This is a genomic window from Flavobacterium sp. LC2016-23 (assembly GCF_009674775.1).
Taxonomy (GTDB): Bacteria; Bacteroidota; Bacteroidia; order Flavobacteriales; family Flavobacteriaceae; genus Flavobacterium.
In genome coordinates this window covers 1-57,671 of sequence record NZ_WKKE01000025.1, presented here as the reverse complement: position 1 = coordinate 57,671, position 57,671 = coordinate 1, and the positions used below count along the sequence as shown (strand labels likewise).

The window sequence follows — 57,671 nt, the reverse complement described above, 5'->3', positions numbered from 1 at the left end:
AGCCATAATTCCGGTTGGGTCCAGCATGCTCAGCAGTCGGGCAGTGATACGGTTCACGATACGTTCCATGATAAAGTTTTTCACGGCATCAAGAACAGTATTCCATAAATTACTGAGTTGTTCCTGGATTTTATCCCAAATAGCAGCCATACCGCGTTCCTGAACATCTTTTATGAATGTCCAGATGCCCTCAAGCGTGTTGATCATGCTGCGGATTCGGGCTACACGTGCCGGACCAATTCTCGGATGGGCCGCCAGTTTCTCCCATATTTTTTCCATGGATATTCCCAGTACTTCAAGTACCCATGAAATCACTCCTTTTAAACTAAAATCGGTAAGCACAGGAATATTGGCATCTTTCAGTTCACTCATCAACCAGCCGGTAACCCCGTCAATTAAATGCGTTACAATATTGTCAAAGAACTGAACAAATCCCTGTTTGATGGCACGCAGTATATTTTTAAGGAAACCGATCGGATCTTTTTTGATGTCATCGATGGCCTGCATGGCCCGGGTTATGATGTTTCCGATGAGGTCGAATGGGAAATTCATGATTTCGAGTATGGCCATAATGACAATTCGGACGATTTCTGCAACAAAAGCGATAAGGCGGCCGATAGGTTCTCCGAATTTTTCAATAATACGGACAAAGGCATCAAGAGGATGAATAAGGTCATCGATCGTAAACGAGTTCCAGAGATCGGTAAAGAGCTGAATAATAGCGGCAGGCGTCATGTTTAAAGTAGCGACAGCCGCTTCAATCTGACCTGCAATTCGGGCAATGGCACCCGTTTCCACCATTTGGGCGTATTGTTCTTCGCCGCCGTCCATCAGGCTCATAAAACCTCTGATGAGATTTGGAACAGATCGTTCGACGGTTTCGTTGGTGAAAGGATCCCGTCCTATAATTACTTTGATCAGGGAATAACCTCGTACGGTAGCAGCCTGGGAAGAAAGCCATCCTAGTAAGGATTCTTTCACAAGTTCCAATACTTTGAGTGCTACGCCTACGGCAAAATCCCATACTCTTTGCAGGAACCCACCCGCCTGAGCTGCCAGTGCCGAAAGATTATCGGCAATATTTACCAGATTCGAAGGCTGAATCGCATCCCAGGCTGAAGTGATAAGTCCGCGAAGTTCCCCCAACAACGAATTGAAAGTTCCGACCTGAGTGTCGAGCCAGTCGGCCGTTTTTTGAAGCGTGCCTTTTTCACGCATCTGTTCCAGCTCGGTTTGCTTGTCGATCAGGATTAAGAAATCTTCCAGTATTTCTACCGTTGTGGCATTTACTGCCTCATCTCTTAACGGATCGTATTTGATTATTTTTTTGATTAACGACCAGGCCTTGTTTTCTGCCAGTATAGGTTCTGCCACATCAATCAGCGCTTCTTTGATCCAGGTGATAACCTGATCTACTGTGGCGCTTACAAAAGAGGTTATTCGGTTTACCAGTTCGTTGAATTTTTCAGTAACTAAATCAATGATATCGGTATAAGGAAAGGATATTTTATCCCAAACATCTTCTACCATATCCATAATACTGTCGATGGTTAATCCGAGTTCGCCTAATTTTCCTTCTACCCAGTCAAAAACCTGTTGTAATATTCCGTATTCCTGAAGCTTGTCGAATATGGCCGTTCCGAAAGGAACAAGTCCCATTAATCCTTCTACCAGGTTAATAGGGGTTCGCTCTACATCCACCTCCCTTAAAGGATCATAACCGATAATAACGGTAAAAAGCGTATAGCCGGGAATGTGGCGTGCTTCATTGATGATCCAGTCGGGAACTAAATCCAGGAACGAACCCTGAATCATTTCGGGAGCAGGGGAGATGGGCTCCGGTTTTTTTCTGATGGCTGCCCCTTGCTGAACCGTATGGGTTAATTCGTGTGCAAGCAGATGTTTGCCCGACTGCGAGTTTGGATTGTATTTTCCTTCGTTAAAATAAATATTGTTTCCGGTAGCAAAAGCCTGAGCGCCCAATTGTTTATTCATCTGAACGGCTGCTGAATCATTGTGTATGCGGACATTGCTGAAGTCGGCACCAATACCGGATTCCATTTCGGTTTTTACTTTTCCTGACAGGGGAGAACCTCCGCCTTTACTACTGTTTAAAGTGCTTTCAAGATTAGAGCTGTCAGAAGGACTGGCATCTGCACCCGCACTCATCTGAAGTTCTTTTTCATCGTCTTTGGCCTGGACTTCCTCTTCTTCTTTTGCCTGGATTTCTTTCTCCGGTTTTGGCTGAATAACTGGTTTAGCCGCTACGGAAGCAGGGCTGTTTTCTGCTTTTGGCTGTACTACTGGTGGATTTATCGGTTCGACTAGAGGTTTTTTTTGTATTTCTGCCTTTTTTTCTTCTTTGGGTTTCTCGTCTTTTTTCTGAACCTCTTCTTCGGTCTTATTTTGGATTTCAGGTTTTAGTTCTACTTTTTTTACCGGAACCGTTTCTGTTTTTTTTACTTCTTTTTTGTTTGGCAGCGGCGCTTCTTTTGGCTGAACCTTATTTTCAGTTTTGTTCTGAATTACTGTTTTTGGCTTGGAAAAGTCTTTATTGATTTCACGCTTTTCCGGTTTTTTAGCATCCAGCTTGTTCTGGATTGGATTCTCTTTTAGCTGGACCACCGGAGTTATGGTTTCGGCTACTGTTTTTTGCTGGATTTCCTGGTTCTGATCTTCTTGCTTTTGTACGTCTTGGGCCAGTTTTTTCTGTACTACGGATGAAGGCGAAAAGAAGGTTTCTGTATTTGTGGTTTTTTTAGCAGCGACGACATGGTCTGCTACTCTGTCGGCCTCGGCTTCATGTTTATCATTGGATTTTCCGATATTCAATTTTGCCTGTACCCCAAAAAAAGAGTCCTGCCCCTTGTCCTGATGGGACGAGGAGTGCGAAGGACTTGCTTTTGTTTTTGATGTAAAGGCTGGCATTCGGTATCAATTTTAAATTGGAATTATGCTTGTTTTTGGAATTTCATTAATTCCGATTCTCTTAAATTCTAAAAAAGTTTGGATGTCCTGATTGGTCTCCGAATAGAAAACAATCCACAAACCTTCTTTAAAAACGGTTGTATTACTTAAAGACAAAACATACGGAACTGTGCTATTGATCTGAACTACGGCATAATCATCCTTTTGTGTGTCAATCTTCTGTTTGATATTTGCAATCGATTTGTTACTGTCCTGGTCTGTTTTACGCTTAAAGTCCAGTACCTCTTTTTTATCATGAAAAATTAGGATCAGAATTTCCTTTTTTAAAAGCGTGTTATTTTTAGGATTGATACACACTTTTCTTAAACTCGGAAAAACCGCGAGTGTACCTTCTACTCTCAAACATTTTGATACGGACGAATCTGTTGTTAACGTTAATGGGTTTGATTTATTCGTATATATAGTGTCACATCCCGTAAAGCAGCAACACAGTAAACAAAAAACTATTGTAAATCGCAAAATTTTAAATTCCAAATTCCAATGAATGAGTTGGTTAAAAAAATTAAACTTCAAATTTTCAAATTCTAACTGATCGGCTTGTTTTAAAATTGGAATTTGGAATTTATTCTTATTGGAATTTAGAATTACTAATTTCATATTTTCTGATTTTTTAAAATTGACCACTTCTCATTTCATTTATGAAGGGCTGCAGCGCGGCAGCGGAAGCACGTCCGCCTCCGCCATTTAGGGATTTGTAATAATCCTCACACATTGAGGCCTGCTGTTCTCTGTTGAATTCATTAAAATGGGCATGTTTAAAGGTTCCGTCACTATTCATATAATTGTACCCTTCACCAAAAGCCTGTGCATGTATCGCCTGCGCCATATACACCGATCCTGCGTGTTCATATTGTGCTACATGTGACAATTCGTGAACCATGGTAGCGGTATCTTCTCCCGGTGCCGCATGAATGATATGCGCTGTGGTTACGGCTCTGTAGCCTCCTCCGGAAAAATAACCGGAAATGTACGCTACCAGAGATCCTTCATCTACATATACCAAATCATACGGAATCATGCCTGCCGGATGAACTTGAAGCGAGGCATTTATTTCTACATCTGTTAATTTTCGCATTCTAAAAATCAGTCCCCATATCAGCTGTAATATTTCAAAGATTCCAAGTAAATCGATAATGTATAATAACAGTTTTCCCGCCCAGGTAAGTCCGCCCAGTACGCCATCCCATATCCAGGAAGCAAAACCTTTTATTCCCTGCCAGGCCCAGACTGCTGCACCAACGATACCGTCCCATCCCCATTGGGCAAAGCCGGTAATACCTTTTCCCAGCCAGCCCAAAGTTCCTGTCAGGGCATTCCAGAGTTTAGACAGGCTTGGTGCCGTAATAAAATCTACCGCCCAGTCGTACCCGGCCACTACACCGTCTAAGATCCAGTTTGCTGCTCCCGCGATCCCGCTTCCCAACCAGCTAAAGACTCCTTTTACACCTTCCCATAAATGCCCGGCGGCGGCACTCAGTCCGTCCCAGGCCCATCCTAATACGCCAGTTATTGCGTCCCAGCCATGAACAACTAGTCTCCATAATCGGGACGGGATATTGGAAAGGAAAGACCAGACATTGTTGCCCAAAAGACATAGTTTTTCCCATAAAACAGTACCAATCACTTTAATGATATCCCATGCTTTATTTCCAAACCACTTAATGCCGTCCCAGACATAGGAGGCGGCACCGGATAACCAATTGAGAGCATCGCTTCCTAATGATTTCATACCATCCCACACAGCATTCGCCTGGTCTCCAAGATAAGTAGTAGCGGAATCCCAGGCCGCGCTTACATCACTGGCAAAACCAGAGACTGCATCTGAAACGGCTCCGGTAGCGGCATTCCAGCCCTCACTTACGGTATCGGCAAAACCGGATGCCGCATCAGAAACGGCTCCTGTTGCCGCATCCCATCCGTCACTTACGGTAGCTGTCGCACTGTCCCAGGCATCGCCAAGCCAGCTTCTTTGTATTGGAGTCTGCTCTTTCTTCTGAACATTAGAACCTTGTTGTACGGTATGGGTAAGCTCATGTGCGAGCAAATGTTTGCCTTGTTTGCTGTCGGTATCATATTTTCCGGAATTAAAATAAATATCATTTCCGTTCGTAAATGCCTGAGCGCCGAGATCCTGACTCATTTGCATGGCATTGCTGTCGGTATGGATACGAACCTGACTGAAATCGGTTCCAAAACCGGATTCCATTTCGCTTTTTACACCTTTAGAAAGAGGTGATCCGCCGCCTTTGCTGCTTTTTAGATTGTTTTCTAATTTAGCATCGTTGGCAGTCGACTCGTTATTATTTGATTTTTTCTGAACAGGCTTCTTTTTATCTTCTTCTTTTTCTTTGCCTTTTTTCTGTATCTTTTTATCTTCGTCTTTGTCTGCCTTCTTTTGTATTTTCTTTTTATCTTCCTCTTTTTCCTTACCCTTTTTTTGTACTTTTTTATCTTCGTCTTTGTCTGCCTTTTTTTGTATTTTCTTTTTATCGTCCTCTTTTTCCTTACCCTTTTTCTGTACTTTTTTATCTTCGTCTTTATCTGCCTTTTTTTGTATTTTCTTTTTGTCTTCTTCTTTTTCTTTGCCTTTTTTCTGTACCGGTTTCTCTTTTTCTAAATCCTGTTTCTGAACGGTGGATATGGTTTCGGAAATTGGTTTTTTCTGCACGCCTTCTTCTCCTTTGGACTGCAGTAATCCGCCACTTTTTTGTTTGTTGACTACTTTATCGGCAACATTATCTGCTTCTACTTCATATTTGTCCCCAACGGTACCGGTTGTTAGTTTTTTTTGGATTTTGGGTCCAAAAAAAGGAGAAGAGGAGTGATTGTCCGGTTTTTTATTTTCTAAAGTTCTCATCACTTTATGGTTTTACTATTTGAAACAAATACTTATTTTTAAATCCCAAGAGGATTCATTTTTCGAAACACCTATGCTACCAGGGGTTTAACGTTAGCTTCTTCTTTCGGTATGATCTGATGTTTTTCCAGTTCAATCTTTATTTGTGCATACCAGTACGGAAATATTTTAAACAGGCGATGTTCAATTTCGTCGGTAATGTCTTTTTTGTACTTTTTAATACCGAAGAGATGGCTGTAGCCCATTTCATTGGCATAGATGCTTTGTTCTGCTATATTTTTTCCTTTAAGGAGTAGGGTCGGTGTAATGTTATTGTAGTCTAATATAGAAGCCAGGTTGTATTGTTCGATAACAATGCACGGTTCAAATCCCTGTTGTTTTAAGGGAATAAATTCTTCCTGATGTGCTATGAAAATTTTCTCCAGATCATAATAGGCACTTACAAATTTCCTGCAGAGTGTAAGATCATTAAACCCCAGGATGCCACAACTGTACGAATGCCCTAAATTCGAATGCCAGTACGGTAAATGGTTCGTATACTGATTAAAAAAATCAATCTGTTTTTTATAATGCATTTCATACCCGCATTCTTTTCGTTCGAGAATAATACTTTCGAAATTAAAATCTATTTTTCTTTTTATAAATACATCAGTGTCGAGATGAATAAATGGTCTGGTTTGTTTTTCGATTGCATGAATTTTCGATTTCATCCAGAGTTCCTTATTTTTTTCATTACTCACTTTGGTAACCCTGCAGGGCAGCATGTATAAAAATTTATAAGCAGTTTCGTCTGCATAAAGTTCAATGTCTTTGTACCAGAGATGACTGTATAAAACACTCAAAGCCGTCATGTAGATGGTCTCTTTGAGTTTATTGCCCATCTGCCAACGGTTATTGATCAGCGGAAAAGCATCGAGGCTGTATATAATTCTTGGTTCTTCTTTCATAATTGTTTTTTAAGCGTTTGAAGCAGCTGTTTTTCTTCCAAATAGCATACATTGTTGTATAACGAAGCTTTTTTGCTGTGTTTGTAAAGTCTTTTCCATTCGTATTTGTGACCCATTGCCGCTGAGGTTACTTCCGGTAACTGTGTGTTATGGAATACTTTCATCTCATTAAAAGTAGCATGCCAGACCATCCTGCCAAGTAAGGGTGATTGCGTGAGTTCTATTTTGGAAAAAATTCTTTTGTAATAATCCGTGTGAACATTCTTATTATTGACAAAGAATTCCGAGACTAAAACTTCCCCGACATTTATATTATAAAACCTGCTAAAAAATCTTGTAATTCCGTCCTGTTCCTTAATGGGCAATAAAACGTCTTCATCTTCATAAATAATATCGATATCATTTACGGGCATATCATAATAACTGCGAAGATTTATATAATCTGCAATTCCGCCTACAAATGCAATTTTTGACAAATCGAGTTTGTCAAAAATATTTTTAAGCGCCTGTTGCTGCTCATAGAAAATGTTTTTTTCATCTTCCTTCAGGAATGTTTTTTCTTCAGTTTCCATATTTTTTAAAATTACCAGTCCACAAAAATTACTTTGTTTTTCCAGGCCAGTTTTACGATTCCTATATTCCAGGTAATCTTATCCAGCAAGATGTCCTGTGTTTTTCGTTCTACAAGGACTTTTGGATTATCTCCGGTCAGGATTATTTTTCCGGGTCTTTGTAAATATTCGTTTTGCAATAAGGCGGCAGAAGAGTTCTTCATGACCGGCCAGTGGTCTAAAGCCGCCCGAAGCATTTCATTGCTGTGTTTTTTGAACGCTTCTGGCAGTATGATATTTCGGTTAATGGTTTGGCTGAGCGGAATGTTGCACAGTAATTTTTCGAACAGCATTTCATTCTCATAATCCTGCTCTTTTGCTGTTGCGGTATAATGTAAAAGATGTGCGGCAACCTCGGGATCTGTTATCGTATTGTCTTTATTCAGTAATTCACAATTCACAAAAAGCTGTTTCAGGAAAGGATGAAGTAGTATCAGTCCCGCATTATTTACATAATGATTGGAAGGAATTTCAGGAATCGTTTCGTCATTTAAAAATAAAGCAGGATCCAAAATTTCGGCTTCTTTGGCCTCGTTAGTATGTAAACGAGCATTCATTTCTAAATCTTTTTGAGTACCCGATGCCGCAGTTTCATCGGTTTTCGAAAAATTAGATTGTATCGATTTGTTGTTGTTGTTGTTACTGTTGTTAGTGTTTTTGTTAGTGTTTTTGTTAGTGTTTTTGTTAGTGTTTTTGTTACTGTTGTTACTGCTGTTTTTTTGCAGTATTGCTAATGCTTTTTGTTCCAGAATAGTGGTTAGTGTCAGGACTTCATGAGCAAGATTGCCGAGTACTTCTAAAACAGATTTGTTTATGATTTGCTTATTGAGGTGTTCTAAAACCAATTTTGAATCGTATTTTCGAACCGCATCAAAAGAAGCCATCAGGGAAACTAATTTTTCTTTTAGGATACTGTCGTTATGCTTTAACAGCTCTGACAGGACGATATCCCAAATTAGATTTCTCTGCTGTACTCCTGTTCCGGATGGTGCAACAACAGTTTTTATACTGTTTTTAATTTGGGTAATATTTTTCGATGTCGTTTCTTCAGCAGCTAATTCTAAAAGGAAGGTGTTTTTTAGAATAGTGAAAATCTGGTCATCGGATAATTGTTTTATAAACCGGGTTCTGACTGGACGGCTTTCTAATGCATTTCGTAATTTAAACTCAAAAGCTTTGTCTCCAATCATTTTTTCAAAGGGATCTTCTGCTGTTACGTCAAGCGTGCTTGCCGGATCAGACCACCATGAATGGGTTCCGGTTTCTAAAAAAGTGAAGAAGGCATTCAGGTCTTTTTCTTTATTCTTAACGAAGGTGAACTGTTTTGTATCAGAAAAGCCCTGTTCGATTTGTTTCTCTATTTGTTTTTGAAACTGATTGATAATTTCGAGTTTTATAATTTCAAAATCAATAGCAGCAGCAATAGAAAAATCCATATTTAATTTTTCGATCTGAAGACTGTGCAAAGGCATTTTCTTATCGAGCGTATTAAAATACGTTTCTAAAAGAGGAAATAATTCTTCTTTTAGAAACGTGTCCAGATGGTCTTTCAGGTAATACGCGTTTTCTTTAGAAGGCGTATGGACCTCAACAAATAGTTTATTGATACTATGTCGGTTAGCAGTCTGCATTTAGGCTAAATTTTCTAATTGTAATTTGATTCCATTTAAAATAAATTTCAATCCTTTAAATAGTACCCCCATATCTTCAAGGAATTTTTTTAGTGTTCCTTTAGGGTCCGTATTGTATTTCATTTCTACAAAACCTTTTAACAGTGTTTCGAAACGGGTTGAAATTGTGGTAATCTGTTGTTCAAATTCTTTTAGTCTGTCTGGTTTCTGACATTTTAGAATATAATAAAACAGCGAAATATGGTTTTCGACAAGGAAACTCAGTACATTTTTCTCCGAGGCAGTTTTAGCATTTCTTACCGCTAATAGTAAAGTATCGTAAATAAGAGCAGTAAACATTTCAGCTAATTGATTATTAAATTCGCCATTTACAAAACCATCCACTTTTTTGTCAACGGTCATCAATTGTTTTTCAATTTGATTTGTCAAATCAATAGTTTCGGTACTAAAATTTTTAAATTCGCGAAGGAGTTTTATTCTTGCTATTTCTTCAATTGTTGTTTTAGTAAATGCACTTACCGTTTCAAGACATGGATTTGTTTCAACAGGCTCTTTAAGAATAATCTCTTTTGCATCTGTGCTTTCACCACATCTTTTATTCATTGCCGTAAGTGATACCGTGATAGATCCGCTGTCATATTTAGAGACAGAGCGTATTATTGGGTCTTTAGATTCTGTTTCTATTATTTCTCCCGAAATATCCCATGTATATCTTTCTGCATCTGCAGCATTATTGGTAAGTATAAGATCATCGCCTTTTATCGCATAATTGAAGCGTGCAAACGGCGGATTTTGCAGGGTAATGACAAGATCTGTAGGTTTGCCATTTGCGAATATTACGACTTTGTCTACATTTTCAGGAACATTATAACCAATAAAAACATATTGTCCCGCATCATCCTGAGAAACACCGTCACCGCTTAAGATTACTTTGTTGGTTGGGGATTCGATGGTAAGAACATACGGTGTATCGTCATTTCTGCAGACGAATCTGGTCTTAATGCTGATTTTGATATCGGTGATCTCAAAAACTACCGAATGGTTGACCTGAAAACTGCAATTTCCATTGTCCCCGATAACGGTTACCGGGAAACTATAGCTGTCTTTAGCAGGTACTTTATATTTATAAATATGCTGCATTTTTGTTTCTGTAGTAGTGATGCTATCGGTCCCGTCACCAAAATTCCAAACGTACTTCATGCCTTCCTGATTTTCTCCGGTAATAGTAAAATCGGCCGTAACTTCATTCGTTTTCTCTGATTTGGTGATTATAATGGTAAAATCAAATTTTGGTTTTCTGAAAATGGTTACTTCGCATTTTGTTTCGAAATTATTAACCGTAAAAGAGATGGGTTTCCCGATTAGTTCTTCGCTGACCAGTTTCGGATCAAAAACAAATTCGCCGTATTGATTTGTGGTAACGCCTCCGTTTAAATCTTCGTCGATATCAGCCTTTACAAAACCTCCGGTCGGTGTGACATGAAACGGGTAATACGGGGTGGTATCATCAAAACAGAGTTTGTTTACCGGTAAAGACAGCGTGATGAAGTTATCATCGCAGCATAAATAAGGCAGGGTAAAGTCGGCTACGATTGGATTTAATACAACGGATTCCCCATTATCACCCTCTTTCTCAAAATCACCGGCCAGCGAGTTTCCGCGTGGAAATTCATACGGATACCCATAGCCATAATAGTACGGATACTGGCTGTATTCTCCTTCAATGTAAATCATGACAAAGGTGCCTCCGGGGGCTACACCGGCTTTATGTTCGTAGCCATGATTTTTGTTCAGGTAGTAAGAGGTGAAATTCTCCATCACTTCCTGCGCTTCATAGGCATTGATGGCCAGTACTGCTACATTGAATCCTAAACCGTTCTGACGTCTGATGTCCTGAATGGTTTTTAGTGCCTCTTTGTAATTCTTTCCGTGATGCCCTTCAATTCTATAGAAATCATGGTCTGCTACAACTTCCAGCGGACGTTTTGTATTTAAAAGGTTGTCGTGATAACTCCTGTTGCTGCGTTGTTTTCCTAAAGCCGTTTTTTCGTAATCCCAAAGTTCAATAAGGTGATTTCCCACATTATTATAAAACGGAATCGCTTTTTTACCTAAAACACCTAATTTAAAACTCGGTGTAATTTTTATGGTATTGTAATTAACATTATAGTTGGCCAATAGTTGTACGCAGCGTTTAATAAGGCTGTACAATTGCTGCAGGTCCGTGTTTTTTCCGTAGCAGATTTTAATTTCCTTGCCTTCCAGATCGATCACAAATTCTGAAATTGTATCTTCAGTACCAGGTTCGTCAAGCGCGTCCAGTGGCAAACAATCTTTGCAGGTACTCAGGTTTTGACCGGTAAGCAAAGGTGATTTGTAAAAAGCGTGTCGGTATTCAAAACAAGGCCCGGTTTTTACTACTTCTCCAAGCATTAAGTGTTTGGGAAACGATTTAAGGTCCGGACAGCAAAATTCACCATCCATAGTGGCTAACAGGAGCTTTATCTCGTTGTACGTGTCAATTAAATCGTTAAGCAGATCGTAGCGGTATTGAAAATCCGGAGGGACATTGTTTTCGTTAAAACTGTATAATTCGTTCAGGTTTTTTTTAATAGAAGCAAGCATAACCGGCATTTGTAAACCGTTCAATAGGATTTCAAAACCCTCACGCAGTTTATTCACCACATTGTTCTTAAAGATCCCTTTGGCAAATTTCTTTTTGACTTCATCGTAATTCTTGAAATTTTCCGGCTGCAGTACAATGCGGTTGGAAACGATGTCGGGTAATGTATGGTAGAGGTTGGCGAAATTGGTAGCCGTAATCATTTTATCGTGGCTGTTAATTTGTGCCGCAACCGTTTTGCTCACCAAAAGCGCCTTGTGATTGCCAATAATTTCCAATCCCTGATTGTCGCAGGAAAGGCTGACACAGAGATCCAGATCTTTTTCATACGATTCGATATACAATAACAGTACAGCGTCATGTACGTCCAGTCCTGTATTGTCTTTCAGATATTGTATCGGAAAAGTATTGGCATTATCAAGCGCCTGCTGTTCATATGTTAAAAGTTCGAAGATTTCCAGCTGCTCACTGCCATTATAAAAATAGGGTTTGTAGGCTGCCTTTTTATTGTCGTGTACTTTGTAGTGCGTGTATTGTTTGCTTTCAAGATCAATAATTTTTTCACCGTTCGGAATTGTATTATAGAGATGCAGCAGGTCACCATCCGTAGTTATTCCGCTGCCCTGTGTTATGGAGATGTTTTTTGCCGTTTCATTATAAGAAACCTGAAAACCGCAAATGATCCCTACGCCACTGAGACCAATTCTGGAAAGACGGTCCTGATCATCAAAATAATCTACAATCTCGTTAAGATGTCCTTCTGTAAGTACCTGATTTTTTGTAAATTTTCGGTACAGAGTTGTTATGGTTGAAAGTTTTGCTAACATGTTGAATGGTATTTATAGTGATCCTAAATTTGTTTTTCCTAGTATTATTTTTTCGAATTGATTTTCATTTTCGTCGCTGCAATCAAATAGTCTTCCCGTAGGATATAAATTGCTGAGGTTGGATAGGGACTTAATAAATGCTATTAATTCGGTTTCCGGTTGTTCCTGGTTCAGCCCCGTTTTAGCAAACAAATAGGCTTTGTAAGTGTTTTCAAGCTGTAAAAGTTCATTCTCTGCCGGGTTTTCAATTTCATTTTTCCGATGCCCGACCCAGCAGATTTTTGCCAGTACGTGTGCCGGTAATTCTTCCTTGATTACTTTTTCCATATAGTTTCTAAAATCGGTGTTGGCGAAACGCAGGGTGTACCCGGGCAGAACTATGCTCACACGATAGGAGTAGGGATCCAGAGGTTCGCAGGTTTTGCACTCATCGGTACAAATCGGTAAAAAGGTTTCCGGATTTACCGTAGTCAGACTCACATCCGGACGAAGCATCATGTGTTCGACTATAAACATTCCCTCCTCTGTAAAAACTTCTTTCATGAAATAAATCAGGTCCAGAATAGACTGTTTTACTTCCTCAAGGGTGTCATAATACGTATAGCGTTTTGCAATAATGCGGTCGGCATTGTCTTCGTCTTTGATTAACGGATTAATAATGTCATACGAATACCTGCCGGAATCGGCCTGATGGATCTGAATATTATCAATCACTTCAGGATCCGAAATTCCGTTTTTAAAGGCCTCTTCCACATTATATTCCCGCGTCTGTATAATTTGTAAAACGGCAAAATACAATTCCCTGTTGGCGGCTGAGGTATCGTAATACTCCTCGGTGGCCGAGAGGATGATATTATTTTCCCTATCCCTGATTCTCCATCGGTACACCAGCTGATTGTCGGAATCAATAAAATGGTAGAGATCAACAAAAGAATCGGAAAGGTGTCTTCGCTTGTAATCTTTGATACCCAGCAGTCTCGAAATCCTCTTTTTTACACCCGAGACATTATCAGTATCCCATAAATTGCTATTCGGCTGTTTGTAATAGTTAAAGGAATTGCCGCGGTTTTTGCTTACGATTTTATAATCTTTCAGAAAGTCTTCTTTAGTTTTCAGCACCACTTCGTCTGTAGCCGTACCGTATATACTTTTGTTGATGAAAACATATTCAGAAAAACGTTCTGCAAAACGCCCTAAAAGATGGTCCAGAATAGCATTTCTTCTTTCGATATTATTGTCCAGTTGTTTAAAAAGAATCTCGGTCAGGTATTCATCATTGTTTTCAGGATAGTCATTTACCAGTTCGCTAAGCCCTTCGATATCTTTTATGGCCTGGGTAAAGAACGTTTTAGTAAGATTGCCGCTTACCGAAAGCATTTCATTCACCTGACCTAAATGTTTAAAATAGCTGCCCAAAATCTGATCAAAGAATAAAAGATAGCCTTTGAGCTGTTTGGCCTGAGATTTTCGGGCTACGCTGGCTCTTGAAGGCAAGCCGGTTTCCCCAATTCCGTAGGTATCCGGAAAATCGTTTTGTATGGTGGTATAGCTGTCTGTGTCAAGATAATTGCCATTCGGCAGTTTCAGTTCTTTATTGTGGCTTGAAAAAGCGGTGGCTTCATCTTTCGCTGCTTCAAATTCATCCAGATAAACCTGTACTTGTGACTTATTGATATTGAGTGGCAGCAGGCCTTTGTTATAATTGAAAACGCTTTTGTAGCATATAACCGGTTTTTGATATTCTTTGAGACAGATTAACCATTGGTTGGCATCAGGTTCACCGTCGCCGCAATTTCCCAGGGAAATATCTTTGATGGTAATCACTCCCGGAACATTCATTATTAATTTTATAATATCCGATAATCGTACTTCGCTGGTCAGCTCCGCTTCCATTAACTCTTTGGTATCTATAAAACCATTTTCCAGGATGGGGCCGTCAAAAATTTCAAGGGAAGAATAGCCTTTCTCTATCATTTGCTGCACCGAATAAAAACGGACTGTTGTTGATAAATAACCATCCAATGCCTGTAAGACAAGGGCGTGCACCATTTCTTCATCGGCCTGGGTATCTACCTCAATACTGGCACAGATTTTTATCGGATATTCATCCACTTTTATAATATTGATCAGGTCCTCACACAGATTTCTGTTGGCATGGTATTTTTCTCTTATTTTCTCTTTAACACTTTTAATTACCGAAGGCTTGTTGCTTTCAAAATCTACATAGAGATCATATAAACCTTTAAGCTCAAACTGTTTTTTAAAACCTCTCGGAACTTCAGTAAAATCCTTATAATCATAAGATAACTTATCCTCTTTGCAATTGACATATACCGTTTTTTTATGTTTGGCAGGCCAGCAATTTTTAACCCCGTCAATATCGATAAACAGTTTTCTGTAATCGAGCGCCGTTACCGGACTGGTAGGCAATACTTCTGAGGCTTTAAAAAACTGCGAAGCAATATCTTTGCTCTTCTGATCGGAAGCAAGAATATTTTCGATCGGAAGATTCATTCGCATGCCAAGGTCGGTTATGGCGTAGCAAAGCATCTCCAGCATCGTAATACCCGGATCATGCGAGTTAAAATCGGTCCATAATTTGCCCCCGAGCTGTTCGATATATTCAATACCTTTTTTTCTCAGGTAAAAGAAATCCAGGTCGTCTTCGGTGGCCACTTTTTTAGGAATAGTGCTATGTGGATTTAATATTGACATATCTCTGGTGCTTGAATATTAGGTTCTTTACAAGTTTTTATATCGGTAGAAATAATATGATTTTTTACGGATACAAGAATGCGTTTTGGGTTCGATGGCGACACTATAGGCAAGAATTCCAATCCGGCCTGATAAGCAGGATCATTTACATTTTCGGGTTCTGTAGGATCTTCTAGTTTCGCCATTTCCAGTTCGGCCAGATAGTCTACATAATATAATTTTTCGATGTAGTCAATGACCGTGCTTCGGTGCAGCTCAATTCCGAAAAGAATGTCCTGAGAGGTATCAAATGCCCACGGCGACAGGAATTTTGCGATATCTTCATTCAGCTGTTTTTTATAAAAATTCTCATCGTATTCTTCATAAAAACGGACACTTAATTTTACCACCACTTTTTCGTATTCCGGATTAATGACCACGGCATCTACATGCATGCTGTTCAGGTTACTAATGTAATTCTGAATCTTGTTTAAGGTCGCCGAACTTACTCTGGGTTCATAGATGTCAAAGACATTTTTGTTTATAATATCCGGCACTACAATAAGCGTTACATCGCCCGGTGAAAGAAAGGAATTGGTGGTATTATTGGTATGGTTCAGGCATTTTACGCGGAATACTTCCGGAAATTCCTGAAGGATCAAATGCTCATAATCCCACAGTGTGATGGCCCTGTTTTTATGGCGCAGGCGTTCGCTTACGCGTTTGTAATAGGTGTCATCCGACTCCTGGGGTTTTCCGTTAAAAGAATTAAAAGGCTGTGAGACACTTTTAACTTGTGTTATTCTTGTAATAAGTTTAGAAATTGTTTCGGCAGGCAATCCTTTTTCCAGATGCGACAACTCATTGTCATTGTCGAAAAATTCGGCGGTAACGACCTGTGTTTTTATATCGATGACTTTACAGACGGCATCATAGGCTTTATGCATTTTGGCTTTTATCCAGATGAGGTTGCCCGGAAATAAAGTATTGGTTTTTGTGGCCTGTTTCGGAATGCTAAATTTCAGAATACCTGACTTTAAAAAGTTATCGATAGAATTTCCCAGAATAGCATTGTCAAGATTTTTCCACTGGTTATCGCAAAGAACAAACCATTCTACTTTTTGTTTTCCCGTAAAGGAATCCGCTAAGGGATTCTCGCTTCCTTCCAGTATCTGAAACAGTAAGGACACTTGTTGTAAGGTTTCTGCCTCGTCAAGTCCGATATAAAATTCGCCCCCATTGCAATAGTCAGGAACCAGACGGCTTGCGATTGTACTATTTAGATCAAGAACCGCTTTTTGTCTGGCCAGTTTTTTAAGATAAGAATGCTCTTCACTCTGTCCGAAAGGGGCTTCATGAAATAATTTTATTCGTTCGGTTTCATATTGTTCCTCGGTTTCGTTGGTGAAATTGGTGGTTTCCTCTGCCGTATAATTCAAACTGATTGATTCTGCAAAAGGCGTATACGCTTCGTTTGGAATAAGCGTTTCGGGAATTTTGCTCATGATGGCGAGCGTATATATTTTTGGATATAAAGCATGCAGAAACGATTGGTTTAAGGTCAGTCGGATTGGGCCGCTTTTATCCACATCATAGGTATTTCCTGCTACGGAGAAGATGGTTTGATATAGTGCATCTTTCTTTGTGAACAATACTGTTTCTTTACTTTTTTCCTCCCAGTTTTCTTTATTTAATACAGAAACCGTCGCTTTAAAATAAGCATCTGAATCTACAATAAGATCGGATATATTCGAATTCAGAATGAGCTTGCTTTTCTCCGGAGTAGTCACCACTATGTTATCTTTAGGCTGTGGATCTTCCGGCTGGTTGGCAGACAATTCCGTTACGATTTCTTCCATAAACATTCCCTGATAAAAAATGTTTTTGCTTATGGTCGTAAGGTATTTGCTTTTGTAAGCATCATAATGGGTCTGAAAAGAGGTTGGCGTATTTTTCCAGTTGATCGTAATGTCAACATTTTTCCATTTTTTCGAAAAGATCTCCGGATAATTGATAAGAAAGGAAGAACCTTTAACGGGCTGTGTTGTAAAAGGGTAGAAAGGTTTGGCGGCATTCAGCAGACCGGTGTCGCTTTCCAGTGCTAAAGATTTAACCTCTTTTACGGCTACTTTTACCGTAATGTCGCTAATGGTTTTGGTCACTAAATTTCGAAATAAAGAATGGCCTTTTTTATTTTCGGTATGAATTAAAAAGCGAATAACAGGCTGTGTAGCGGAGAATGATTCGCCCAGTATTTTTTGATTATAATTGACGATGGCCGGAGTATCTTTTGGAATCTGAAAGACAAGTTTTAACTGATTTCCTGAAATAGCCGATGTAGTGTCATTCAGTTTAAAATCACCCAGCCATTCTTTTTCGCCACTGCAAAAAATACTAATGTTATCGGTAAGGTCATTCACCGTAAAAGGTCCGGATTCAAAAGTAAACGTCTCCTTAAAAGTGATGGTGATATCAATATTTCTTTCTCCTTCCTGTAATTCCAATAGGGGAGAAGCGATGGCAAAACCCAGTTTGGCCGCTGGTAGTTCTGTATATTTTTCTTCGGCAGACGTATAGCCGAAAGGCAGCCAGTATTGTGATCCTTCTTTGAGGCTTTCACCTTTTCCGTCGAGCGAATTTGCCACTTCGCTGGCTTTAATTTCTTTCAGGGTAATGTCATTATAGACACTTTTTAGTTGTGTAATCTGCGCTTTATTGGCAATTAGTTCTTCGGTGGTTTCATAAATGAGTTTGTTTCCTTCCGCATCTTTTCCGGCATCTAACTGAGTTTGTGGTGCAATTCGTTCTTCGGTACTTTTTTTGGCCAGTTCAAAAATAATATGCACTTTATCGGCTTTTGCCGGAAGTTTTTCGATTTGCAGGATGTCTTTGTAAAAGAAATCGAGGTGTTTTTTTGTAATTAAATTGAAACGTGTTTTAGACAATTCCAATAGCTTTAAGAAACACACAAAAAGCGTCATATGGGGAGTCAGCGTACCTTCAAATTCGATGTCGCTCAGTGTTTTGGATATATTTTGTTTTAAAGCAGTATAAGGTTTGTCTTTTCGGTACGGAATGTCTTTTGGTAAACCAAAATGGTCAAAAATCTCCTGCCAGTTGCCAGCTGCATTTTCGCTGTCGCTGGTTTCAAAAAACTTAACTTGTCTGGCGAAATTATAGGTAAAGAGTAACCAATCCTCCATATCAAAGTCATGGAGCTCCAGATTGTCGGGATCGAGAATAGAATTCAGGCGATCGCCCTGATCTGTGCCATTTCTTTTGAATAATATATCGTTTGTATGGTCGCTGTTGTTACACATAATACTATTAAATATGAACCCCGGGGGGTATAATTCATTAAACGTTTCATTAAAAACTTACAAGCATAGCTTTACTTTTTTTCCGCAGATCGCAGTTTTTTGCCACTCCCGATAAAGGATCTTAACTAATTAAAATCTGCCTGATCTGCTAAATCTGCGAGAAAAAAGTACTCTCGCAGATTTAGCAGATTTTGGAGATCATAAAATCATCCTAATCGTGTAATCTGTGGCTAAATATTTTAGCACATAATTTTCTTTATAAATTGTCACCCTGAGCGAAGTCGAAGGGCGTTCCAATTGGCACATGGGCTTCGGGCTTCGGGCTTCGACTTCGCTCAGCCAGACAATCGGCTCCGCTCAGCAGACAGGTTTTTAGTTGTCACCCTGAGCGGAGTCGAAGGGCGTTTCAACTGGCACTTGGGCTTCGACTTCGCTCAGCCAGACAATCGACTTCGCTCCCCCAGACAATTGTAAATTACTAAGCCTGACAGATAGCAAAAACAATTTTCAATTCACAACCCATAACCCATAACTCATAACTCAATCCTAAATATTAGTCCCTTCCTCTTTATAAAAAGGATATACCATATTTGTTCTTGAATTCGTTGCCCGTATTTTATAATCTAAAACCACTAATAACTCGCCGTTTAAATCATCTCCCTGAGTGATGCCGATTTTCTCTACATCAATGCGGGGTTCGTGGTATAAAATGGCGGTTCTTATTAATTCAGACACAAAGGTTTTTAGAGTTCTGTTCAGCGGATTAAAAAGCAGTTCCTCCATATTGCAGCCATATTTAGGGAGCATAATACGTTCTCCTATTTTGGTTGACAATAAAATTTCGAGACTGCTCTTAATATCCTCCTCATCAGCAATCATTACAACAGATTTTGTTGTTTTCTTAAATTCGGGTGGAAAACTCCATCCGGTTCCCAAAAAAGCTTGTTCACTTTCCATAATTAACCGATTAAAACAGTTGCTAATCCCGCTACTATTGTTCCGCCATGTGCGGTGGAATCTCCCATTCTGGCCGCAGGTTTCCCTCCGATCAAAACCGTTGAAGAACCCATTGCGATGCTGTCGGGCGGACCGCTGCAGGTGGCCATATCCCCGACACAGGCCGCCGGAACTCCGCCAATTAAAACGGTGGGTACGCCGGCAGGTAAAATCGGTCCGCCTACATGCGGAACGGTTCCTGTTACCATTGGGCAAACATGCATATCTGAAACTCTTGCGGCCGGTGCTCCCATGACTTTAATTTATTTGTACGATACTTCCTTTCAGGATGGCAGTGGCTCCTGACGATACTTCCGCGCCTGCACTTCCTTCTGCCTTGAATTGTGCGGAGGCACTTACCGAAACATTGGTCCCTTCAATTTTGACATCTCCGGTCGCTTTTAGTTCAATGTTTCCGGCACTTTCCATTTTGATGCCCTTGCTGTCTATGGTGATGACATTCGAATTTTCATCCTCGATAATAATGACGCCTTTGTCTTCATCCAGCGTGATTTTTTTTCCCGCAGGCGTTTCAATTCCGATTGATTTTTTTTCATCGTCAAACAAAACCTTCATTTCGCTCCGGGTTACAATTCCTTTCTGGTGATTGGCATCGGCAGCTGTTATCGGAGCAGGTTTTCCGCTGCTGTGAAGCATTCCTAAAACGATGGCGTTATTCGGATCTTCATTGATAAAACCGATGATCACTTCATCTTCAATTTCAGGCCGGAAAAAAATCCCCCTGTTTTCTCCCGCATCCGGAGAAGCCACGCGGCACCAGATCCCCTGTTCTTCATTGTTGATGATCGGAATTTTTACTAAAATCCGGTCTTCGCCATTGGGGTCACTTTCGAGCTGGGTTACAATTCCGGTATGCAGTCCTTTTATGGCGGGAATGATGCCGGAACCGGTAGGCGTATGGATGTCGAATGTTTCAGAAAACCATTCCGGATTCAATCCGAATTGGGCGTCGATCGTCCAGTTTCCTTCTGAGATTTCATGGAAAACGCCGGTGATGTAAGCCTTTCCGTTGAACCGGTCACCAACGCCTTCAAGGGTAATGATGGTGTTGGGTTTTACGGCAGGGATTCCCTGAAATTTAACCCTTCCGCGGATTTTTGACAATTGCTGAAAGAGCAACTTGGCATCGGCCCAATCCTGAAGTGCTACATCCGATATAGCACCGCCATGACGTAACTCAAGGTTTTCCAATTCGATGGTTTCGGCCAGATCTGAAGGGCTTAAATTTCCGTTTAAGGAAACAGCCGGATCATTCGCCTCAATCTCAAGCAATTCCTGATTGCTGTAATCCCAACTATACGAAGACACTTTTGCGAATTGGTTTCTCGCATCTATTTCAGCGTCAAAGTCCAGTAAACTGGCGCCAAAAGTGACTGTTTCAACAGACGCTGCCGTTACATTGGGTTTGCTGATGGTGATTTTGCCATTCTCCACAAAACAAAGTTTACCGCTGGCCTGTGCCCGTGACACTATAAAATCCCAATCGGAGGTATTGTACTGAACCAGTTCTTTGTGACTGAAATTGGTGGCCTCCACGTCTTTTTCCAATCCGTACGCATCAATAATTTCCTCGAAAGCCTCACTGTCTTTTACATCATAGAAATATTTGCTCTTTCTGCCGATGGTCAGTTTTACAGCTTCGTCTTTGCATTCGATAATCAGCAGTGAAGCACCGCTTTTTATTTTGATGGAATGTTTGATGACAATGCCTTTGTAAATCGTTTCTTCATCATTGTGATAGCCGGCCGTTATTTCAATTTTCTTACCCGGAATTAACAGATCTTCATTACTTAATTTAAAATCCCTTTCAGAAGCTTCCCCGTCTGTCAGTACAATTTGGGCCATAGGAATCCGGTTCACCTCATTTTGTACCACAACACTTTTTACCTGATAGGTTTTAGATAATTCTTCCCCTTCAATTAAAATTTTATGCGTTACTAAATCGGCACTTTTACTGGTTTGTATGACTCCGCTGTTGTTCATCAGGATTGTTTTTGTAAGGGTGGAAAAAATAGTTTTTGCCCTGTTTTTAGTTTTCTGAAATTGACAATGTTATTCACCCGGGCGACTTCCAGATAATACTTGGAATCGCCGTAAATTGTAAAGGACATCAGAGGTAATGTATCACCTTCCGTTACCGTTCTGTAATGGGTCAGGTCGGGTGACTTATTGTTTTCTTTTGCGGCCCTTAAATTATCCTCGACAAAACCCTGAAATTTTCCTTTTGCAATCGCCCTGATTGGCGTACCGTCGGGTTTGAAGAGTTTGAATTCTATATTCATTTCGGTCATGGCGCCCTTGAAGAGCAATGTTCCCCAGGAGATAATCAGGTAATTGGGCTTGTGTTCGTCGCCGTTGTAATCCAGGATCACTTTCTTGAATTTCTCAATGTCGTCAATGATTCCGTCGTCAGAACTGGCATAGCCGTTAATTACTCCCGACCGGTCAAACACGAAATCGAGTTCCAGGTTTTCGGGTAATTTTTTATTGAACTTCGGAGAAACCGTACTCGTGCCGGCAGCCTGAGTCTCATCGGCTTCAATCTTATAGTGATAGGTGTACTTTTCCGGATTCATTAAAGTAGAAAATTCACCATCCGCAATTTTGTTGTTAAATTCCGGATCACTATACGCAACCACTTTGAGTTTTTCTAATTCACCAGCCATGTCATCGTTCTTTTTTACGTTCTATAATTTTCATTACCTGTTCTACACACTCGGCTACCGGATCTTCGCCTTTGCTTTTTGATGCTTTTGAAGGAGGATTTTGTTTTGATCCTTCCTCCACGTTTATCCTGATGTGAAGCTCTTTTATTTCTATCGGCATGACTAACTTTTAATTAAAGTGAAATAATTGTAGGTAAGCTCAAAGTTTTCGACAACGAGCTTACTTTCTTCCGCACTAAAATCCTCAACGGCCCATTTTACGGGATATGCGTGAACTACATTCCATGAAATCAGGGGCTGATGTTCCTCATCGAGCAATTTGATGGTCAGGTTGACCGGCTTGAACGCGAAGTTTTCAATCGCATCCCGACACCAGTCTATAACGGCAGAATCAATCAGCATTCCCCTTTTTAAAGTCAGGTTTGGATATTTGGTCTTGACCGGAAGTTTATGCTTGAATCTGTTTTCACCACCTTCGGCTATCTCTTCAGTTTCAATATCAACAGATAAACCGGAAACCGATTGAAACTGATGGTCTTTTGCCTGCGAGCCAAGACCTTCAAATTCAACTAAAAAGTGAAAACCGACAGGTGGATAATAGTTAGCCATGATTAATCATTTTGGATCGATAAACCTTCATGAACCAATTCCATTGATTCGATAGCCACTTCGTTTCCGTCGGCTTTTAGATCAGTCGACTGCACTTTGGTGGGCCATGCATTTTTTACTTTCCAGGTAATCACCGGTTCGTGTTCCTCATTGAGTAATTTGATGGTAATGTCCCTTCTTTCGATGGTGTTTAGTTTTACCGTATTCCACCAGGCGTAATATTCATTATCGCTTTTAAAAGTGCCTCTTTTCATCGTAATGTTAGAGAACTTCTGCATACCCGGCATCTTGATTTTGCTGTACTCGGGACTAGCACCCTGACGGTACTCGATAACTTCCGTTTCTACATCCAGTCCGGAGACCTCTGTAAAACCTATTTTTGTTCCGCCCCAGTCTACTGAGAAATGAAACTTTGATAATGGATAACTCATGATTTATATTTTTTTATGTTGATAGATTAATTAAGATTCCTGCATTTTGTGTGAAAAACGAAGGATGATGAACTCTGCCGGACGAACCACTGCCATTCCGATTTCAATAATCATTCGGCCTTCAAGGATATCCAAAGCCGACATCGTCTGACCCAGTCCGACCCTTACATAAAAAGCCTGTTCCGGTTTTGCTCCGGCCAAAGCTCCGGCTCTCCACTGAAGGATTAAGAAATTCTCAATCATTGCTCTGACTCTTATCCAGGTATTCGCATCATTAGGTTCAAAAACAAATTGTTCCGTTGCTTTTTTGATGGATTCTTCGGCCATGTTGAAGAAGCGTCTCACCGGTACATAACGCCATTCGTTGTCATTACCTGCCAGGGTTCTTGACCCCCAAATCAAGGTTCCCTTACCCGTAAAGCTTCTGATGGCGTTGATGGATTTACCGGCTACAGTATCAACATTTAAATTATCCTGATCGCCATTTGTTATTTTTAGCGTTGGTTTGATCACATAATTGATGCCCACGTTGGCTGGCGCTTTCCAGACCCCTCTGTTGGAGTCCACACGGGCATAGATTCCGGCTACGGCGCTGCTTGGAGGCAGTGTAACAGGAAGTGCTCCGATTTCTGCTTTTATGGCATTGTAGGATTTGTTGTCTAAGCCCTCAATATCCCCCAGGTAACGACCGTTCATGGCACCGTTGTTGGTGTCTTCAGAATTAATAGCATTAATTTCGGTTTTGATATCATTCACCAATGCAGTCAGCGTTTTACCCGGCAATGGTTTGTTAAAGACGTCCGTTCCAATAGTCAGAGTGTCATCCGGTAAATCAACAATAGAAGCCGGGGCAGAAAATTTAAATAATTTGGCAATCTCAAGCACTACATTATCTACAACGGTGCCCAAAGCAGCGGTTGTTTTTGCGGCAAGTGCCTTTGCTCTCAGGTCATCAAGGGCTGTTTTTACGCTTTCAATTTTATTGGCGCCTTCAAATAAATTCACAAATTTTGAAAGGGCTGCCTCAAGAGGAGCTTCAGCACCGGGATTGTCATCTTTAACAGAGGCTATCACCGAATTGGCTGCGTTTTCTATTGTTTTTTTATCAGAAATTAGTAAACCTAAATCAGCAGATAATTGAGTCAGCTTGTCTGCAAATCCGTTTTTTAAATTAAGCGCATAATTGGCAGGGCCGGCAGCGACATTAAAACCAGCCGGATTAGGAGAATCTATAAATAAAAGTACATTCGCTATTTTTCCTTCAATAGTATCATCTGCGGGAGTTCCGCCGGCATTACTGATACTAACAAGATTGGAAAGCGTTGTTGGAATTGTTACTAAAGCCTTATCAACATCATTTGATGCGGTGCTTATTGCATCAGGAACATTCGTAACATGATGAATTAAAATATCATCTTCGTTGTATCGGTAATCCAATATAGTTTCCAGGTACGGATAGTAGGCGGCCCCATATTTCAGGTAGTCCTTATCCAGAACGATTTGGTTTCTCAAAGCAGCAGCGTCGTCTCCAATATCATCTGAAGTATAAGTGTCTATGATTGTAAAACGATCCTGCATATCATGGCATTGTGTCAAAGCATCACCATACAGCGCATAAAAATCAGCTTCACTTAATGCTTTTGCATCCGGAAACAGGATTAGTGTAGGTTCGTCTTCTCCTTTTAGTAAGTCTAGACCGTTTTTCAAGCTTTTTCCATTTACCAAATCTGTAAATAACACTGTATTTTGATTGCCATTCACGTCTTCATATCTGTCAACAGATACAATATAACAAGGTCCGCCTCCATTTGCAAAATACATTTGAAGCGCATAATACATCAAAAAAGGCTTAGGATTACTGGGTTGGTTCACTACAATTTGTCTGTCCGTAAGAACATTGTCAGTGACTACATCTGTAATTTCTACAGCTATAGAATCTTCAGGATATGCGAACCCGAAATACGTTTCATAATCCAGTAAAGAAGTAATTCGGGTTGGAACCCTGTCTAAATCGTTCTCGATTTTTTTAACAGCTTTTTCTGTATAGCCAATAAAAGCGGGAATCGCTGTTTCTACCTGGGCAACGGAAGGAGGGAACTTTACGATTTCCTCAATATATACGCCAGGTGTTTTGTAAGTTGTTGCCATAATTGATTGTTTTAATTATTAAATAAATATTTCCGAATAATAATCACCGTTATCTTTTGTTATTGATTTTACCGATGGATTAGGATATTGAGTGTCTGCTAATTGAGAGGGAGTAAAGTCTGCATCCGGATCAATTTCAACAAAACCCGAATAGGTCAGTGGCTTTACCGTATTGGTTTTAATTGTGATGGCTGTTTTCCTGTTGATATATCTCCAGAGTGTTTTCCTGTTGTCAAAATGAATCTTAAAATTGGGACTTAACATTTTCCCTGCATTCGTCACAATGTTTTTGGCAGCGATATCGGCTTTCATGCTCAGTGACAGTATTCCGAAGACGCCTTGTCTTTCTGCCGTATGCAGTTCGGATAAGAATTGGGCTGTTGTTTCTTCAGATACTAGATAATCATTTGAAACCAGCACAGTATCATTTATTTTTGGAATGTATTGAAACGTACCGGGTTCGGTTGAAGGCTTGACGTTGCTGAACAAAAACATTTGATTCAGTACAAATTCCAAATCGGTGTAATGCTCAAACTGATAATCCTTGACACACACGATAAAGTCCAGTTTCAAATCGGGAGGAACACTGATATAGGGATCGGTTTCGTCGGCTTCTTTCACTTTAATGTAGACTCTGAATCCTGTTTTGGTTGGTTTGAACGCCATTTTGTAATTTCGCAATCGTGTCTGAGTTTCGACGGTTGGAGTGATAGCAGCAAAGGAATCGTAATTGAATTTTTGAATCATTTTTTCCTTATCCGCTGCAGACATACCGGCATACGTATCTTCACCGCTGTTCAGAAAATAATTGTGCAAAAATGTTACTTCAAATAACAATCCGTATGTAAGATTAAAACTCATGACTGCTCTTTTGTTTTGGTTATACCTTTGACTTTGCCGATTAGTTGTCCTTCGCCCTGAGGGATATTGCGTTCAATTTGTATCATGCTCACTTTGTATAAAGCCGAGGGAAATTGCTTGCCGCCTAACGTTCCCCAGATATAGTTCAGCTCTTCAAAAGTGGGCGTATAAAGCTCGACCGTGAATCGAAAGTTGTCAATATTGGTCATGGCCACATTATTTCGGTTGTAAATAGTGTTGGCTTGCGTAAAAAGTTTTTTGCCCTGAAAAAAGGCTATGATTTTTGAAATATCATTAAGCGAGTTGATGTATTTATTTCTGTTGGCACTAAAAAGCAAATACAGATTTAGATTAATGACGCTGTTTTTATAAATGGTTTTGGAGTTTTCAACGGCATGATTCGGAAAGTTCTTTAAAGTACTTTCTTCATCCAGATTGATTAAAGTCAACGCTACTTTATCTTCTAAATTGGTAGATACAATTTCGTTTTGAGACTCCAGTAAAGCAATATTTTCGGCCACAACGGTTTTATCCAATCCGATTTCGTCGAGATAGTTGTTTACTTGTTCCGTAATTATCTGAATAACTTCAAAAATCATCTTATGACAGGTTTTAATACATTTTATAGTATTGTTAATCAAGCAGGTATTTTTGTTTTTAAAAAACACATCCCGTTTATGACAGCATAATTTGAATTTGCTGAAGGGATGCCCTCTGGGGCTTAGATTTTAAAATAAAGAAGTGGGGCTTCCGGTGTACTTTCAACTGGTACTAAAACGAGTGCTAATTGAATTGTCGAAGTTATACAAACGAACAGGTATCAAAAAAGGGGAAAAACACCCTTTTTTTTAGGTTAAAATACTGATTTTTAAATACTTGTTCGTAAGTCGAAGTTTTGTTTTATTTTCAGGTATAAAGGAAGATGAGCAGTGGTAAAGCGTATTAAAACGGTAATAAAGTTTTGTTTTTGATTTTAAAGTACCGCATTCAACTGACCGTAAAGGCTGTAAAAGCTACGTAAAGGTTTAAGAGTTAAATTTTTGCAAATACCGCTAGAGCACGGTGATTGTATTTTTTATGTCATTTTATTGCTGTGGGAAAGTTGATTTTATTTTTCAGTTTCCCATAGTTAAAAATGTAGTGATAAAATTTTTATAACGGGAGATATCAGTTTGATTATAAAAGGCATTAAATTTACAATTGTTTGAAAAAGTGTTTTAATAAAATGTGTTTAAAATTATTAAGATAATTTTAAACACAAACTTCAAATTTCTCTGGATTTTTTTGTCTTAGTAACGGGAAGGATTCAAATAGATAACCAGTTTTTTTTAAGATTATTACAAGTATTATTGCATGCGCGTCTTAATGATTTATAATGAAAAAATTACAATACTTATCACATATATCTACCCTAATTCGGTTAGTTCTGTGCGGTTTTGTTACACATACAAATAAGTTGGCAGGCATTTGTTAGAGAGCACTTAAAAAGAAACTATGAAAAAAACTATATTATATGTACTACTGATCGCTACATTTTCTTGTCAAGGAAAAAAAGATGTCGTTGATAATGGCGAGGATTTGGATGATAGATTTATACAAGAAATTGGAAAAATATATTATCCTGAGAAAATAGATACAAGACCTAAGAAAGTTGGACCTCGTAATGAAAAAAAAGATTACATAATTGACATTACTAACAGTGATTCTTTAAAAGAAAGCTCAATAAATCTAGCATTGAATTCTAAAAATATTGCTTATTTATATAAAAAGCATTTAATAAAAAATCACAGAATTCCTAAGAACATAATTGTAAATGTCAAAAGAACAAATGGGAATAACCAAAGTTTTGAATTCGACGAAAATAAATTAATAAAATTGGAAACTACAAAAGAGAAATCTTAATAACAGCCAATCTAACAGCAGTTAATACAATGGATTTGTGTATTTGTCTTAATAGAAAGTTGGTCTTTTATTTGGGATTATTTCCCAAATCCACTGTAGTACCAGAATGTTGTATGTCATTTTAATCAAAAACCTGCTAAAAAGTTAATCAGATGTTTTCAAAAAAAGTTTTATTTATAATTTGTCTTTTCTCATTAATTAGCTGTGGATACATCAGAATACCAAAAAACGAATATGGAGAACCTGTTCTGAATGAAAAAGTCAAATACACTTTTTTAGATATCCCGACTGAAACGGACTTAAAAAAAATAGACACGTCCACATACTATGTTCAAATTTTTGAAGGACGATATTATAATGATGGAGAAAAAGAAAACCCTCAAGTTTTAAAATTTCACAGTGATGGATTTTTTAAAAAATCTATAGTAACTAATTTGGAAAAAAATATTCATAGAAATAAAAATTCTATTTACTATGGTGGGAAATATAAAATAAAAGAGAATGTTATTGAACTCGAACAATTTTATCCGTCAACAGGTGGTTCAACTAATTACTATATCAGAAATATAAGCAAAGGAAAAATTGATGGAAACAAAATAATCTTTGACGACAATAAATACTCACTTACAATTTTTGAAAAAAAACAAGATTTAAATTAAAAAGAAACAGCATATAACAGCTACTACAATGGATTTAGGCAATACGCTCAATGGAAAGTTGATTTTGTATTTGAGATGATTTGCCAAATCCGAATACTGAGTTTAATTTAGTAGCAAACCCGCTGTAGTTCCAAAGCAAAAAAGAGACTTGGGAAGTCTCTTTGTGGAATTAATATATCGTATAATTGTGATTATTTATTAATCAATTTTTCAAGCCTTGCCATCATTTCATCTTTTTCTTTCAGCATGCGCTCAAATAAATCAATTTTTTCTTCGTGAAGTTTTTTCAACTCTTCGATAGGATTGAAGTTGAATGTAGATTTAGGATTTCCAACACAAGCATTATCTCCAAAAGTATTCGAAATGATATTTATTGCTTGCTCCTCATCAAAATTCTGAAACGCTTCTACAGGAATTTTTAATGCCTCCGAGATTTGATTAAGAATATCATCTTCAATTATATCTTTTTGCTCCAGCATAGAAATTTTCTTTTGATTCCAGTCATTTCCCAGATCAAAAGCCAATGCTTCCTGTTTGATGCCAAGCATTTCTCTAAAACGTTTTACGTTTCTTCCCTGATGTATTTTCTGTTCCATAATGCGTATCAATTTTCTAAAGGCTCAAAGATAAAGCCATTCGGCTTAAAAATTCTGAGTTTCAAAGATAAAAAAAAATCCTTTAAATGTCCGTTTTTTCAGATGGTATATCCGATTTTGCTCCGCTCCGGCATGAATTCCTTTTCGGGTGAAATAAAGTTAATAGACAAAGAATTTAAACCCCAGTTGAATCAAGGTATTTTTGTTTCGTTCTTGTTTTTATGATCATAAACCGGAACTAATTAAAGTTATAAATAAGAATCAGTAGGCCATAGACTTGTAAAACTACTGAAATTTATACTTATTTATGTACTAAAAGTATTCAACAAGTAAAAAGTCTGTTTGATGGTTTATGAAATAAATATCCTATTTTTGAAAACAAATAAGCACTGAAATTTACCAGAAATAGCGCCCCAATTTAGGATAGATAACTTTCATATCGTCAGACATATGCACAAGTTATGGATTATTGAACCTAAAAAGAAAGATCTGAATATTAAACAAATAATAGAATAAATGAAAATGAAAAAACAAATTTTAATAAGCTTGATTATAATTAGTTCAAGTTTGACAATGAATGCACAATGGAATGGTATAAATCCTGTTTGGACTACATCAAACGTAGGAATTGGAACTGGTTATGCTGGAGTTGGAATTATTTCACCAGTAGAAAAACTTACAATTGGAGAAATGGGAGGTAATTTTGCAGTTCAAGACCGTCGAACTTCAACAACTGAAAAATACACAAGTGGATATAAATTTTATGATTATAATGGGGAATCCGCTTCAATTTTACTTGAGCATAATAGCTATTTTGGAAATAACTTTCGGACTCTTAAATTTATGGTAAATGGAAATGAAGGATTTAGGATTAGTTCAAATGGTTTCGTAGGAATTGGCACGATTAATCCAGCTTATAAACTTGATGTCTGCGGAACCATTAGGGCAAAAGAAATAAAAGTAGATTTATTAGGAACTTGTGTTCCAGATTTTGTGTTTAAAAAAGATTATAAATTAATGAGTTTAAAGGAACTTGAAAAATTTGTAACAGCGAAACAACATCTTCCAGAAATAGCGTCTGAAAAAGAAATGATTGAAAATGGACTCAATATGAAAGAGTTTCAAATGAAATTATTACAAAAAATGGAAGAAATGACCCTTTACATAATTGAACAAAATAAAAAAAATGAAAAGCAAGAGCAAGAATTAAAAATGTTAAATGCTAAAATCAGAAAATTGGAATCTAAAAAAAGATAAATATTTTCAAGCAACAACCCATAACAGTTAAGACAACAGATTTGGACAATAGGCTTAATTTAGTCCCATAGTCGCTGTAGCTCAAGAACGTTGGTAGTAATACACTTTCAGAACAGAAAAAAAGAAAAAATATCAATGCATAAAATTTGGAAATTAAAAGAATCTAAAACCAATAAAGTAATTTTGATTCAAGACAAAGTAATCTATAAAGGGAATCCAAAGGAAAATGATTTAAATCGCATAAATTCAGAAACAAGTGATTTTAGTTATTTAAAAGATTTATTCAGTATTCCATATTCTTACATTAAGTTAATAGAAAATCAAAGCGGAAAAAATTGCATCAAAATATTTTTTAGCAGAGATTCGGAGGAAGAATTATATATAGAAAGTGAAATTATAAAAAAAGAGGTTTTTGAGTTTCTGAAAAACGATATTCAGAATTTAAAATATAGCGTTGAAATTCCGACTGCTCTAAATTATGCAAAAGCTCAGGTTTTTGCTTTATTTTCGGTTTCAGGAATTTTTAGTTGGTCACTATACTTAGCAATTCAGATTGAAAGTGGTGCGGAATATGAACTTATTGGCCATGGAAACCCTGGAATTACGGGAATTGTTTTAGCAATTGCGAATTTTGGGAGCCTTAAAATAATTGTCGGATATTTGATACTATTAGGAATAATAATATTCGCTTTGACAAAAAGGTTAAAATCAAGAAGTGAAACTGAATTTCTAAAAAGATAAAAAAAGGCTATTGCCAACATACGTCTGTAACGATTTTTAAATTTAGTGGAATTGCTGTTTTAATTCGTATTTTAGCCGAAAATACTCGTCTTAGTAAGCTGCAAACAGCTACACAAGTGAGAATAGGCAACATTAAAAATGAGCGACAACCAACAAATATCTGAAAGAAAATACGCAGCCAGTTTAGCTCGAAAATATTTTAGTGGAGAAATCTCTAAAGATGAAATATTAAGTAGATTCCCTGATTACGAAAAAGATTTTAAGATGCGGCTTCTTTAAATCGCATCATCCAAAAATCAAAAATGATTTATGATACAAAAGCCAATAATTATAATATTTATTATACTTTCCTTTAATTGTAATTCACAAACGCTAAAAACAATTGAAAAAATTGAAACATCTTATCAAAATTGCTTAGACAAAGGAGATAATATGAAAGATTGTTACGTTGAATATTATAAACAAGCGGACAGTTTACTTAATGTTGCTTATAAGAAATTAAAACTAAAACTTAGCATTGAAAAACAATCCAGTTTAAAAGCGGAACAGTTGGAATGGTTAAAAAAGCGGGACAAATATTTCCAAAAAGTCTATTCAGAAACTAAAAAAGAAGAAGATTTTATTGAAGGTAGTAATGATTTCGATATGATTGTAATAGACAAAAAAGCTGAATTTGTTTTTGAAAGAGTAAAAGTACTTATTAAAAGAACATAAATCTGCGTCACACAACAGCTACTAAAACGGATGTGGGCAATAGGCTTAATGGAAAGTTGCTCTTGTATTTGGAAGATTTGGCAAATCCGAGAATTGGGCTAAATTTAGTCTAAAACCCGATTTAGTAGCAGAACGTTGTAGGTGATAACTAAAAGAACGACGCAAATGAATATATTTCCGATACAATATTACGAAATAGAATTATTAAATGATAGTTCGAAAGCACTATCAGAATTGGAAAAAAATACAATGATTACAGATTCTCTTACTTCAGAATGGACTAAAAAAGCGTTTATTGGACAAGTAAGTGAAAACGGATTTAAAATAATCTCATCAGAATCTGGACGTGGAGCATTTTGTGTTTTAAGCGGAAAATTAGAATCAAAAAAAGGATCTGTAGAAATTAGAATCAATAAAGCTTTCCGTGTAATGTTATCAATCGTATTTTTATTTCCAATCGTTGGATTTATAGTATCATTTTTTATACATGAAACAGAAGTTTCAATTTCACTTATTATTCCGACATTAATGTCTGTTGTTGTTTTTAGATTTATATTAACTGAAATAGCATTTAGAATTATTTCTAGAAACGGTTTGAAAAAACTAACTGAAATAATCGGAATTACGAAACTAAAAATAAGCAAAGCACAAAATACATAGTACCTGCTGGCGAGCGTCCCGCTTGTGAACGCAAAGTACTTCAAAGTATTCCAAAACGAAAAAAGCCCTGCTCTCCGAAGTGTTGCTTATGAAAAGCTACGCAAATGTCTCTGACTTTGCGTATTTTTTTATTTTCTAATGAAAATTAAATCTGATAAAAGTCTCTCGACTTTTTACGTTTTCGTTTAAAACAAAAAAAAGCTTCAGATTTCTCTGAAGCTTTTTGTCTTAGTAGCGGGAACAGGACTCGAACCTGTGACCTTCGGGTTATGAGCCCGACGAGCTGCCTACTGCTCTATCCCGCGATGTTTCGGGTGCAAAGATACGCAGTAAATACAGTTTTGCAAAGGAATTACTGATTTTTTTTATTTAGCGCATTAAAAATAGTAAGTTGTTAGTATGTAGTGGTTTATAGTGTGGATTCTGCTAGAGGTTAATTATAAACGACACTTTTTAAAATTTATATTCCAGTAATTCCGCATAAGGATCGTCTTTTAGCCCCAGCAAAATGCCAAAAGCGGGTTCGGTTTTGTAGCCCTTTTACTTGAGTTGGATAATTTCAAGTCGGAATTTTTCACCTTTTAATTGTAAAATTTTGTATTCGATGATCATATGGCGGTATCCGTTCTGATTTTTGACCGGAATATTTTGTCCGAAGATTTCAATTTCAAAAGCTGCTTTTTTGAAGTTTGCTATAACCGATTCCTGGCTATTAATGTTGGTTTCCCGAATCGTAAAATCAGGCTCATTTCCAAAAACCGCGGTTAGCTTTTCGATAAAATGGGTTTTGTCCTTCCAATAACAAATGATATCGAGGTCACTGTTTTCGATAGCAATGTTTATCGGAATCGTACCGACTAAAACCGGGTCAAATTCAGCAAGCTGAGACAAAATCTTATTTTGGGTTAAGACTTCGTAAGCACGGATTTGTTTTGGATTTCCGGTTTTTAAATATTCGATAGTAGTGAAATCAATCATTTGGGTTTACTTGCTATAATCTTTTTCGTCCTTGATTTCCTGTTCCAGTCTTTTGTTGATGTTGACTTTAGCGGCTGTAAAAACGAAAATAGTCGTTTTGTACTCGCGGGCGTAAGGATTGGTTATTTCACCTGCAATTCGGGAAGTTTTAAAATAGGGACCGGTTTCTTTAAACTCATTGTTCCCTTCTTCGTATTCCTTGATCCTGATGAGGTTTTTGTATGTTATGCTAAGATCAAACCAATTGACATAATCGGCATTAAAAGAAACGGCTTTGATTCCTTTTGTAGTGTAATAATTAATCGCTCCGGCTTGTCCGTAATTGTCGCAAAGCACAATCGTTTTGTCCTGATCGGGTAAAGCCGAATAAGCCGAGTCGGTTTTGCGGGCCAGTTCTTTCCAGCCCAGCATATCGGCGAAATCCTGCGGCAGGGCATGATCTTTTCCGTCTTCCCAGCGTAACATGCCCAGTTCTTTATATTTTTCCGGATGCTGTACAATATATTCCGGGCTCTTATTCGGAAAAGCCAAATGGTAGATTGGAATAAAAAACAAGATCGGAATCAGTATAAAAACAGGCTGCAGATAGCGTTTCCAGCCTGATTTTAAAATATCAGAAAGGAAAACAGCTCCGAAAGCAATATAAACAGGATATAAACCAATGGCATAATAGGCTTTGGCTTTGAAATATAAAAAGACTAGTAATGTAAAAAGGATAGTGGCAAAGAAGAACTTATATTTCGAGAAAGGTTTATAAAATAACAGCGCATACAAAGCCGCCAAAATAACCGGAACAGCACCGATAAAAAACAACAGCTGTTCTCTTAGGAATCCTATGCGGTCCACATTAACGAGTTGTGTTTCTGCTAATTCTTTCATGTGATGCACAATCGGAAACTGATTGTTGTATTGCCATAAAAGGTTCGGAAGAATCAATAGAAGTCCAAAAAATAAGGCGAAATATACCTTTTTTTGGGCCAGAATTTTTCTTTGCGGAGAAAGCAGAAGGGCAGGCACTAGGCCAATAAGCAGGAACAAAATGTTGTACTTGTTCAGGAAACCAAAAGCGAACACAACAGCGCCGATATAAAACCATTTTTTATCTTCGGTTTTGATGTAGAGAATGACTACGTAATAAAAGGCGGTCCAGCACAGTACATCCATTGAATTGGGCTGATACAGCATATTGATCCGAAGCAGCGATGACAACAAAATGCAGGTTGCCCCCAGAATTAAAGCGTATAAATTTCCTTTTAAAGTTTCGATGGTTTTCCAGACGATGATCAGTGTCAGAACACCAAACAGTGCAGGGAAGAACTTTACCCAGAAAACAGAATTCCCAAGTAAAAATATGAGATAGGAAATCCAGGAGGTTACCGGCGGAACCGACAAATAGCCCCAGGCAAGGTGATGTGCCTGATCGAGATGCAGGTATTCATCACGCTGTAAATCGTATTCTGGACTTAGCAGAACATATTGCAAAACAAATTTCAGGATAATAAACCCAATTAAAAGTATTGTTTTTCTGGTCATGGAAGTTTGGTTTCTCAGGTTGGTTATTTTGCTTTTTCAGGATAAATATTGTCTGGCACTAAATTAAGATATCTGGTTTATATATAGCTAGTATACTTTTTCTAATATCATTTTTCGGGTACCCATATCAATTTCCTGTTTCAAAAACTGATTGGTTTCCGAATCAATATAATAGGTGTTTATGACTTTGTTTTGGGAAATCCCGTCTGTCACTGTAACAATCCAAACCGATTTATTGTCGTAGATTCCTTTTTTAGTATTGGTTATATTGGCTTTGAGAATTCCGGCTTTCGTTATCGGATTATAATCAAAAATAGTGATTTCTGTTTTATAATTTTCCTTTAGCGGAAACCAGCGGATTAATTGCGGATAAATGTTACTGTCAAAAAAGTCACCATCTGTTTTTTCATTGATGTCTGTTTTTTTGTCCCCGGTTTTATCCAGGTAATAACCAGTCGTTTGTTTTCCAAAATTAAGAGTGATGTCTCTTTGTGTGTTAACAGAAGTGTGTTTTACAGGTTTTAGTTTAGGAAGTTCCGCAATAGTTTCATCAACCCAATCGGGTTTGTCTTTCATTTTTACGGTAGTGGTGACTTTTAGGGTATTTTTTGTTTTGGCGACTTTAGTAAATACTTTTCCGATTTCCATTTTTACGGTATCACGAAGGGCAAACCAATTCATTTGATACTCTTCATTTTTAATTTTGGACTCCACTATTTCATTGTGTTTAGGAGATTGTATTTTTTCCTGTGCCTTCAGAGTCAGGCATATTAAAGAGAAAGCAGCAATGAGAAGCAACGACTTTTTAGATTTCATAAGAGATAGTTTTGGTTCATAAAAGTTAGTATATAGAAATTCATAAAAGTTACAGTTTACTAATTTTTGAAATCAATTTCCTTCTTTCTAAATTTTCACAGGGAACTTTATGGTTTTGTATTCTTTTTTATTTCGGAATCTTGAAATTGCAGTAATTAGGAGTCATTGCCAAAAAGCAAATTTTCCATTTATAGTGTTTAGAGGTATTAATTGGAAATGTTTTTTTTAAATATTATTTGTCACGTTAGCCAAAACACAAAGAGAAATAAAACATCAAAAAGAATTTTTAATAAAAAATTAAGCTTTTTCTTTAACAAAATTGTTAACTTGTTGTAGCAATAGAGATGAAGTCCTAGTTTTAAATAATTGCAATCATCTATTTTTAAAAATAAAAAACAAATTATGCGAGTATCAGTAATACGAAAAAATATAAAATTTACACCAGATTCCAGAAGAGTAGTTGCCCGATATTTTATGAATGGTAACGAACGGACCAAGCAAATGGTGATTCGTATCATGCTGCTCGATGAAAAACAAGTGTTGCAAACGTTAGAACAGACGCTTCGTGAGTTTGCCAGACGCCACCGAAATATTTCAGCCGTTTTTTTTAAACATTGCGAAAAAATCAGACCTGTAATCGAGGACATGCAAATTGATTATGACGGCATCTCCCTCAATCGGAAAATGCTAATTGGTTCTTTTTGTACCATGGAATACGCCATCGAATCGGCGGCTATTTTTAATCCCTCGATTGTAGAAGATTTCGATCAGACTGGTTTGGCAGCAGGCGAAAAAAGGGTAGTCATTTCTTTTCGGGCTACAGGAGAAGGTCATATTTCGTCTATTGTTTTCAGAAGAGGAATTCTGGATAAGGATAACAATCTGACGATAATGAAAATTGGGAATCAGATCGACAAAGCCGAAGTCGAACACAAGACCTTATTCAACAAAGAACGATTTTTAACCAAATTGTCTGAAATGCATACGGAGGACAAATACATCGTTCAGATTATGCAGGATCTGCCGGATGAATTTGAGTTTGCGATCCTCAAAAATAGTCTGAATACCTCCCTAAGTGATCCTTTGATTCGGGAGGAAAGAAAAACAGCACTTCAGGAAATACTCTGGCTGGCCAATTCATTTTATGATTTACAGTTTACGCACGATTCAGATATTACCGAACGTGTTATATTTCCGATATCCGAATCCGAAAGCCGTGGTATTGAAGATGCGCGTTTTGTACGCTTTGTCGACGATGACGATTCGGTTCGTATTATGGCCACCTACACCGCTTATAACGGACACACCATACTTCCTAAACTGATTTCCACTGAAGATTTTTACAGTTTCAGGGTAATGCCCCTGCATGGTGCGGGTGCCCAGAATAAAAATCTGGCTCTTTTTCCAAGAAAAATAAAAGGTAAATACGCCATGCTTGCCCGAATTGATGGTGTAAACAATTACATTATGTATTCGGAAAGGGCTACACAATGGAATGATCCTATTCTTCTTCAGGAGCCCCGTTTTTCATGGGAGCTGACGCAAATAGGAAATTGCGGCTCACCACTCTGGACACCCGAAGGCTGGCTCGTTATTACACACGGTGTTGGTACCATGCGACGTTATTGTATAGGGGCTTCTCTATTTGATCTTGATGATCCGTCTAAAGAAATAGGAAGACTTTCAGAACCTTTGCTTTCGCCTTTAGAAGACGAGCGCGAAGGATATGTGCCTAATGTAGTCTATTCCTGCGGAGCTATTATTCACAACAACAGCCTTATATTACCGTACGCCGTATCCGATTATTCGTCTACTTACGCAACGGTTGATATGGTGGAATTACTCGAGGCGTTGAAGAACAGCAAATAAGAAAGTTGATTGTTCAGACTTTAAAACTTAAATAATTCGATATAATCGATTTCCAAAGCATTGCACACTTTTTCAAGAGTTGAAAGTGTTGCATTGGCATTTCCGTTTTCAAGTCTGGACATATTACTCTTTTCAAAATTACATTTTGAGGCCAAATCCTGTTGTGAAATATTCTTCTTCGTTCTTATTTCCTGAATTCGCTTCCCGACTTTTTGTTGTATAGTTTGTTCCAATTTGAATTATCTTTTATGATAATCCAAATTTTGTTATATATTTGCTTAAATAGGTTATCTTTTATGATAACTAAGAAGATGTACTAGAAAAAAATAAATATATAATGATGGAAACAAAGGAAATTAAAAAATTAGAGAATCTTAAAGAATTGATTGCTTCGTATTTAAACACTTCAAAGTCGATTAATGATAAATCCTGTACCTATAAGGCTCAAATTAAAATGTTGAATTATCATGAGCTTGGCTTTGCTATTACCAATATGTTAAAAATGTGTGTTTTGGCACTGAATCAGGAGGTACATACAACTCCGGAAACAGATCCAAATCAGTTTATTGATGTCGTAATTATTTTAGAAATGGTATTGGAGATGTTTCCTTTGGATGAATTTGAGATGTTAAGTGAAATTAATAAAATGCTTATTGAAGATTTTCAGGATGTTTGATGATCGCAGCAATTTTTTGAGTTTGATTAGCGTGATAAAAACAAGTGGTCATAAACGAAAAAAAGCTTCAGAGGAATCTGAAGCTTTTTGCTTTTAAAAAGGATAAAGAAAGTATCTTTAAAACTTAGTATTTACTTTTTTAGAACGGTCTGCAATGTAAGAGATCAACCAGATGGTTTGCCCTTCCTTTACAAAGTATATTTTCTTTGTATCTAAATTTGGAATGCTTTCCAGACAGCTCAAAAGTATGTTATTGGCTGAAATAAGATATTGCTGGTCATAAGTACTTAAAACTCTGGCCGCTTCCTTATTGGTTTTGGCCAGGTTCGTAAATTTGACAAAATTATTCTTCAGTATAGCATCGTAATTAATAACGTCCTCGAGGTTTAAAGAAACATAATGTTCTTTAACGTTTTCATTATAATACAGTGTTGCAAACGCCCATACCGCTCCACCGGACAAATACATTTTTTCTTTTTTTAATAAAAGAGGATTGGCATCCAGCATCACTTTTATCTTCTTACGAAGTACCGGGTTAAAATCAAAAGATTTTTCCTGATAGGTTGCCATATCATTCGCCTGATTTGGATTGGCAACTGTTTTTTTCACAGCATCGGTAAGGGTCATCGTACCGAAATCAAGCTCCAAAGGTATAAACTCCAATTTGTCATCCTCAAGTTCATCAATGTAACCGCCTTTAGTAGTTTGGGCACCAATATCAAGAAGGAAAGCATTAGCATAATCAACTGGTGGAATAGCACCCTTAACGAGTGTTTTAGGCTCTTCGTTAACATTAAGAACATCTACGTCTTTGTTGGTAAGGGTCGTGATTTTATTTTTTAGCGCATCAATATTGCGGGCAGCAGAAAAAACAGGAGCAGCAACTATAAAGATATTGGCTTCCGGAACTTTAAATTCTGTTCTAATTTTGTTAATCTGCTCCACAATTATTGCAGTAATTTTGTTAACATCATCTTCAGGAAATTCGCCCTGAGCCGTTACGTGGTCGGCAAGACTAATTCTTTCATTCGAGAAGTAGAGAATTTTATAATCCGCTTTTCTGATGTTACTCACATCCAGAACTGAAGTTTTTATGGCTCTTCGCCCGATTTCAATTCCGGCATACAGATTTTTTTGAGAAAAGGAATGGATGGAAAAAAATAAACTTAAAAGAATAAAAAGCAGAAGTTGGGGTTTGTTGTTCTTAAACATTGGATTTAATTATGATTATAATATAATTTGTTTTTAATAAAGATTTTGAGCTAATGTTGTGAAAGGCATAATTTTGAATTAAAAATAATGGCTTTCGCTACGAGATTGCAAATTTATAAAAACATTTACGAAGATAACCGCAGTTAATGTAAAATATAATATTTAATTATTCGAGTAGTTTTTTCGGAATAAAATATGCAGGAATTAGCTCACTTTCTTTTGCTGTCAAGAATTAGTTCTTCCTTTTTTATTGTGTGAAAATGAAAATAAAAATCAAGTTTCACACACTTTCTGTGTGAAAGTGAAAATAAAAATTAAATTTCACACGCTTTTTGTGTGAAAACGAAAATAAGTATTGAGTTTCACACATTTTTATTTTTTATTGTTAAGTGTTAGTAAATCAGGTGTTTGTACTTGTTTTGGTGGTTTGTGAAATATTTATCTTTATACTGTTTCATCCTCCCTGCTTATAATTTTACGATTTTTCTATATACTGAAATATATTTTTTATTTGCCTATACTACCTTGCCGGGCTTTTTCCGGCAGTAAGAATTGATTGACTGGCCAAACAGGTCAGACGAATAGCTATCGAAAATAAAAACTTAAATTTTAAGAACATGAAAAAAAATATCTTTTTAGCCTTATTCACCCTGATATCGCTAAACCTGACATTGGCACAATCCGGGGCAATTGACACCACCCATACCTTTCAGACAAAAAAGCTGGCCCTCAATCTGGATGGTGCAAGACATGCTTACCATCCCAATAATGAAGGCTTATTATACAATTTAAACGGGGGCATCACCAAGGAGGAAGCCGTTCAGAATAAATTTAAAAAGAGCAGGGGCTATGGAATAGCCAAAAAACGCATTGGACAAACCAATATGTACCAGGGTTACATTCAGCCTGACGGATACTATGTGTCTCAAACGACCCCTTACAACAGGAACCAGCCCGACAGCAGCTATACAAAATATGCAGATGCAGAGACCATACCGTATATCACCTTAAGCCCGGCCTGGAAAGCAAGGGGTATAAAAAATTGTGATATGGCATTTGTTATTAATCTGGATAATGGCAAAGAGAGTGCCGCTATCTTTGCTGATTACAGGGGTAATGATAAAAAAATGGAAATTTCGCTTGCACTGGCTCAGGCACTTGAAATCCCAGTTGCCACAAGGCAAAGCAGTTCTTATGATACTACAAAAACAGTTACCCGTTATGTTGGTATAGAAAGCAGAAGGCTAAAAGTGTATTACTTTATTCACAGCGGGGACGGGGATGGTAAAACCGCGGAAGAAATTAAAGAAAAAGGGAGAAAATTAATGGGAAGACCATAACCTGTAAAACACTGCTGATGGTTTTAGTATATCGCTCGTGAACCCAAAGTTGTTTCAAAGTAGTCCAAAACAAAAAAGCTTCAGATTTCTCTGAAGCTTTGTCTTAGTAGCCCGTAGCGGAATCGAACCGCTCTTACATGGATGAAAACCATGCGTCCTAACCGATAGACGAACGGGCCTGTTTTTCTAATGCGGGTGCAAAAATGCAACTATTTTTAAAATACACAAAAAAAACTTTTACTTTTTTTTAGTGATTCTGAAAATATCGTTGTCCTTAGCTTTTCTAAGCGTCCTTATGGAAAGCTGGCGAATGTCTCCTGACTTCCCACCAATAAATAGAATCTACAAGGAGGAGTCTGAAAAAATTAGTAACAATCAAAATAGAATATTGGAGAGGGTACGAAGTCAGGAGATTTCAACGCGGATAAAAAATCATGACAAACAAATCGTTTAAATTCTTGATTGTACTTAAATTGGCATTTTGAAGATGATGTTTTTGAATATCTTTCCATATTTTTACAATTTTGTGTAAACCTAATTTTAAGACAAGATAAACAAGCATAATTATGAAAAAACAAATACTTTTTTTTACACTTTTAATATCCTTTCTCTTTTTTAGTTGTGGTTCATCCAGCGATTATACAAATAAACCTTTGGATAAAGTTTTTTATGGAGACAAAACAATTTATTTCAAGATAAACCCAAGAAGTCAAAAGTTAATAACTTTTAGCGGGATGGTAGGCACAATTGGGGGAGGAATAATTCAACCCAATGTAGAAGAAGCTTTTCGTTTATCAATTAATGAACTGGCTTCTGAAACAACTTTAAAATTAAAATTTATTAAAAATTCCGGTGAAATAGAGGATGAAAAAGCATTACTAATTGACATTAATATTTCAGAAATACAATGGCATTTTGGTTTTTCTGTTGCTACACTAAAAACCGGAGTAATTTACAAAAATGTCAATAACGATAGTGAAATAAAAACAACTGGAATTCGTAAAAGCGGAGGAGGTAATGAAATGAATAATTTAAAAAAATCATTAAAAGATGCAACTTACAACTTTTTGAAAGAACTCGAAAAGAAATAAGAAAGCGATCGCGCAACTACTACTACAACGGATTTTGACAATCGGCTTAATGGGAAGTTTGTTTTATATTTTGGATAATTGTACTAATAGAAAGAGCTTAATTTAGTTCCAAACTCGCTATAGTGCCAGAGGGTTAGCGGTCATTGTAAACTAACTAGATACAAACAACACGTTACTTAGTCGAAAAATGGAAAGTTTAATAATGAAGCAAATGATTAAGAAATATTCGGTTTTGATATGTTTGGTCCTTTCTGTGATTTTCATAGTAATCGCGACCTTATTTTATCCGGGTGGTTCATTGCTTGACAAAAATTCGATAGGGTTTCAGTGGTCAAAAAATTTCCTAAGCAATTTGTTTGCAGCAAAAGCTATAAATGGTTCAGAAAACCCCGGCAGAATTTGGGCAATTATCGGAATGGCATTCCATTCGGTTGGTTATGGAATTTTTTTCATCAATATGTCAAAAAAACTAGCTGCGGGATCGTGGGCTACGATTTTAAAATTTATAGGGGTGACTAACATACTATTTATTTTCTTAATTGCAACACCCTTGCATGATCTGGGAACAATATCAATCGTTTTAACCTTGGTTGGTTTATTTACCATTACTGTATTTGTCCTAAAATCAAAACTTCATTTGCTTAAATTTTGCTGTATTATTTGCTTATTGACATTCTACGGTTTCTTTTTCCTGTTTGGGTTTGGTTATTTGGGTTTGGCAGTCATAATGCAGAAAGTATATAATGCAAGCGCGATACTATTAGTTTTAGGACTAGAGTATTTTACGAAATATGAAGACTTTATACAAATTAAATCGGGAGGACAAAAAATATAAGCAATGAACCCTTTGTAGTTCCAGAACGTTGTCAGAAATAAATTTGAAACCGCTTAAATAAAACTAAATGAGTTTAATAACAAAATTGAAATATTTCACTATTTATATAATTCTAAATAGCACAGGGTTTTATTTAGCTTTTCAAAATTGGTGGTTAAGAGAATCTGCAAGTCCTGTTCCTATATTTTTTATATTATTTTGTTTTGGACTATGTTGGCTGGGAATTATATTTATAGGAATTATGATTAGTCAGTTAATTTTTCTCAAGCATAAAAATAATTTTGTTTCACCTTTTTCTTTGGCAACGACAGATGATTATGTGGACAATTTTGGAGATGATGCGAAAAAAATTAAAAAAAGCATCTGGATTATAAATTTCGGTCTCTTCTTTCTGTCGATTTTTACTTTCATTTTCATAATGAATTTCATAAAAAAATATCAACTTGAAAAGTATGGGGTAATAGAAAGTGCCAGAATTGTTCGTATAACCCTTGATGTGAAAAAAAAATGAATACTCGAGCATAGAATACAACAATGGTAAAAGCAACTCAACTCTTCTTACAAAAAAAATGTTTGACAAAAATAAATCAATCAATGAGGGTGATTCAATCAAAATCATCTATTCTTCAGAAAATCCAAAGATTGTTGAATTATATAGTGAATATCAAATAGGGAAATAAAATACTTCCTGACATCGCTTTTGCTCAACTAGTGCGCTCATCTCGCTTGTGAAGACAATTAATTTTTGACAAAGAAAAAAAAAGCCTCAGATTTCTATGAAGTATTGTGTTAGTAACCAGAAATAAATTCTTATCTCAATTAAAAAAAGGTTCTAAATTGTAGTAATAATATTTCTTATACTCGTCTTCAATAGCTATTAATCCTAAGTTTATTATATTTGAGCCCTATAAAAAAAGTGGATGGCATTTCTTTTAGGTTTCTCCGGAAGATACTCATTTTTAGAAACCAGAAGGTTCACAAATAATTACTAATAAACTTCAATTCAATATTAATTCAATAAAAAATGAAAATAAAAAAAATCTTTCTTTTTGTAAGTGTCGTTGCGCTTTTTAATTTTGGCTATTCGCAAAATTTTGAAAAGAAAAAAATGGGTTTAATTTTTAATCTAAATGGGCCGTACAGAATAACGAGACAAGCAATGTCTAATACGATTGAAAGATCAAACGTAGACAAAAAGGATATGTTTTATAGTGCTTATAAGTTTTTAGAGACAGGAAAAGGAAACCCAACGGAAAGAATAATTACCGCATATTTAAAAAATTTAGCTTCATTTAATGTTGAAATTATTCAAATAAAAGATACAATCAGTCAGGCAAATTCCCCAATGTTCGTTTGGACAAAACCAGAATATGTAAGCGACGATTTAAAAAAAACAAAAACGAAATACAATTTGGACTATTTGTTTATTGTTGATGGCCAATTCGGAATAGAATTTGAAAAAGCAGGAGTTTTTAATGGAGATAAAAGAACAAATATATTTTTAAATAATGCTTTTATCAATTTAGAAACAAATGAGGTCGTTTCAAGTTTTAATGTTGGGAATATTAGCAATATTAAAAAGAAAAATATACTTAGTCCTCCAAATTTTCCAAATATTGAAGAAAGTATGAATAACCTTTTGAATGACAAAGTGTTACCCGAAATTGAACGTAAAATTAAACGTAAAATAATTATACCTTAGAAAAATAAAAATATAGCTCTGCGAAGTTTGTATCTAAAGTAAAGACGAATGTCGAACTGTTTAAAAAAAATATTGTACATTTCGGGATATCATAGCTCTTAATTTGGCTCGGCTAATAAGTAAAATTATGTTTGTTATTTGGAATAATGAGCATTATTAATCAATAACGATATAGTTCACTTATGCCTAATAATTTCAAAATAAAGCTCAGGTAGGATTATTTTGATATCTTGTGAAGCTCCTTCCTTAAGCCAGTATAAAATGAAATTCACATTTACACTTTTTAATTCATAGTGTTTTAACTTCATTTCCTCAATTTTCTTAATGAGTAGCTTTGAGAATTTCAACACGGATTGGCCACTTGAATTTAAGCATTCATCTCCATTAGCGTGTAATACATCTCCGCATGTGAGTTGAGAAATTAAAGTTTGTTTGTTAATAAAATAATCCAGCCAGATATCTTTCAACGTTGTATGTACTACAATTTTATCCGGTGCCAGATAATGCTCAAAATCGTCTAGTCGTACAAGATTTTCCGCTATCAAATGATTGAGGAAGTTTTCATTTAGATGGATATTTAAATTGCGTTTAGCCCTAGTCATTGCTACGTATAATTGTCGCTTAGCTTCATCTGTAGCCGAATTAAAGTTCTCAAGCAAAAGGAATAAATTATCAAACTCTTTTCCCTTGGCTTTATGGATTGTTGATACAAAAATTGTTTCGCCATTTTCACTATAGAAATCCTCCAGTTTGGATTCCCGGATTAAAACTTCTAAATCAGATTTGTACTTCTTGTAAGGATTAGTGGTTTCAAAATCCTTGATAATGTTCAGGCAAATCTCTAATTTATTGCTATTATAAAAGGTATTTGTTAACTCGTGCTTAGCATTCTCCCAAACCTCATCACTGATTGTATAAATATCAGTTCCTAAATCTACTTTATTTAGTAAAAACCGAACTTCAACAAGATCATACAAACTAAAACCATCGTTAGATTGTATTAGTTTTGCTTTTATGTTATTCTTTAAAAGAAGCCCTGTAACTTTTATGGCTTCCTCGTTAGTTTTTGTGAGTACACAAGTGGTTCCGGAAAGGTCTGTATTTTCTATGTCAGTTACAATAGGAGTAATAAGATTATTGCTTTGATAGTTAATAACTTTGATTTTTCCGTTGTCGGTTTGATTTGCTACGATAGGTGTTTCTTTTAGACGGTGTTGAATTTGCTGGACAAATTGATTCGAAAATGCAACCAGATTACTTTTACTACGGTAATTTTCAACTAACTCATGTTTTATAGCGTTATTATCATATATAAATTGTTCAAGATATTTTGAACTCGCTCCCCTAAATTCATAAATGTTTTGGTCGTCATCTCCTACAGCAATAACCCTCATTTCTTCGTTTTGTTCCATTAATGCATTTATAAGGGCGAACTCATCCGCATTCATATCCTGGGCCTCATCAATAACTAAAACAGTCTTAGTGATTTTATTAGCCTCAACATCACCGCTCTTAATCCTTTCAATAGTAGTATTTAAAATATCCGTCGATTTTTCTAAAGTGCCTACTTTACCCAAAAGATCAAAACAATAAGAATGAAATGTCTTGATCTCAATAAAGTTTGCAGCGTTACCGATTAGCTTTAGTAAACGCTTTTTAAATTCGGTAGCCGCAGCCCTTGAAAATGTCAACATTAGCAACTGCTCATGTTTAACATCTTCCATTAAAAGGAGTGAAGCCAGTTTATGGACTAACACTTTTGTTTTTCCACTACCAGGGCCAGCAGCAACAACTATATGTCGTGTTTCATTATCATTAATAATCTTCAATTGTGTAGGGGACAGTTCTCCAAACAGTTGCCTGAATTTTGCCGGTGTAATATTCCGCTTAATCTCATTTTGTCTACTACCTTTAAAATACTTATTTAAAAAAGAACTATAATTCAGCTGAAAATAATCTTCCACAAACTGAAGCGCGTTTCTGTAATCGGTAATCATTCTTTGGGCATATTCGCCCACGATATGAATTTGCTGGACTTTACTTTCGTAAAACTGGTTTAGCTTTTCATAGTCATCTTTAGTATAACGCTTTTTATTATCTTGTTCGGTTCGCTCAATGGTTAAGCGATTATAAACTACAAGAAAACCACCTTCTATCTTTATGGCTTCAATTCGCGAAAGGTAAAACAAGGTGTCTTCAATATCATCAATGCTTATTTCTTTTTTGAAAAGGTTGAGGCTCTTGTCATAAGCTTCCTTTAATTCGTGAACTGAAAACTCTACCAGAATCTCATCTTTATCTACCTGATCTCTTATAGCATCCTTGACTGTCTTATCATAAAAAAAATCAACGATAAACTTTGCAAGTTCATGGCGTTTTTCAAGCTTATCTCTTAATTGCTCTTTACTTTGAAGGCAGAGTACAGCAATATGGTTTTTAGAATGTTCTAAATTTTTCCTTTTAATCCAGTTCTTAATACACCAAAAGTTGATTATCGTTTTCAGTTTGATAGTGTTTACGTTCTCAAATCCACTTTTTTCAGCCTGTTCATTTAATTCTTTCAGATGAAAAATTCTTTCTTCTTCTTTAAAAACAGGAAGTAAAAAGTTTTCAATTTTGCTGTATATATCTACAATGCTAAGAGAGCGGTTTTTATTGTCTGCTTTCTTTATAAATGCAGTCAAGTCCTTCTCATCTGCCAGGATATTTTCCTCACGCAGCAGGTTAATTACATTAATAACTTCTTCTTTTACTATACCCAAATGATCACTAATGTAGTCTACCCTTGATTCGGCAGTTTCATTGCTGGTTTGCTTTCTGCTTTTACTTGAAAATAGTTTCTTTATAATACGCACACCGTGCTCTTTTTGTTTTTCATTAAATTTTTCTGAAGTATTTATTTTATCAATGGCTTCCTGAGCATTTTTAGATAAAATGCTATTAGCAAACACCCTGGGCATATTTTGTCCGCGTTTCAGATAACCAGCATCTTCCAAAGCTGCTATTGCAGTAGTTACACGCGTTTCTATTTCTACAACATTATCGTCCCAACCCGCTTTGCGTGCAATTTCCAACGCTGAATTAGATACTTTCGATCGGAATCGTGTAATATCTTTAATCGCTTTCCACACCTGCTGGATTTCTCTTATGGAAAGTTTGGTCTGGTTTAGGAGGATAAAATGCTTACTAAGATCTTCTTCATTAAAAAGCACAAAACAATCGGCCCAGATATTTTCATCTCTGCCTGCGCGTCCTGCTTCCTGTACATAGTTTTCGAGTGAATCTGATATTTCATAATGAATGACCAAGCCCACGTCTTTTTTGTCTACTCCCATACCAAATGCAGAAGTGGCTACTATAATTTGTGTTTCCCCATTTAAAAAGGTATCCTGATTATCGGTCTTCTCCTGTTTATCCATTTTGCCATGGTATGGTTTTGCATTAAACCCATCTTTTGCTAGCCTTTCAGCAAGGAGATAAGCTTTTCGTGTTCGGGAAACATAGATAATTGTGGGGCAGCTTTTCTCTTCAATTAAATCCCGTGCGGTCAAATACTTTTCTTCCTCATTTTGCTTTTCAAAAACCTTATACTGGAGATTAGTCCTTGATGCTTTCGAAGTGAATACCTCAAGATCCAGCGATAACTTTTCACGAAAATAATCCCGTATATCCTCAATTACCTTTTGTTTGGCCGTTGCAGTAAAGCAAGACACGGGTATACTATCTCCAAGGTTTTTCTTTTCCTGAATTAATTTTATAAAATCTCCGATATATAAATAGTCAACCCTAAAATCTTGTCCCCATGATGAAAAACAGTGTGCTTCATCAATTACAAAACGTGCAACTTTCCGGCCTAAAATTAATTTTTCGATAGTCTTTGAGCGCAGAGATTCAGGTGAAATATATAGAATAGAAGCAGAGCCATCTGCAATCCTTTCAATAGATTTTGCCCTTTCGATAGGGTTTAATAGTCCGTTAATTGTAACAGCTTCAGTTATCCCATTCTTTTCGAGGTTATCAACCTGGTCTTTCATTAACGACTGGAGGGGAGAAATTACAATGGTCAATCCTTTTGAGTTTTCGGCGCTCATTAGCGCAGGGACCTGAAATGTAATCGATTTTCCGCCACCCGTAGGAAAAACGGCAAGTACCGACTTGTTGTTGATAGCAGCCCTAACGGCTTTTTCTTGAAGCGGTTCGCCACCATAAGTTCGGTATGAATCGAAACCAAAGAAATTTTTTAATCCTTTGTGTATATCAAGGGCATTATTGCAATAAGTACAACCTGTTATACAAGGTTTACTCCTTAACAATACCATTATACGTTCCACTTCCGGGTAGTTTTTAAGAACCCATGCAGGTGTAATGGAGTGAACACTCTTGTTAGTTATAAATGAATTAACCAATGACAGGCAATAGGCCAGTTCAATTGGATATTCAGCTATTATTTTGGTTAAATCTGACTCTTGGCAAATTTCGTCGCGAAACTTTAATCTAATCTGTGCATCCGTTTCAGTATTTAAGCCTCTGTAATTTACAAACTGAAAAAAAGCTCCAAACTCTTTTGTAGGACTTAGAAGCAGGCAGAAGATTTCTTTAAGTGTTTCATCCATTTGCCAGAAAGCGGCAACTTCGCTATTAAATAAATCTCGCGCTTTTATAGAATCGTTTAAAGGGTTGTTTGTGTCTTCGGTCTGAAGCTTATCATCTTTTAATAAAGTGTGATAAGGCTTAGTTGGAAATAGTAACGGAGACAGATATAGAGTATCAATTATGTTTGAAGGATTAATTCCAGCATCATTAATTGTTTTTCCTATATATTTAAGATCATGATTTAAAATGTTATGTCCGCAGACATATTCGCTTCCTCTCAGAAATTGGGTAAAATCCATTAAAGATGACCTGTGAAAATGATTGCCGTCTTGCTTAATTGCACCTAGATCAAGAATTTTACCTGTTGTTGGCTCAATTTCGGTGTCAATGAATGTAATTAAGCGAATATTATTTTGTTCATCTATTAGCATTACTCAGCAAGATTAAGGTCTGGTCTTTAAATACACAAGTGTTTAACTACTAGTAGGATAGTAAGCTAATTTAGCGTTTAATTTCTAAATTTAAAAGGCATTTGTTAAATCAAGACGTTTGATGATTATTATGTTTCCTTTTAGTAGCGGTAACAGCACTCAAACCTTTGTTCGCCTTGGCGGATAAGAGCGCGACAGATGTGAATTTTTAAACAAAAAAACTCCAGATTTTTCTGAAGGTTTTACTTAGTATCGGGAAGCTGTCAAATATCTATCACATTATCCTGGATTATTACTATATTTTAGAATACACATCTTAATTTTTTATTTTCTTTTTGTTTGCATAGCAATTCATATAAATGCCAAAAAATCACTAAGATTTAAAGGCCTTTTGATAATTTGTAGTGAAAAAATATATATTTTTGAAAAAAATAATGTGCGAAATTTATCACAAACATCTACCCGAATTTGGATGATTTTGTCGCACCCATAAGTAAGTTAGCTGTAATTTTAGAAAAAATGGTCGATAAGAAAGATATTGAAAAATTAATTGTTCAAAATAAAAAAAGCAATCTTATAAATCATTTTAAAGATTCGCAATCGTATAATACTACAAAATACAGTGGAGAAATTAGAAATAAGGAAATATTAATTTGGAGATCTGCATACTTTATTAGAGGTGTCTACCCAATATTTCATTTAACTTTTGATCAAAATAATAAATTGAAAGAAATCAAAATGGAAAAAAATCCATTTAATATTTTTTTAGACAGAGTAACTATTGTGGTATTAATTATATTAGTAATAACAGTATTTATTTCAACTAACTTGATAACTACAATTTTCGCGATTCTTGCAATTACTGTAATTGGATTTTTAATGCGATTACTTCTTGCAAAATCTAAAATATTTGAAAGTAAAATTTTGATTGAAGAGTTAAAAACAACAATAAATAATTTAGATGCATTAAATAATTCCAAACAGAAAAAAGACCAAAATTTAGAAAATGAAAAAGTTAATGAATGGTCTTTTTCAAAAATAATGTCAAGAATCCTAATTTATCCATTTTGTTTAATTCTTATTTGGTTGGCAATTACATTTATGATACCAGAAGGGAAAATTATAGAAGGAATATTTGCAATAACTGTAGCTTTGGCATATCCAATTTCTGACTTACTTATAATAAATAAAAAAAAACTATAGCTAAAAGATACTACAACGGATTTGAGCAATTCGCTTAATGTAAAGCTGGTTTTGTATTTAGGATGATTTGCTCCGCCTATTCGCTATTGCTCTGCTGGCAAGTCCGAATAGCGTGATTTATTTAGTCTTAAAGCTACCCTGGTCTCAGAACGTTATGATGGATTACTATAGTAACGATAAATAACTGCTTATAATTCTGCCTTTTTTGAGTAGTAATTCTAACAAGAACTTTAGAATTAAAAACTGAATTCGTATATTGTTCTGCTAAAATCAACTATGCCTGGCATGTACATTTTAAGATATCTGCTTTCAAACGTTTTTAGTTCATTTTAATAGAAATCATTTAGATTATGAAAAATTCATTAATACTCTTCATTGCATTCTTAGCTTTTACAGCATGCTCAAAACATCAGGAAAAAAAATCTATTGCTATCACAGGAATAGATTCCACATTGCGACCTGGTAATGATTTTTTTAAATATGTAAATGGTAAATGGTATGATTCTGTAGCAATACCTGCGTCTCAGGCCGGAGTTGGCGCCTATATGTTTATGAATTACCCGCAACGAATGCGTCTGCAAGGAATATTGGACAGTATTTCGCAAAGCAAGAATCCCACAGGAAGCATAGCACAAAAGGTCGGAGACTTTTATGCATCTGGTATGGATACCGTAACCATAGATAAACGTGGTTATACACCTATCAAACCCCTACTTGCCAAAATTGAAGCAATTAGTGATTTACCGTCCTTAATGAATTTTGTAGTAAAAGAAGTAAAAGCGGGGAATTCTTCTATTATAGCTTTTGGAGTGTCACCCGATGAAAAAAACAGCAGTATGAACATTGCTCAAATCTATCAAACAGGTATTGGTTTGCCTGACAGGGACTATTATTTCAAATCAGATTCATCAACTGTTGCAATACAGGAAGCATACAAAAAATACCTTGCTACATTATTTCAACAAACAGGCAGCAATGCCATAGAGGCTAAAAAGAATGCTAATTTGGTGTACGATATTGACAAACAACTTGCCGTTTCGCATAAAACAAAAGTTGAACTTCGCGATGTACAGGCAAATTATAATAAAATGGCGGTGACAGATCTTGCAAAAAGGCATCCCAACATAGACTGGACTACTTTTTTAAATAATTTAGGTGCTCAAACCGATTTTATTAATGTAGGTCAGCCTGCTTATTATGATGCTCTTAATAAGCTTTTAAAAACCATCCCGATTCCTAATTGGAAAATTTACCTGAAAGCAAATTCTATAGAAAGATATGCAGATGATTTAAGTAAACCTTTTGTAGACGCCTCATTTGAGTATACCAAAGTGCTTTCCGGTCAGGCTGTTCAAAAATCACGTGGCGAAAAAATGGCAAATGTAGTTGACAATTACTTAGGCGAAGCGCTGGGTCAATTGTATGTAAAGAAATATTTTTCTGAAGATGCCAAAAAACGGATGTTGATCCTCGTGAATAATTTGCAAAAAGCCTATGCCAAAAGAATTGATAAATTGGAATGGATGAGTCCTGTTACAAAACAAAAAGCGAAAGAAAAATTGGCAGCCATGACTAAGAAAATAGGATATCCGGACAAATGGAAAGACTATAGTAGTGTACATATAGCCAGGGATACCTATTTTGAGAATATGGTTTCGGCCGCTGCAGCTGCCTATCAATTTCAATTGGGAAAATTAGGCAAGCCAGTTGATAAATTAGAATGGTATACTACCGTTCCAACCGTTACGGCCTATAATAACCCTACTGCAAATGAAATTGTTTTTCCGGCAGGTATTTTACAACCTCCGTATTTTGATAATGATGCAGATGATGCACTTAACTATGGAGGTATCGGGATGGTTATAGGTCACGAAATAACCCATACCTTTGACGATCAGGGTGCTCAATATGACAAGGATGGTAACTTAAAAAACTGGTGGACAAAAGAAGATTATGCAAAGTTTAAGTCAAGAATACAACAGGTGATCAATATGTACAGCACCTATACCGTTTTAGACGATCTACATGTTAATGGCGCAATGACAGTGGGCGAAAATACAGCAGATATTGCCGGAATAGCAGTTGCCTATGATGCTTTTAAAATGACCGAAGAAGGGCAGGGGAATACAAAAATTGACGGTTTTACTCCGGACCAGCGTTTCTTTATTTCTATAGCCAAAATATGGAGAGTAAAAATGAAAGACGAGTTCCTGCGTTTGTGGATTAACAATAATCCGCATTCTCCACCAAATTGGCGTGTTAATGGTCCTCTAATGAATACGACACCTTTTTACGAAGCATTTAAGGTACAACCTGGAGATAAAATGTTTTTAACGAAGAAAGACAGAATAACAATTTGGTAATAACCTTCGCTCTCCGAAGAGTTCTCATGAAAAGCTGCGCAAATTTCTCTGTGATCTTTGCGCTTTTTTTGATGTTCCTATGAACACTAAACCTGATTAAAGTCTCGGACTTTTTACGTTTTACTTTAAAGCAAAAAAAAAACTCCAGATTTCTCTGAAGCTTTTTGTCTTAGTAGTTCGCCGCGGCGAAGACTCGAACCTGTGTCCGCCGCGGCGGATATGACCTGCAAAGCAGTAATCTAAAAAAAAAAAACACCATCTTTTTCAAGTGGTGTTTTCTTTTTAGTAGCCCTAACGGGACAATTCTCGAACCATTTTGTGGATGATTTAAATAAAATAAATATCAAGCAATATTAAATTTTACGGTTCAAATCCCATAAAGATTAATATAAATATAGACCCTGATGATACAGAATTCGAAACTTTTGTTCGAAGATTTAAAAATTCCAAATGCGATTTAAAACTTTTGATTTAAAAATAAAGGAGATCGATCAATGAATGCGGTTTATTATGATTTAAAAACAAATCATTAAATCGGAACAATTATCAATATTCATCCTTTAAAAGATAACTTTCGATTACCATTTCAAAAATATTATCTTCAATAACAACTTGTTTGAATATTTCTACTTGAATCTCTGCGTCGAGTTCGTCTTCATTCATTGATTGTGCGTCGGCAATATAAAAATTCCATGAAATCAAATCAATTTTGTCTTGATGCTCAAATAATAATTTCGCAAGTTCCAACTCTGACTCCGATATTTTTACCAGAGTACCCCACTTATCAAAGCCTGCTATATTGGCGATTATATGTTGTGCGTTCATGAGGGTAAAATTTTCCTCGTCGATTTCAAAGTCATGCACAATTGCGTCAATTGCGAAATATTTAGGGAAGTATACAAAAGCAAAACGATTAAGATCCTTGTCAAAATCAAGAACTTTTGTCTTGAAATCTCTGTGTAGATTTTTTGCTTGAAGTTTGAAGTAGTCAATAGTATTCATAATATAATCCTTTAGTTCAAAGATTATTATCCTGAGATATTGCGTTCGTAAACTTTAGTCGGATAATAAGCTCTGAAGGTTATATTATCTAGCTATTGGTTGATGAAATCTTCGCACGAACGAGCAGGCGTACCAAAACACCTGTCACAAATATAAAAAAAAATCATTTAAACTATTCGCTTTTATTCTAAATGTTTTGACTTGTTTAAAAAAAAGAACTGGGGTACAGCAACGGATTTGGGCAATTGTCTTAATGGAAAGTTGGTTTTGTATTTGGGATGATTTGGTAAATTCAAAGAATGGGCTTAATTTAGTCCCAAACCCGCTGTAGTCCCAAGGGGGTAGCTGTAATACAAAAAAAACTAAAAGATGAAAAATGCTTTACCAAAAATATGCTATTGGTGTGGAATGAAATTAACAGATGAAACTAATAATAGAGAACATGTTCCTCCAAATGGTTTTTTTCCAAAAGGTTACCGTGAAAAATTGATAACTGTTCCTTCATGTCAAGAACATAATAATAAATTTTCATTATTAGATGAAAGATTTCAAATTTATATAAAAGGACTAGGAACAAATCTAGTAGCTATCGATGATTTTAAAGATCGTGTAGTTCGTGGTTTAAATAGAGAACAAAATAAATTTTTAGTAGCCAGTTTAAGTGAAAAAAGTTTTTATGTCGATATTGATGGAGAACAAAGACTTGTGATGGAAATTGACCATGGACATTCCCAAACATTTATTGAAAAAATAATTAGAGGTATATATTTCTATCATAAAGAAATACCCGCTGAGGGAATTGTTCAAAGTTTTTCTCCACTCTTCCAAAGTCCAAACATAAATACTGAAGAATTAGCAGATTTTTTACTTGACGATTTAAGTCCCGAATTCATGATTGAAGGTGATTATAGTAATCCAGATGTTTTCAAATATCGATATCAAGAAGTTCATAATGTTTTTGTTTTGGTAATGAATTTCTACAAAGGAGCAGAATTTATTGGTTGGATTTTACCTAATAATTATACAAGTGTAAATGCTTGATACTAAAGTGCTACAGCAAACACATGCTACAAGCAATTTGGGTTTTAGGCTTAATTTGAAGTTGGTTTGTGTCAGAAAGATTTGGTAAATCCAAAAAGTTAGGCTAATTTAATCCCAAACTGCTTGTAGCGTTGGTAGTAATTTTACCGAAAATCATAAAAATGATTGAAGAAATCGAAAAAAAAGGTTGGTTTTTTGGAATTGGAAATTTATCCAATGATGAATTTTTATCTATATTACAAGCAAACACAAATGATACTTTTTCGATAAAAACCAATACTTTAACACCAAACAAATCCAGTAATTCAAGAATAACATTGTCTAAAATTTATGGATTAAATGCATTTCCATTTCATAACGATGGTGTTCAAAATAAAATACCTCCCAGATTTATTGTATTGAAATTGAAATCAAGTGAAATAGAAGTAGCAAAGACTTTTTTACTTGATGGGTTTAAATTAGCTTTGAATAATCCAAATATTTTTTATCATTCTATTTTTAATATTAATGGCAATGGTTTTAAAGAACTAACTCCTTTGATAAATGAAAGGATAATTGGAAAAAAAATATTACGTTATAATCCAGTAATAATGGATTCAATTCTGAAAAAGAAAAAAGTTGAATTGGAACAACTCATAAGAAATTCAAGTAAAATTGAAATTAATTGGAAGCCTAAATCTTTTTTAATAATCGATAATTGGAGAATATTACATTCTAGAGATTCAATAACAGACCAAAACAAAGAAAGAATAATCGAAAGAATTGAATTTTATTTAAATAAATTATGAGTAAAGCATTTAGTCACAACGAATTGTTTACAAAAGCACAACTTTACATAGAGCGAGCTCATAATGAAGAAAGAGACGGTGATCTATATCCGTTTTGGTTATCATTATCGCTTGAATTTATTATAAGAAGTACATTAGCTAGAATACATCCAGCGTTATTAGCTGATACTCCCAATTCTAATGATTTCAAGAGTTTATTATATGCTTTTGGATTTGAAGTGACAAATCAACCAAAATCTATACAAATTACTACAGCAATTAATCGATTAGGTGAAATTATAAATGATTTTACTCAAAATGAGCAAAAACAAGCTGCATTAATAATCAATGAAAGAAATACTGAACTTCATAGTGGATTAAAAGGATTTCAAGAGTTTCCAGTAAAAATGTGGATTAGTGATTTTTATCGTATTAACAATATTCTACTAAATTATCAAGGTTTAAACTTAACAGATTTATTTGGTGAACAAGAGGCGAAAGCAGCTTCAATAATGATTCAAGAAGATGATGCCAAAACAAAGAAAATAGTAATTGACAGAATTAGAGCATACAAAGAGGTTTATAGTGAATTGAGCGCGGAGGAAGTTATAAAAAGAAAAGAAATCTCTGAAAAAGAATTGAGAAAATTTTTAAAACATACTCTTAAACCAAATTGTCCTTGCTGTGAAAATGAAGCATTATTAACAGGCGAACAAGTGTCAGTTTCAAGTGCGAAAATAATCGATGGAGAACTTAAAGAAGAAGTTAGATATTTACCAGCAAAATTAGCTTGTTTTTCCTGTGGTTTGAAAATTGATGGCTATCAACAATTAAAAGTAGTCGGTTTAAGCGATGTTTTTACAAAGTATGAATATCCTGATCCAGTTGAATATTTGGGAATAGAAGCTGAAGATTATGTTGATATTGACGAATTAGTTGAAAGAAGAATGAGTGAATATTATGATGGTGGTTATAACGATGAATAAAAAAACTTCTGCCAACATACTACAACGGATTTAGGTAATTGAATAATGGAAAGTTGGATTTGTATTTGGAAAGATTTGGCAAATCCAAATAATGGGATTAATTTAGTCACAAACCCTCTGGTAGTACCAGAACGCAAATTATAACAAAGCAAAATTACGGTACTACACTAGTGCTGCTTATCGATCAAACATAAATTAAAACACTCTTCAGTTAATCACGGAAAGATTGGTAGTAATTAAGTAACGCGTAATACTAAAATTTCAAACACCACATTATTAAAGAATTGTATCAATCGTTAAAAGTATTAATAAATCAATTATCATTAAAGGAAATAGATTTGAAGGTGCTGAAATGTGCACTTGTAGGGAAGGATATACTCTGGAAAAGAATTCTAAAAAGGTAGTATCTCACTAACTGTGTAAGTTAAAAAATGATGGGGTTATAAAACCAGCATCATTTTTTTTTAACTTTAA

44 protein-coding genes, 2 tRNA genes and 1 pseudogene (1 of these 47 running past the window's edge) are annotated in these 57,671 nt (G+C 36.1%); 18 read left to right on the top strand and 29 right to left on the bottom strand.

The genetic code is table 11. The annotated features are described in order from the left end of the window. The 19 genes from GJU43_RS19125 to GJU43_RS19040 form a co-directional block, all read right to left on the bottom strand. A protein-coding gene (locus tag GJU43_RS19125; RefSeq protein ID WP_229655087.1) for a DUF4157 domain-containing protein crosses the window boundary here: on the bottom strand, positions 1-2,928 show its 5' portion. 1,290 nt of this gene lie to the left of the window's left edge; 2,928 of the gene's 4,218 nt are visible here — the first part of the coding sequence; the start codon lies at positions 2,926-2,928; its stop codon lies off the left edge, out of view. 12 nt (positions 2,929-2,940) lie between these two features. Next, positions 2,941-3,330, bottom strand: coding sequence for a hypothetical protein (locus tag GJU43_RS19120; protein ID WP_154342984.1), 390 nt, complete (start codon positions 3,328-3,330; stop codon positions 2,941-2,943). A gap of 268 nt (positions 3,331-3,598) precedes the next feature. Next, positions 3,599-5,845, bottom strand: coding sequence for a DUF4157 domain-containing protein (locus tag GJU43_RS19115; protein WP_154342982.1), 2,247 nt, complete (start codon positions 5,843-5,845; stop codon positions 3,599-3,601). 71 nt (positions 5,846-5,916) lie between these two features. Next, entirely contained in the window at positions 5,917-6,792 is an 876-nt protein-coding gene (locus GJU43_RS19110) for a DUF6734 family protein (RefSeq protein ID WP_154342980.1), read from the bottom strand. Beyond that, positions 6,789-7,364 (bottom strand): hypothetical protein, encoded by a 576-nt coding sequence (locus GJU43_RS19105; protein ID WP_154342978.1) that lies wholly within the window; start codon positions 7,362-7,364, stop codon positions 6,789-6,791. Before GJU43_RS19105 ends, GJU43_RS19110 begins: the two co-directional genes overlap by 4 nt. A gap of 11 nt (positions 7,365-7,375) precedes the next feature. Further along, complete coding sequence (locus GJU43_RS19100; protein ID WP_154342976.1) at positions 7,376-9,034, bottom strand: contractile injection system tape measure protein; 1,659 nt, start codon at positions 9,032-9,034, stop codon at positions 7,376-7,378. Beyond that, a complete protein-coding gene (locus GJU43_RS19095) occupies positions 9,035-12,484 on the bottom strand; it encodes a PKD domain-containing protein (protein ID WP_154342974.1) in 3,450 nt (1,149 codons plus the stop codon). It abuts the gene before it with no gap. A gap of 12 nt (positions 12,485-12,496) precedes the next feature. Then, positions 12,497-15,199, bottom strand: coding sequence for a hypothetical protein (locus tag GJU43_RS19090; RefSeq protein ID WP_154342972.1), 2,703 nt, complete (start codon positions 15,197-15,199; stop codon positions 12,497-12,499). Then, positions 15,187-18,498: a baseplate J/gp47 family protein gene (locus GJU43_RS19085; RefSeq protein ID WP_154342970.1), complete on the bottom strand. Its 3,312-nt coding sequence runs from the start codon at positions 18,496-18,498 to the stop codon at positions 15,187-15,189. Before GJU43_RS19085 ends, GJU43_RS19090 begins: the two co-directional genes overlap by 13 nt. 546 nt (positions 18,499-19,044) lie before the next feature. Then, positions 19,045-19,455, bottom strand: coding sequence for a GPW/gp25 family protein (locus tag GJU43_RS19080; RefSeq protein ID WP_154342968.1), 411 nt, complete (start codon positions 19,453-19,455; stop codon positions 19,045-19,047). Between the two features lie 2 nt (positions 19,456-19,457). Next, positions 19,458-19,748, bottom strand: a complete 291-nt coding sequence (locus GJU43_RS19075; protein WP_154342966.1) for a PAAR domain-containing protein — start codon at positions 19,746-19,748, stop codon at positions 19,458-19,460. A 4-nt stretch (positions 19,749-19,752) separates the two neighbouring features. Then, the gene (vgrG, locus tag GJU43_RS19070) at positions 19,753-21,498 is read right to left on the bottom strand and encodes a type VI secretion system tip protein VgrG (protein ID WP_154342964.1); all 1,746 of its coding nucleotides are present in this window, start codon (positions 21,496-21,498) and stop codon (positions 19,753-19,755) included. Beyond that, positions 21,498-22,181, bottom strand: a complete 684-nt coding sequence (locus GJU43_RS19065) for a LysM peptidoglycan-binding domain-containing protein (RefSeq protein WP_154342962.1) — start codon at positions 22,179-22,181, stop codon at positions 21,498-21,500. Before GJU43_RS19065 ends, vgrG begins: the two co-directional genes overlap by 1 nt. 1 nt (position 22,182) lies before the next feature. After that, on the bottom strand, positions 22,183-22,341 hold the full coding sequence (locus GJU43_RS22855) for a DUF5908 family protein (protein ID WP_195760068.1): 159 nt from the start codon (positions 22,339-22,341) through the stop codon (positions 22,183-22,185). 2 nt (positions 22,342-22,343) lie between these two features. Further along, entirely contained in the window at positions 22,344-22,790 is a 447-nt protein-coding gene (locus GJU43_RS19060; RefSeq protein ID WP_154342960.1) for a phage tail protein, read from the bottom strand. A gap of 2 nt (positions 22,791-22,792) precedes the next feature. Beyond that, on the bottom strand, positions 22,793-23,221 hold the full coding sequence (locus GJU43_RS19055; RefSeq protein WP_154342958.1) for a phage tail protein: 429 nt from the start codon (positions 23,219-23,221) through the stop codon (positions 22,793-22,795). 30 nt (positions 23,222-23,251) lie between these two features. Continuing rightward, positions 23,252-25,369, bottom strand: a complete 2,118-nt coding sequence (locus GJU43_RS19050; protein WP_154342956.1) for a phage tail sheath C-terminal domain-containing protein — start codon at positions 25,367-25,369, stop codon at positions 23,252-23,254. Positions 25,370-25,387: 18 nt separating this feature from the next. Further along, positions 25,388-26,230: a hypothetical protein gene (locus GJU43_RS19045; RefSeq protein WP_154342954.1), complete on the bottom strand. Its 843-nt coding sequence runs from the start codon at positions 26,228-26,230 to the stop codon at positions 25,388-25,390. Then, on the bottom strand, positions 26,227-26,829 hold the full coding sequence (locus tag GJU43_RS19040) for a DUF4255 domain-containing protein (RefSeq protein WP_154342952.1): 603 nt from the start codon (positions 26,827-26,829) through the stop codon (positions 26,227-26,229). The genes GJU43_RS19045 and GJU43_RS19040 overlap by 4 nt, the downstream gene beginning before the upstream one ends. Positions 26,830-27,724: 895 nt before the next feature. Here GJU43_RS19040 and GJU43_RS19035 point away from each other — a divergent pair. Beyond that, the gene (locus tag GJU43_RS19035; RefSeq protein WP_154342950.1) at positions 27,725-28,132 is read left to right on the top strand and encodes a hypothetical protein; all 408 of its coding nucleotides are present in this window, start codon (positions 27,725-27,727) and stop codon (positions 28,130-28,132) included. A 152-nt stretch (positions 28,133-28,284) separates the two neighbouring features. After that, positions 28,285-28,791: a hypothetical protein gene (locus GJU43_RS19030; RefSeq protein ID WP_154342948.1), complete on the top strand. Its 507-nt coding sequence runs from the start codon at positions 28,285-28,287 to the stop codon at positions 28,789-28,791. A gap of 191 nt (positions 28,792-28,982) precedes the next feature. On the opposite strand, the gene GJU43_RS19025 is transcribed toward GJU43_RS19030, so the two are convergent. Continuing rightward, complete coding sequence (locus GJU43_RS19025) at positions 28,983-29,387, bottom strand: helix-turn-helix transcriptional regulator (protein ID WP_154342946.1); 405 nt, start codon at positions 29,385-29,387, stop codon at positions 28,983-28,985. Between the two features lie 522 nt (positions 29,388-29,909). Between GJU43_RS19025 and GJU43_RS19020 the strand changes: the two genes are divergently transcribed. From GJU43_RS19020 to GJU43_RS19005, 4 genes are all read left to right on the top strand, one after another. Further along, positions 29,910-30,644, top strand: coding sequence for a hypothetical protein (locus GJU43_RS19020; protein WP_154342944.1), 735 nt, complete (start codon positions 29,910-29,912; stop codon positions 30,642-30,644). Between the two features lie 135 nt (positions 30,645-30,779). Further along, positions 30,780-31,385: a hypothetical protein gene (locus GJU43_RS19015; RefSeq protein WP_154342942.1), complete on the top strand. Its 606-nt coding sequence runs from the start codon at positions 30,780-30,782 to the stop codon at positions 31,383-31,385. Positions 31,386-31,694: 309 nt separating this feature from the next. Continuing rightward, the gene (locus GJU43_RS19010; RefSeq protein WP_154342940.1) at positions 31,695-32,099 is read left to right on the top strand and encodes a lysozyme inhibitor LprI family protein; all 405 of its coding nucleotides are present in this window, start codon (positions 31,695-31,697) and stop codon (positions 32,097-32,099) included. A 165-nt stretch (positions 32,100-32,264) separates the two neighbouring features. After that, on the top strand, positions 32,265-32,759 hold the full coding sequence (locus tag GJU43_RS19005) for a hypothetical protein (RefSeq protein WP_154342938.1): 495 nt from the start codon (positions 32,265-32,267) through the stop codon (positions 32,757-32,759). A 232-nt stretch (positions 32,760-32,991) separates the two neighbouring features. Here GJU43_RS19005 and GJU43_RS19000 read toward each other — a convergent pair. The 4 genes and pseudogenes from GJU43_RS19000 to GJU43_RS18985 form a co-directional block, all read right to left on the bottom strand. After that, positions 32,992-33,064: transfer RNA gene (locus GJU43_RS19000), tRNA-Met, on the bottom strand. 148 nt (positions 33,065-33,212) lie between these two features. Continuing rightward, positions 33,213-33,737, bottom strand: a pseudogene (locus GJU43_RS18995) (DUF4269 domain-containing protein). Positions 33,738-33,743: 6 nt separating this feature from the next. Then, the gene (locus GJU43_RS18990) at positions 33,744-35,270 is read right to left on the bottom strand and encodes a glycosyltransferase family 39 protein (protein ID WP_154342936.1); all 1,527 of its coding nucleotides are present in this window, start codon (positions 35,268-35,270) and stop codon (positions 33,744-33,746) included. 87 nt (positions 35,271-35,357) lie between these two features. After that, a complete protein-coding gene (locus tag GJU43_RS18985; RefSeq protein WP_154342934.1) occupies positions 35,358-36,086 on the bottom strand; it encodes a hypothetical protein in 729 nt (242 codons plus the stop codon). Between the two features lie 402 nt (positions 36,087-36,488). On the opposite strand from GJU43_RS18985, the gene GJU43_RS18980 reads away from it, so the two are divergent. Beyond that, complete coding sequence (locus GJU43_RS18980; protein ID WP_154342932.1) at positions 36,489-37,955, top strand: glycoside hydrolase family 130 protein; 1,467 nt, start codon at positions 36,489-36,491, stop codon at positions 37,953-37,955. Between the two features lie 20 nt (positions 37,956-37,975). On the opposite strand, the gene GJU43_RS18975 is transcribed toward GJU43_RS18980, so the two are convergent. After that, the gene (locus GJU43_RS18975; protein ID WP_127340878.1) at positions 37,976-38,188 is read right to left on the bottom strand and encodes a helix-turn-helix domain-containing protein; all 213 of its coding nucleotides are present in this window, start codon (positions 38,186-38,188) and stop codon (positions 37,976-37,978) included. 104 nt (positions 38,189-38,292) lie between these two features. Between GJU43_RS18975 and GJU43_RS18970 the strand changes: the two genes are divergently transcribed. Next, positions 38,293-38,631, top strand: coding sequence for a hypothetical protein (locus GJU43_RS18970; RefSeq protein WP_229655086.1), 339 nt, complete (start codon positions 38,293-38,295; stop codon positions 38,629-38,631). Positions 38,632-38,748: 117 nt separating this feature from the next. Here the strand turns inward: GJU43_RS18970 and GJU43_RS18965 are convergent, their stop codons facing one another. Beyond that, the gene (locus GJU43_RS18965) at positions 38,749-39,843 is read right to left on the bottom strand and encodes an exopolyphosphatase (RefSeq protein WP_154342930.1); all 1,095 of its coding nucleotides are present in this window, start codon (positions 39,841-39,843) and stop codon (positions 38,749-38,751) included. 617 nt (positions 39,844-40,460) lie between these two features. Here GJU43_RS18965 and GJU43_RS18960 point away from each other — a divergent pair. After that, the gene (locus GJU43_RS18960; protein WP_154342928.1) at positions 40,461-41,183 is read left to right on the top strand and encodes a hypothetical protein; all 723 of its coding nucleotides are present in this window, start codon (positions 40,461-40,463) and stop codon (positions 41,181-41,183) included. Between the two features lie 107 nt (positions 41,184-41,290). Here the strand turns inward: GJU43_RS18960 and GJU43_RS18955 are convergent. Further along, positions 41,291-41,362: transfer RNA gene (locus GJU43_RS18955), tRNA-Glu, on the bottom strand. A gap of 387 nt (positions 41,363-41,749) precedes the next feature. Between GJU43_RS18955 and GJU43_RS18950 the strand changes: the two genes are divergently transcribed. The 4 genes from GJU43_RS18950 to GJU43_RS18935 all read left to right on the top strand — a co-directional run bounded on the left by GJU43_RS18950 (position 41,750) and on the right by GJU43_RS18935 (position 44,811). After that, positions 41,750-42,274 (top strand): hypothetical protein, encoded by a 525-nt coding sequence (locus GJU43_RS18950; RefSeq protein WP_154342926.1) that lies wholly within the window; start codon positions 41,750-41,752, stop codon positions 42,272-42,274. Between the two features lie 352 nt (positions 42,275-42,626). Beyond that, positions 42,627-43,109 carry a hypothetical protein gene (locus tag GJU43_RS18945; protein ID WP_229655085.1) on the top strand — a complete coding sequence of 161 codons (483 nt, stop codon included), beginning with the start codon at positions 42,627-42,629 and terminating at the stop codon, positions 43,107-43,109. A 67-nt stretch (positions 43,110-43,176) separates the two neighbouring features. Beyond that, positions 43,177-43,620, top strand: a complete 444-nt coding sequence (locus GJU43_RS18940) for a hypothetical protein (protein WP_154342924.1) — start codon at positions 43,177-43,179, stop codon at positions 43,618-43,620. Between the two features lie 513 nt (positions 43,621-44,133). Continuing rightward, positions 44,134-44,811: a hypothetical protein gene (locus tag GJU43_RS18935; protein WP_154342922.1), complete on the top strand. Its 678-nt coding sequence runs from the start codon at positions 44,134-44,136 to the stop codon at positions 44,809-44,811. A 176-nt stretch (positions 44,812-44,987) separates the two neighbouring features. Here GJU43_RS18935 and GJU43_RS18930 read toward each other — a convergent pair whose 3' ends face one another. Beyond that, positions 44,988-49,835 carry a RecQ family ATP-dependent DNA helicase gene (locus tag GJU43_RS18930; protein WP_154342920.1) on the bottom strand — a complete coding sequence of 1,616 codons (4,848 nt, stop codon included), beginning with the start codon at positions 49,833-49,835 and terminating at the stop codon, positions 44,988-44,990. A gap of 468 nt (positions 49,836-50,303) precedes the next feature. On the opposite strand from GJU43_RS18930, the gene GJU43_RS18925 reads away from it, so the two are divergent. Further along, the gene (locus tag GJU43_RS18925) at positions 50,304-51,038 is read left to right on the top strand and encodes a hypothetical protein (protein ID WP_154342918.1); all 735 of its coding nucleotides are present in this window, start codon (positions 50,304-50,306) and stop codon (positions 51,036-51,038) included. Positions 51,039-51,388: 350 nt separating this feature from the next. Then, positions 51,389-53,401 (top strand): M13 family metallopeptidase, encoded by a 2,013-nt coding sequence (locus GJU43_RS18920; RefSeq protein WP_154342916.1) that lies wholly within the window; start codon positions 51,389-51,391, stop codon positions 53,399-53,401. A 546-nt stretch (positions 53,402-53,947) separates the two neighbouring features. Here GJU43_RS18920 and GJU43_RS18915 read toward each other — a convergent pair. Beyond that, positions 53,948-54,403 (bottom strand): hypothetical protein, encoded by a 456-nt coding sequence (locus GJU43_RS18915; RefSeq protein WP_154342914.1) that lies wholly within the window; start codon positions 54,401-54,403, stop codon positions 53,948-53,950. A gap of 369 nt (positions 54,404-54,772) precedes the next feature. On the opposite strand from GJU43_RS18915, the gene GJU43_RS18910 reads away from it, so the two are divergent. From GJU43_RS18910 to GJU43_RS18900, 3 genes are all read left to right on the top strand, one after another. Beyond that, positions 54,773-55,444, top strand: a complete 672-nt coding sequence (locus tag GJU43_RS18910) for a hypothetical protein (RefSeq protein ID WP_154342912.1) — start codon at positions 54,773-54,775, stop codon at positions 55,442-55,444. Positions 55,445-55,605: 161 nt separating this feature from the next. Further along, positions 55,606-56,232 (top strand): TauD/TfdA family dioxygenase, encoded by a 627-nt coding sequence (locus tag GJU43_RS18905; protein ID WP_154342910.1) that lies wholly within the window; start codon positions 55,606-55,608, stop codon positions 56,230-56,232. Further along, entirely contained in the window at positions 56,229-57,197 is a 969-nt protein-coding gene (locus tag GJU43_RS18900; RefSeq protein ID WP_154342908.1) for a hypothetical protein, read from the top strand. The genes GJU43_RS18905 and GJU43_RS18900 overlap by 4 nt, the downstream gene beginning before the upstream one ends. Positions 57,198-57,671 lie beyond the last annotated feature (474 nt).

Excerpts from the sequence above, each read along its gene's own strand:
- GJU43_RS19115 (WP_154342982.1), bottom strand. The coding sequence starts at position 5,845 with ATGAGAACTTTAGAAAATAAAAAACCGGACAATCACTCCTCTTCTCCT.
- GJU43_RS19110 (WP_154342980.1), bottom strand. The coding sequence starts at position 6,792 with ATGAAAGAAGAACCAAGAATTATATACAGCCTCGATGCTTTTCCGCTG.
- GJU43_RS19105 (WP_154342978.1), bottom strand. The coding sequence starts at position 7,364 with ATGGAAACTGAAGAAAAAACATTCCTGAAGGAAGATGAAAAAAACATT.
- GJU43_RS19100 (WP_154342976.1), bottom strand. The coding sequence starts at position 9,034 with ATGCAGACTGCTAACCGACATAGTATCAATAAACTATTTGTTGAGGTC.
- GJU43_RS19095 (WP_154342974.1), bottom strand. The coding sequence starts at position 12,484 with ATGTTAGCAAAACTTTCAACCATAACAACTCTGTACCGAAAATTTACA.
- GJU43_RS19090 (WP_154342972.1), bottom strand. The coding sequence starts at position 15,199 with ATGTCAATATTAAATCCACATAGCACTATTCCTAAAAAAGTGGCCACC.
- GJU43_RS19085 (WP_154342970.1), bottom strand. The coding sequence starts at position 18,498 with ATGTGTAACAACAGCGACCATACAAACGATATATTATTCAAAAGAAAT.
- GJU43_RS19080 (WP_154342968.1), bottom strand. The coding sequence starts at position 19,455 with ATGGAAAGTGAACAAGCTTTTTTGGGAACCGGATGGAGTTTTCCACCC.
- GJU43_RS19075 (WP_154342966.1), bottom strand. The coding sequence starts at position 19,748 with ATGGGAGCACCGGCCGCAAGAGTTTCAGATATGCATGTTTGCCCAATG.
- vgrG (WP_154342964.1), bottom strand. The coding sequence starts at position 21,498 with ATGAACAACAGCGGAGTCATACAAACCAGTAAAAGTGCCGATTTAGTA.
- GJU43_RS19065 (WP_154342962.1), bottom strand. The coding sequence starts at position 22,181 with ATGGCTGGTGAATTAGAAAAACTCAAAGTGGTTGCGTATAGTGATCCG.
- GJU43_RS22855 (WP_195760068.1), bottom strand. The coding sequence starts at position 22,341 with ATGCCGATAGAAATAAAAGAGCTTCACATCAGGATAAACGTGGAGGAA.
- GJU43_RS19060 (WP_154342960.1), bottom strand. The coding sequence starts at position 22,790 with ATGGCTAACTATTATCCACCTGTCGGTTTTCACTTTTTAGTTGAATTT.
- GJU43_RS19055 (WP_154342958.1), bottom strand. The coding sequence starts at position 23,221 with ATGAGTTATCCATTATCAAAGTTTCATTTCTCAGTAGACTGGGGCGGA.
- GJU43_RS19050 (WP_154342956.1), bottom strand. The coding sequence starts at position 25,369 with ATGGCAACAACTTACAAAACACCTGGCGTATATATTGAGGAAATCGTA.
- GJU43_RS19045 (WP_154342954.1), bottom strand. The coding sequence starts at position 26,230 with ATGAGTTTTAATCTTACATACGGATTGTTATTTGAAGTAACATTTTTG.
- GJU43_RS19040 (WP_154342952.1), bottom strand. The coding sequence starts at position 26,829 with ATGATTTTTGAAGTTATTCAGATAATTACGGAACAAGTAAACAACTAT.
- GJU43_RS19035 (WP_154342950.1), top strand. The coding sequence starts at position 27,725 with ATGAAAAAAACTATATTATATGTACTACTGATCGCTACATTTTCTTGT.
- GJU43_RS19030 (WP_154342948.1), top strand. The coding sequence starts at position 28,285 with ATGTTTTCAAAAAAAGTTTTATTTATAATTTGTCTTTTCTCATTAATT.
- GJU43_RS19025 (WP_154342946.1), bottom strand. The coding sequence starts at position 29,387 with ATGGAACAGAAAATACATCAGGGAAGAAACGTAAAACGTTTTAGAGAA.
- GJU43_RS19020 (WP_154342944.1), top strand. The coding sequence starts at position 29,910 with ATGAAAAAACAAATTTTAATAAGCTTGATTATAATTAGTTCAAGTTTG.
- GJU43_RS19015 (WP_154342942.1), top strand. The coding sequence starts at position 30,780 with ATGCATAAAATTTGGAAATTAAAAGAATCTAAAACCAATAAAGTAATT.
- GJU43_RS19010 (WP_154342940.1), top strand. The coding sequence starts at position 31,695 with ATGATACAAAAGCCAATAATTATAATATTTATTATACTTTCCTTTAAT.
- GJU43_RS19005 (WP_154342938.1), top strand. The coding sequence starts at position 32,265 with ATGAATATATTTCCGATACAATATTACGAAATAGAATTATTAAATGAT.
- GJU43_RS18990 (WP_154342936.1), bottom strand. The coding sequence starts at position 35,270 with ATGACCAGAAAAACAATACTTTTAATTGGGTTTATTATCCTGAAATTT.
- GJU43_RS18985 (WP_154342934.1), bottom strand. The coding sequence starts at position 36,086 with ATGAAATCTAAAAAGTCGTTGCTTCTCATTGCTGCTTTCTCTTTAATA.
- GJU43_RS18980 (WP_154342932.1), top strand. The coding sequence starts at position 36,489 with ATGCGAGTATCAGTAATACGAAAAAATATAAAATTTACACCAGATTCC.
- GJU43_RS18970 (WP_229655086.1), top strand. The coding sequence starts at position 38,293 with ATGATGGAAACAAAGGAAATTAAAAAATTAGAGAATCTTAAAGAATTG.
- GJU43_RS18965 (WP_154342930.1), bottom strand. The coding sequence starts at position 39,843 with ATGTTTAAGAACAACAAACCCCAACTTCTGCTTTTTATTCTTTTAAGT.
- GJU43_RS18960 (WP_154342928.1), top strand. The coding sequence starts at position 40,461 with ATGAAAAAAAATATCTTTTTAGCCTTATTCACCCTGATATCGCTAAAC.
- GJU43_RS18950 (WP_154342926.1), top strand. The coding sequence starts at position 41,750 with ATGAAAAAACAAATACTTTTTTTTACACTTTTAATATCCTTTCTCTTT.
- GJU43_RS18940 (WP_154342924.1), top strand. The coding sequence starts at position 43,177 with ATGAGTTTAATAACAAAATTGAAATATTTCACTATTTATATAATTCTA.
- GJU43_RS18935 (WP_154342922.1), top strand. The coding sequence starts at position 44,134 with ATGAAAATAAAAAAAATCTTTCTTTTTGTAAGTGTCGTTGCGCTTTTT.
- GJU43_RS18930 (WP_154342920.1), bottom strand. The coding sequence starts at position 49,835 with ATGCTAATAGATGAACAAAATAATATTCGCTTAATTACATTCATTGAC.
- GJU43_RS18920 (WP_154342916.1), top strand. The coding sequence starts at position 51,389 with ATGAAAAATTCATTAATACTCTTCATTGCATTCTTAGCTTTTACAGCA.
- GJU43_RS18915 (WP_154342914.1), bottom strand. The coding sequence starts at position 54,403 with ATGAATACTATTGACTACTTCAAACTTCAAGCAAAAAATCTACACAGA.
- GJU43_RS18910 (WP_154342912.1), top strand. The coding sequence starts at position 54,773 with ATGAAAAATGCTTTACCAAAAATATGCTATTGGTGTGGAATGAAATTA.
- GJU43_RS18905 (WP_154342910.1), top strand. The coding sequence starts at position 55,606 with ATGATTGAAGAAATCGAAAAAAAAGGTTGGTTTTTTGGAATTGGAAAT.
- GJU43_RS18900 (WP_154342908.1), top strand. The coding sequence starts at position 56,229 with ATGAGTAAAGCATTTAGTCACAACGAATTGTTTACAAAAGCACAACTT.